General features: G+C 47.7%; 53 protein-coding genes and 1 other annotated feature (1 of these 54 running past the window's edge). Of the genes, 33 read left to right on the top strand and 20 right to left on the bottom strand.

Translation table 11 applies throughout. The features are described 5' to 3' along the window. A protein-coding gene (locus tag V6C21_RS06790; protein ID WP_034837346.1) for an ATP-binding protein crosses the window boundary here: on the top strand, positions 1–613 show its 3' end. Its footprint begins 1058 nt before the window's first position; only the last 613 of its 1671 coding nucleotides appear in the window; its start codon lies beyond the left edge, outside the window; it ends in the stop codon at positions 611–613. Between the two features lie 108 nt (positions 614–721). Here V6C21_RS06790 and V6C21_RS06785 read toward each other — a convergent pair whose 3' ends face one another. The 3 genes from V6C21_RS06785 to V6C21_RS06775 all read right to left on the bottom strand — a co-directional run bounded on the left by V6C21_RS06785 (position 722) and on the right by V6C21_RS06775 (position 1920). Then, on the bottom strand, positions 722–859 hold the full coding sequence (locus V6C21_RS06785) for a hypothetical protein (RefSeq protein ID WP_479268646.1): 138 nt from the start codon (positions 857–859) through the stop codon (positions 722–724). Between the two features lie 111 nt (positions 860–970). After that, positions 971–1396: a CBS domain-containing protein gene (locus V6C21_RS06780; protein WP_034836712.1), complete on the bottom strand. Its 426-nt coding sequence runs from the start codon at positions 1394–1396 to the stop codon at positions 971–973. 293 nt (positions 1397–1689) lie between these two features. Further along, a complete protein-coding gene (locus V6C21_RS06775) occupies positions 1690–1920 on the bottom strand; it encodes an alpha/beta-type small acid-soluble spore protein (RefSeq protein ID WP_034836714.1) in 231 nt (76 codons plus the stop codon). Positions 1921–2115: 195 nt separating this feature from the next. On the opposite strand from V6C21_RS06775, the gene V6C21_RS06770 reads away from it, so the two are divergent. The 15 genes from V6C21_RS06770 (at position 2116) to V6C21_RS06700 (ending at position 14521) form a co-directional block, all read left to right on the top strand. Continuing rightward, entirely contained in the window at positions 2116–2490 is a 375-nt protein-coding gene (locus V6C21_RS06770; protein WP_045085660.1) for a GntR family transcriptional regulator, read from the top strand. Beyond that, on the top strand, positions 2483–3214 hold the full coding sequence (locus V6C21_RS06765; protein WP_479268645.1) for an ABC transporter ATP-binding protein: 732 nt from the start codon (positions 2483–2485) through the stop codon (positions 3212–3214). Before V6C21_RS06770 ends, V6C21_RS06765 begins: the two co-directional genes overlap by 8 nt. Then, entirely contained in the window at positions 3205–3984 is a 780-nt protein-coding gene (locus V6C21_RS06760; protein WP_479268644.1) for a hypothetical protein, read from the top strand. The genes V6C21_RS06765 and V6C21_RS06760 overlap by 10 nt, the downstream gene beginning before the upstream one ends. 7 nt (positions 3985–3991) lie before the next feature. Further along, positions 3992–4999 carry an ABC transporter ATP-binding protein gene (locus V6C21_RS06755; protein WP_479268643.1) on the top strand — a complete coding sequence of 336 codons (1008 nt, stop codon included), beginning with the start codon at positions 3992–3994 and terminating at the stop codon, positions 4997–4999. Then, a complete protein-coding gene (locus tag V6C21_RS06750; RefSeq protein WP_479268642.1) occupies positions 4999–6000 on the top strand; it encodes an ABC transporter permease in 1002 nt (333 codons plus the stop codon). Before V6C21_RS06755 ends, V6C21_RS06750 begins: the two co-directional genes overlap by 1 nt. Further along, a complete protein-coding gene (locus V6C21_RS06745) occupies positions 5997–7076 on the top strand; it encodes an ABC transporter permease subunit (RefSeq protein WP_479268641.1) in 1080 nt (359 codons plus the stop codon). The genes V6C21_RS06750 and V6C21_RS06745 overlap by 4 nt, the downstream gene beginning before the upstream one ends. A 315-nt stretch (positions 7077–7391) precedes the next feature. After that, positions 7392–10031, top strand: a complete 2640-nt coding sequence (locus tag V6C21_RS06740; RefSeq protein WP_034836724.1) for a valine--tRNA ligase — start codon at positions 7392–7394, stop codon at positions 10029–10031. A gap of 204 nt (positions 10032–10235) precedes the next feature. Continuing rightward, positions 10236–10385: a 50S ribosomal protein L33 gene (gene rpmG, locus V6C21_RS06735; RefSeq protein ID WP_034836726.1), complete on the top strand. Its 150-nt coding sequence runs from the start codon at positions 10236–10238 to the stop codon at positions 10383–10385. Between the two features lie 29 nt (positions 10386–10414). Further along, positions 10415–10669, top strand: a complete 255-nt coding sequence (gene secE / locus V6C21_RS06730) for a preprotein translocase subunit SecE (RefSeq protein ID WP_051492274.1) — start codon at positions 10415–10417, stop codon at positions 10667–10669. A gap of 67 nt (positions 10670–10736) precedes the next feature. Next, positions 10737–11258, top strand: coding sequence for a transcription termination/antitermination protein NusG (nusG, locus tag V6C21_RS06725; protein ID WP_034836728.1), 522 nt, complete (start codon positions 10737–10739; stop codon positions 11256–11258). A 119-nt stretch (positions 11259–11377) separates the two neighbouring features. Next, complete coding sequence (gene rplK / locus V6C21_RS06720) at positions 11378–11803, top strand: 50S ribosomal protein L11 (protein WP_034836730.1); 426 nt, start codon at positions 11378–11380, stop codon at positions 11801–11803. Between the two features lie 58 nt (positions 11804–11861). Then, the gene (gene rplA, locus V6C21_RS06715; RefSeq protein WP_034836731.1) at positions 11862–12554 is read left to right on the top strand and encodes a 50S ribosomal protein L1; all 693 of its coding nucleotides are present in this window, start codon (positions 11862–11864) and stop codon (positions 12552–12554) included. A gap of 51 nt (positions 12555–12605) precedes the next feature. Next, positions 12606–12757: a sequence feature (ribosomal protein L10 leader region), on the top strand. Between the two features lie 45 nt (positions 12758–12802). Beyond that, the gene (gene rplJ, locus V6C21_RS06710) at positions 12803–13336 is read left to right on the top strand and encodes a 50S ribosomal protein L10 (protein ID WP_479268640.1); all 534 of its coding nucleotides are present in this window, start codon (positions 12803–12805) and stop codon (positions 13334–13336) included. A gap of 63 nt (positions 13337–13399) precedes the next feature. Beyond that, positions 13400–13783 carry a 50S ribosomal protein L7/L12 gene (gene rplL, locus V6C21_RS06705; RefSeq protein ID WP_034836735.1) on the top strand — a complete coding sequence of 128 codons (384 nt, stop codon included), beginning with the start codon at positions 13400–13402 and terminating at the stop codon, positions 13781–13783. A 159-nt stretch (positions 13784–13942) separates the two neighbouring features. Next, positions 13943–14521 (top strand): SOS response-associated peptidase, encoded by a 579-nt coding sequence (locus V6C21_RS06700; protein ID WP_051492275.1) that lies wholly within the window; start codon positions 13943–13945, stop codon positions 14519–14521. Positions 14522–14579: 58 nt separating this feature from the next. Here the strand turns inward: V6C21_RS06700 and V6C21_RS06695 are convergent, their stop codons facing one another. The 3 genes from V6C21_RS06695 to V6C21_RS06685 all read right to left on the bottom strand — a co-directional run bounded on the left by V6C21_RS06695 (position 14580) and on the right by V6C21_RS06685 (position 18050). Next, positions 14580–15710 (bottom strand): DegT/DnrJ/EryC1/StrS family aminotransferase, encoded by a 1131-nt coding sequence (locus V6C21_RS06695; RefSeq protein ID WP_479268639.1) that lies wholly within the window; start codon positions 15708–15710, stop codon positions 14580–14582. Positions 15711–15742: 32 nt separating this feature from the next. Next, positions 15743–16984, bottom strand: coding sequence for a DNA polymerase Y family protein (locus V6C21_RS06690; RefSeq protein ID WP_045085655.1), 1242 nt, complete (start codon positions 16982–16984; stop codon positions 15743–15745). 82 nt (positions 16985–17066) lie between these two features. Continuing rightward, positions 17067–18050 (bottom strand): LacI family DNA-binding transcriptional regulator, encoded by a 984-nt coding sequence (locus tag V6C21_RS06685; protein ID WP_479268638.1) that lies wholly within the window; start codon positions 18048–18050, stop codon positions 17067–17069. Positions 18051–18231: 181 nt separating this feature from the next. Between V6C21_RS06685 and V6C21_RS06680 the strand changes: the two genes are divergently transcribed. The 5 genes from V6C21_RS06680 (at position 18232) to V6C21_RS06660 (ending at position 27115) form a co-directional block, all read left to right on the top strand. Continuing rightward, positions 18232–18885 carry a lysozyme gene (locus tag V6C21_RS06680; protein ID WP_051492277.1) on the top strand — a complete coding sequence of 218 codons (654 nt, stop codon included), beginning with the start codon at positions 18232–18234 and terminating at the stop codon, positions 18883–18885. Positions 18886–19000: 115 nt separating this feature from the next. Next, on the top strand, positions 19001–19369 hold the full coding sequence (locus V6C21_RS06675) for an OsmC family protein (protein WP_034836742.1): 369 nt from the start codon (positions 19001–19003) through the stop codon (positions 19367–19369). 13 nt (positions 19370–19382) lie between these two features. Next, positions 19383–22760, top strand: a complete 3378-nt coding sequence (locus tag V6C21_RS06670) for a PD-(D/E)XK nuclease family protein (RefSeq protein ID WP_479268637.1) — start codon at positions 19383–19385, stop codon at positions 22758–22760. After that, entirely contained in the window at positions 22738–26280 is a 3543-nt protein-coding gene (addA, locus tag V6C21_RS06665; protein ID WP_479268636.1) for a helicase-exonuclease AddAB subunit AddA, read from the top strand. Before V6C21_RS06670 ends, addA begins: the two co-directional genes overlap by 23 nt. Positions 26281–26353: 73 nt before the next feature. After that, complete coding sequence (locus V6C21_RS06660; protein ID WP_034836745.1) at positions 26354–27115, top strand: NAD-dependent protein deacylase; 762 nt, start codon at positions 26354–26356, stop codon at positions 27113–27115. A 282-nt stretch (positions 27116–27397) separates the two neighbouring features. Here V6C21_RS06660 and uraA read toward each other — a convergent pair whose 3' ends face one another. Then, the gene (uraA, locus tag V6C21_RS06655) at positions 27398–28672 is read right to left on the bottom strand and encodes a uracil permease (protein ID WP_479268635.1); all 1275 of its coding nucleotides are present in this window, start codon (positions 28670–28672) and stop codon (positions 27398–27400) included. A 141-nt stretch (positions 28673–28813) separates the two neighbouring features. Next, positions 28814–29536 carry a DUF3298 and DUF4163 domain-containing protein gene (locus V6C21_RS06650; RefSeq protein WP_479268634.1) on the bottom strand — a complete coding sequence of 241 codons (723 nt, stop codon included), beginning with the start codon at positions 29534–29536 and terminating at the stop codon, positions 28814–28816. Positions 29537–29929: 393 nt separating this feature from the next. Between V6C21_RS06650 and V6C21_RS06645 the strand changes: the two genes are divergently transcribed. The 3 genes from V6C21_RS06645 to V6C21_RS06635 all read left to right on the top strand — a co-directional run bounded on the left by V6C21_RS06645 (position 29930) and on the right by V6C21_RS06635 (position 32130). After that, on the top strand, positions 29930–30109 hold the full coding sequence (locus tag V6C21_RS06645; protein WP_034836752.1) for a hypothetical protein: 180 nt from the start codon (positions 29930–29932) through the stop codon (positions 30107–30109). A gap of 204 nt (positions 30110–30313) precedes the next feature. Next, on the top strand, positions 30314–31261 hold the full coding sequence (locus tag V6C21_RS06640) for an L-lactate dehydrogenase (protein ID WP_479268633.1): 948 nt from the start codon (positions 30314–30316) through the stop codon (positions 31259–31261). A gap of 203 nt (positions 31262–31464) precedes the next feature. Next, positions 31465–32130 (top strand): Crp/Fnr family transcriptional regulator, encoded by a 666-nt coding sequence (locus V6C21_RS06635; protein ID WP_034836756.1) that lies wholly within the window; start codon positions 31465–31467, stop codon positions 32128–32130. 53 nt (positions 32131–32183) lie between these two features. On the opposite strand, the gene V6C21_RS06630 is transcribed toward V6C21_RS06635, so the two are convergent. Continuing rightward, positions 32184–33869, bottom strand: a complete 1686-nt coding sequence (locus tag V6C21_RS06630) for a B12-binding domain-containing radical SAM protein (RefSeq protein WP_479268632.1) — start codon at positions 33867–33869, stop codon at positions 32184–32186. 220 nt (positions 33870–34089) lie between these two features. Between V6C21_RS06630 and V6C21_RS06625 the strand changes: the two genes are divergently transcribed. Continuing rightward, positions 34090–34893, top strand: a complete 804-nt coding sequence (locus tag V6C21_RS06625) for an EAL domain-containing protein (protein WP_034836760.1) — start codon at positions 34090–34092, stop codon at positions 34891–34893. 3 nt (positions 34894–34896) lie between these two features. Here V6C21_RS06625 and V6C21_RS06620 read toward each other — a convergent pair whose 3' ends face one another. The 3 genes from V6C21_RS06620 to V6C21_RS06610 form a co-directional block, all read right to left on the bottom strand. Further along, the gene (locus V6C21_RS06620; protein ID WP_034836762.1) at positions 34897–35325 is read right to left on the bottom strand and encodes a hypothetical protein; all 429 of its coding nucleotides are present in this window, start codon (positions 35323–35325) and stop codon (positions 34897–34899) included. Positions 35326–35387: 62 nt separating this feature from the next. After that, entirely contained in the window at positions 35388–35765 is a 378-nt protein-coding gene (locus V6C21_RS06615) for a hypothetical protein (RefSeq protein ID WP_034836763.1), read from the bottom strand. Continuing rightward, positions 35758–36015 (bottom strand): hypothetical protein, encoded by a 258-nt coding sequence (locus V6C21_RS06610; RefSeq protein WP_034836764.1) that lies wholly within the window; start codon positions 36013–36015, stop codon positions 35758–35760. Before V6C21_RS06610 ends, V6C21_RS06615 begins: the two co-directional genes overlap by 8 nt. Before the next feature lie 149 nt (positions 36016–36164). On the opposite strand from V6C21_RS06610, the gene V6C21_RS06605 reads away from it, so the two are divergent. The 3 genes from V6C21_RS06605 to ychF all read left to right on the top strand — a co-directional run bounded on the left by V6C21_RS06605 (position 36165) and on the right by ychF (position 38685). Then, positions 36165–36680 (top strand): metallophosphoesterase family protein, encoded by a 516-nt coding sequence (locus V6C21_RS06605; protein WP_052659875.1) that lies wholly within the window; start codon positions 36165–36167, stop codon positions 36678–36680. Further along, positions 36677–37453 carry a biotin--[acetyl-CoA-carboxylase] ligase gene (locus V6C21_RS06600; protein ID WP_479268631.1) on the top strand — a complete coding sequence of 259 codons (777 nt, stop codon included), beginning with the start codon at positions 36677–36679 and terminating at the stop codon, positions 37451–37453. The genes V6C21_RS06605 and V6C21_RS06600 overlap by 4 nt, the downstream gene beginning before the upstream one ends. Before the next feature lie 137 nt (positions 37454–37590). Beyond that, complete coding sequence (gene ychF / locus V6C21_RS06595; RefSeq protein ID WP_034837387.1) at positions 37591–38685, top strand: redox-regulated ATPase YchF; 1095 nt, start codon at positions 37591–37593, stop codon at positions 38683–38685. A 166-nt stretch (positions 38686–38851) separates the two neighbouring features. On the opposite strand, the gene hypE is transcribed toward ychF, so the two are convergent. The 5 genes from hypE to V6C21_RS06570 all read right to left on the bottom strand — a co-directional run bounded on the left by hypE (position 38852) and on the right by V6C21_RS06570 (position 44440). Further along, a complete protein-coding gene (gene hypE / locus V6C21_RS06590) occupies positions 38852–39856 on the bottom strand; it encodes a hydrogenase expression/formation protein HypE (RefSeq protein WP_034836766.1) in 1005 nt (334 codons plus the stop codon). Beyond that, entirely contained in the window at positions 39853–40899 is a 1047-nt protein-coding gene (gene hypD / locus V6C21_RS06585) for a hydrogenase formation protein HypD (RefSeq protein WP_479268630.1), read from the bottom strand. Before hypD ends, hypE begins: the two co-directional genes overlap by 4 nt. Next, on the bottom strand, positions 40883–41104 hold the full coding sequence (locus V6C21_RS06580) for a HypC/HybG/HupF family hydrogenase formation chaperone (protein WP_034836771.1): 222 nt from the start codon (positions 41102–41104) through the stop codon (positions 40883–40885). Before V6C21_RS06580 ends, hypD begins: the two co-directional genes overlap by 17 nt. Positions 41105–41130: 26 nt before the next feature. Then, positions 41131–43413: a carbamoyltransferase HypF gene (hypF, locus tag V6C21_RS06575; RefSeq protein WP_479268629.1), complete on the bottom strand. Its 2283-nt coding sequence runs from the start codon at positions 43411–43413 to the stop codon at positions 41131–41133. 160 nt (positions 43414–43573) lie between these two features. After that, positions 43574–44440, bottom strand: coding sequence for an AraC family transcriptional regulator (locus V6C21_RS06570; protein WP_051492280.1), 867 nt, complete (start codon positions 44438–44440; stop codon positions 43574–43576). A 148-nt stretch (positions 44441–44588) separates the two neighbouring features. On the opposite strand from V6C21_RS06570, the gene V6C21_RS06565 reads away from it, so the two are divergent. Both V6C21_RS06565 and V6C21_RS06560 read left to right on the top strand, forming a co-directional pair. Then, positions 44589–45974, top strand: a complete 1386-nt coding sequence (locus V6C21_RS06565; protein WP_479268628.1) for an MATE family efflux transporter — start codon at positions 44589–44591, stop codon at positions 45972–45974. A gap of 251 nt (positions 45975–46225) precedes the next feature. Continuing rightward, complete coding sequence (locus V6C21_RS06560; protein WP_034836779.1) at positions 46226–46648, top strand: acyl-CoA thioesterase; 423 nt, start codon at positions 46226–46228, stop codon at positions 46646–46648. Here the strand turns inward: V6C21_RS06560 and V6C21_RS06555 are convergent. Continuing rightward, a complete protein-coding gene (locus V6C21_RS06555) occupies positions 46645–47151 on the bottom strand; it encodes a nitroreductase family protein (protein WP_034836780.1) in 507 nt (168 codons plus the stop codon). The two genes, V6C21_RS06560 and V6C21_RS06555, sit on opposite strands and share 4 nt — an antisense overlap. 212 nt (positions 47152–47363) lie before the next feature. After that, a complete protein-coding gene (gene ppdK, locus V6C21_RS06550; RefSeq protein ID WP_479268627.1) occupies positions 47364–49997 on the bottom strand; it encodes a pyruvate, phosphate dikinase in 2634 nt (877 codons plus the stop codon). Positions 49998–50501: 504 nt separating this feature from the next. On the opposite strand from ppdK, the gene glmU reads away from it, so the two are divergent. The 3 genes from glmU to mfd are packed head-to-tail and all read left to right on the top strand — an operon-like array spanning position 50502 to position 56052. After that, positions 50502–51890 carry a bifunctional UDP-N-acetylglucosamine diphosphorylase/glucosamine-1-phosphate N-acetyltransferase GlmU gene (glmU, locus tag V6C21_RS06545; protein WP_034836786.1) on the top strand — a complete coding sequence of 463 codons (1389 nt, stop codon included), beginning with the start codon at positions 50502–50504 and terminating at the stop codon, positions 51888–51890. Between the two features lie 16 nt (positions 51891–51906). Continuing rightward, a complete protein-coding gene (gene pth / locus V6C21_RS06540; protein WP_045085643.1) occupies positions 51907–52518 on the top strand; it encodes an aminoacyl-tRNA hydrolase in 612 nt (203 codons plus the stop codon). A 42-nt stretch (positions 52519–52560) separates the two neighbouring features. Beyond that, entirely contained in the window at positions 52561–56052 is a 3492-nt protein-coding gene (gene mfd, locus V6C21_RS06535) for a transcription-repair coupling factor (RefSeq protein WP_034836791.1), read from the top strand. A 125-nt stretch (positions 56053–56177) separates the two neighbouring features. On the opposite strand, the gene V6C21_RS06530 is transcribed toward mfd, so the two are convergent. Further along, positions 56178–57422, bottom strand: coding sequence for a deoxyguanosinetriphosphate triphosphohydrolase family protein (locus V6C21_RS06530; protein WP_479268626.1), 1245 nt, complete (start codon positions 57420–57422; stop codon positions 56178–56180). Positions 57423–57671 lie beyond the last annotated feature (249 nt).

The raw sequence follows: 57671 nt of genomic DNA, 5'->3' as shown, positions 1-57671 counted from the left end.
TTTAGGTTACGCAGAGCTTATGAAAAGCGGCATGGTAAAACCTGAAGACATTTCCGAGTTTTCCGACCGCATATACAACGAAGCAAGGCATCTCATAGACTTGATAGAAGATGTGATACGGATCTCCAGACTGGATGAAAAAAATGTTCAGCTCCCCTTTGAAGAGATTGATTTATTGGAATTGGCAAAAGAAACAGTCGGCAGATTATCTTCCCTTGCACAGCAGAAACGGATAAAGCTATCAGTCGGCGGTGATAACGCGATCATTTTTGGTGTTAGACAAATTCTGGAGGAGATGATCTATAATCTTTGTGATAACGCAATCAAATACAATTATGAAAACGGCAAGGTTGATGTAAATGTAAAAACTTTCTCCGACCAGGTTGTACTAACCGTAGCCGATAATGGCTTTGGCATTCCGAGGGAGCACCAAAGCCGCGTGTTTGAACGCTTTTATAGAATTGACAAGTCCCATTCAAGGGAAACCGGTGGAACTGGTCTGGGCCTTTCTATTGTAAAGCACAGTGCCGAATTCCATAATGCAAAGATTCGATTGATGAGCAAGCCTGGAAAGGGTACAACGATTACAGTTATATTTAGTCGTGAACAATAGAACCGAATAGCACGGTGTTTTGTTGATATGTTTCCGCATACCTAGAATTTTAAAAACAACCAAAACCCATTGACATGTTCCCGTAAACGTAAGGTTCAAAAAATCAGCCTAAGACATCAATCCAAGCGGCTCGTTCCACCTTGACGCTGCTGCAATAGACGCTCTCAAGGAAGCAGTTACAAACTTCGAGGGCTCGGTGATATTCGTTTCCCACAGCAAGGATTTCTGCGCTCTTGCTGACAGCACATTGGATATGGAAAAACTGTTTGACGACTGAAAATAAAATATTGTTCAGACAAAAAAATCGGGCTGAAAAACAGCCCGATTTTTATATATTGTTATGTCGTTTAGACAGGATCATGCTTTAAGTTTTTCTTTTACATTAAACAATTTCTCATAGCAGTAATTGATAATATCGCTGCGTTTTATAATGCCGATGAACTTGTTGTTGTCATCGACGACCGGGACAAAATTCTGGTGCGCCGCCGTTATAAGCAGGCTTTCAATATCGCAGTTTATACGAACCGGCTTATTGACGAATTTTCTCGGGATGTCCTTGATTCGTATTTTGCTGGTGTTACTGAAATCAAGTCCCGGCGTGTTTTTCATTTTCCATAAAAGGTCTCCTTCAGTTAATGTCCCCACATATTCCCCCTCATCATTAATAATAGGAATTGCCGAATAGCGGTGGTACTCCATGCGTTCGAGTGCCTGCCTCATGGTCGAAGATTCCTTTTGATACACCACATCTTTTTTTGGTGTAAGAAAAAATGCAATGTTCATTGTTTAATCTCCGATTATAAATATTTTACATTTTCCATAAGTATTATAACCCAGCATTTTATGAAATTCAATGAACTATTTATGAACAATTGTTAAATGAAAGTTAATAAACTAAGTCCTTCTACTGGTTAAAATTACATTAATTATGTGATATAATACAAATCATGTTGTGTATCCGTTTAATACATTCAGCTATATATAGGCTTAATTCGAGAGAAATTCTCTGTTGGAATATGTAATGCAAGGCTTTTTAGTACATGCCTTGCATAAAACAAACGGTTGCTTAGTTTGATTTACTTCATCATATTGCTTTCAAATGACTTAATCATGCGCTTGACCATTTCACCGCCGATAGGGCCGCCTTCGCTTCCGTTCTGGTATGCAGTGACGTCACCCTTGTCGTGGTCGTTATATTCTTTAGTGAACTGCAAACGCCCTATATCTTTGGCACACTCCATTTTAAATCTGTTTATAGCCTCATAGTTTTTCGGTACAAGTACCCTTGAACTGCGGTTTCTTGCCATAAAATCACTCCATGTTAGTTTTAAAATTCTGAAAAATGTCCGCCTCCAGAAATATTATGTCCCTAAAATTTTATTTTCACTAACAAAAGGTGTTGACAAAAGTTAGATTAGTGTGTATTATTGTATTAGATGATTAATACAATAATACAATAGTACAATTACGATAGATTAGAAACAGAAATACGGGGGTGGACTATGATAACATTTAGTTCGGCGTCGCCGATATATATACAAATAATTGAAGAAATAAAGCGTGAGATAGTCTCAGGTGTAAGACAGCCCGGCAGCAGGGTGGAAACCGTTCGCGAGATGGCACAGGAAATGGGGGTCAATCCCAATACAGTGCAGAAAGCATTTGCTGAATTGGAGCGGGAGGGGCTTATGTATTCAGAAAGGACTTCAGGCAGATATATTACAACTGATGTTGATTTAATAAAAAAGGTCAAAGAAGAATCAATTGTTTCGACAATAGCGGAATTTGTCAACTTGATGAAGAGATCAGGCTTTAATAATGAAGATATCCTAAGGCTCGTTAGCAAATATCTTGAGGAGGGCAGAAACAATGGCTGATCAGATAATGCAGCCGGATACCGCCGGCAATATAATAGAAATCCACGGACTGACCAAAACCTACGAGGGCAGAATAGCACTTTCGAATGTCAACCTTTCCATTCCGTCCGGGCGCATTGTTGGATTGCTTGGGCCAAACGGGGCCGGCAAGACGACGCTGATAAAGATTATTACTGGCGTGCTCAGCGGATACAGCGGGCAGGTACTTATTGATGGGCATAAACCGGGAGTTTATACAAAATCCATTGTCTCATATCTTCCTGATAAAACATATCTCAGCAACTGGATGAGGGTTTCGGATACTATTGACCTGTTCAATGACTTCTATGCCGATTTTGACAGAGTAAAAGCTGCAGAAATGATGAAGCGGCTTGGTATTGACCCAAAACTCAAGGTTACAAAATTGTCAAAAGGCACATATGAGAAAGTACAGCTTGTGCTGGTCATGTCGAGGGCGGCAAAGCTTTATGTACTTGATGAACCGATCGGAGGCGTAGATCCTGCGGCCCGCGATGTAATCTTAGATACAATACTGAAAAACTACAGTGAAAACAGCACAGTTTTGCTTTCAACACAGCTTATATCCGATGTTGAAAGAATCTTTGACAGTGTAATCTTTTTAAAGGAAGGTCAGATAGTTCTCAACGAAGATGTGGATACATTGCGTGAAAAGTATAAGCAATCCGTCGACGAACTTTTCAGGGAGGTATTTAGATGCTATTAAAGCTTTTAAAGTATGACATAAAGTCAACGGCTGCAAAAATGCTGACAGCATTTGCGGTATTTGCTTTTATCTGTATAGTGATACCTCCGATCATAAAGCTGTTTCAAGAGGATGCAGCAATGACCTACTTGATATTTACTGTACCGGTAGGCGCGATTGCGTTGAGTATTGTAACTTTTATCTTTATATTTCAAAGGTACAACTCTGGCCTTTATGGCAATGAGGGCTCTCTTATGTTTACCCTTCCTGTGAAAGGGCGGTATTTGCTGATATCAAAGTTTATAACCGCATTCATGTGGACAATATTAGGGTGCGTACTCGGTTTTGCATCTATATGCACGATAGTTTATGTGTCTCTGTCTTTTGACGAAATAAGGAAAGGTATAAACTTTCTTGATTTACTTGATGTTTGGAACATATCGACATTGCTTTTGATTATCACTTTGATAATTGTCACAACTGTTCAATTCATCATTCAGGTTTATTTTTCAATAACGATATCAAAACTGCCGATTTGGCGCAAGTTCGGCGTATTAGTAGGAATACTCACATATTTGGCAGTGGATTATATTGATTCAATTTTAGAAATGTGCTTATCCCCAGTTCATGTTGGCAAATTCAAAGTTGAGGGCTTAGCTGCATTACGGGCAGTTACAGGGGAATTTATTTGGAGAGTACAACTAATACCTATTTTGATTTCACTTGTTTTGAGTGTCGGTATGTTTATCGCCACAACCGTGCTAATAGAGAAAAAGACGAGCTTAAAATAATCAGGCTTTGGCAGATACGGTAATTTGCCGCGGGAGCGGTTTAGATTATATCCAATATATAGACGATTTTAAGAAGAGAGAGAGTGATTATTCGATGGTTACACCGGTTTTAAAAACAACGAATCTTAAAAAGTGCATCGGGAAACGCACTATTGTTGAGGGCATCTCGCTCGAACTCGAACCAGGGGAAATCTTTGGCTTTTTAGGCCCTAACGGTGCGGGCAAGACGACGACAATCCGTATGATCGTTGGGCTGTCAAAGATAACGGAAGGTAACATCTATATCAACGGCCATTCCGTGAGAACCGAATTCCGTGAGGCTATGCGCGACATCGGCTGTATAGTTGAAAACCCTGAAATGTATAAATACATGTCAGGCCTCGACAATCTTAAGATATTCGCAAAGCTTTATAAAGGCGTCGATATGGATCGCATAAACGAGGTTGTAAAACTCGTTGAGCTTGAAGACGCAATTAAAAATAAAGTAAAGACCTATTCATTGGGTATGAAACAGCGACTCGGCATAGCGCAGGCACTGTTGCACCGCCCGAAGCTGCTGATACTCGACGAGCCGACAAACGGCCTTGACCCCGCAGGTATCAGGGCGCTCCGCGAACTTCTGCGCCGCCTTTGCAAAGAAGAAGGCATGACGGTTTTCGTGTCGAGCCATATTCTGGCGGAAATGCAGCAGATGTGCGACAGGGTCGGCATTATCAATCACGGGCATATGATCTGTGTCAAGACAGTCGAAGAGCTGATAAATATGTCCAGCGATAATAAAGCAAAGCTGCTGCTCCGCACTGGCGACAACGCAAAGGCTCAGGAGATTCTTTCTCAAAACGGGGTACCGTTTGTAGCTGAAGCCGATGGAATCCATATTGAAACGGCCAAGGATAAAGTACCGGAAATCGTTACGGCGCTTGCCACCGCCGGTATTCCTGTTTTCGGCATGGACACACTGGAAACCCAGTCGCTCGAAGATGTATTTATGAAGCTCACTGAGGAGGCAAAATGATGGGGAATTTTATCAGTCTTGTCAGTGTCGAAAACATAAAATTGTGGAAGCGCTTATCCACAAAGCTTATGATTCTTATAATGGCGGTCGCAATTGTCGGAATTTGGGGACTAGTGAAAATGGCCGCGGATTTAAACCAGCAGTTCATAGACTCTAAACAGGCCTCGCAAAGCGAGAAGCTCGACTGGAAAGAGCGACTCAAAAAAGATAACGAGTCTATTCAGGCTATTATAGATTCAGCCGAGAAAAGCGATAGATTCAGGGATAAGAGCACACTTGACCAGAATAAAAGGCAGCTTGCCGAAAATAAATACCGCATTGAGCATAATTTAAAAACTATTGAAAATCGAAATTATGATATTTGGTTTGACTTATCTACAATGGGCATATGGCAGATAGTTGCGTTATTCGTTATTATAGCGACAACTGCGCTCGTGGCCGGAGAGTTTTCGGAGAGCACCATGAAAACGATGATACCGAGACCGTATGCCAGATGGCAGATACTGACTGCAAAATTTATAGCAGTTCTAATCTACACGGTGGTTATGACAGTCATCGGATATCTTGTGTCACTCGGTGCAGCGGCCATTTTCTTCGGGACAAGTCAGTTTAAAGACCCTGTGCTGCTTTGGTTAGGCGGCAATATTGTCGAAGTATCAAGCGTTGCCGCAGCGTTTATCTTAACCGGACTCGAGTTTCTTTCTGTTCTGGTTTATGTAATATTTACATTTGCATTATGCGCTGTTGCCCGTTCAAGGGCACTTGCAACCGGACTTGCCATCTTCCTCATGTTTGGCGGAAGTTTAACTCAACTGATTGCTCAGAATTTCGACTGGGGCAAATATATCTTCTTTGCGGATACGAATTTTTCATCGTTTACAACCTTCGGTTCAATATCTTACGGATTGACACTTCCTTTTGCACTGGTCATCTGCGCAATTTATTGTATTGTTTTCATGTTTGCGGGTTACTTTGCCTTTGCCAAGAGGGATATCGCGTGAAATTAAAAGGTCAAAGGTACTGCCTGCAAAAGGTCTCCTTTGATTTATCTTACAGAAAGGGACTGATGATTATGGGAAATTTTCTGTCGCTTATAGCTGTTGAAAATAAAAAACTCTGGAAGAGAATTTCAACAGTAATAATGATCCCTATATTGATAGCCTTAGTCTTTGCTTGGGGCGGCCTTGAAAAGCTGATTACTAATATGGCAATGAATGAAGCGGGCAATCAGACGACATCACAAAGTCAATCCGTCGGCAACTGGAAAGATAAGCTTAAAGCTGAGAATACCATGCTTCAAAAGGCTATTGATGAGGCTGAAAAAAGCGAGTGGTTACAAGCCAAGCAAGGTATTGATTCAGATAAAAGGAAAATAGCCGAAAATGAATATCGAATTAATCATGATATGGAACCATCCAAAGATGGAAACCCAGATTTCTGGGAAGTTGTAACATCCTTAAGTGTGTGGAGCTTTATCGCCCTCCTTGCCGTTATCGCTTGTACAGCGCTCGTGGCGGGCGAGTTTTCCGAGGGCACCATGAAAACAATGATACCAAGGCCATTTACGCGCTGGCAGATTCTGACCGCGAAATTAATTGTCGTAGTGCTATATACCCTTGTCTTGACAGTTGTTGCATTTATCTCTGCTTTAATAGTATCTTTAATATTCTTTGGTAGCCACGGAATCGGCGATAACGTATTCCTTTGGATAGGCGGCAAGATTTTTTGCGTTCCGGGATTAGTGGGTTCGCTTGCCGATTTCGGACTAAATTTCTTGACTGCATTGGTCTATGTGATTTTCACTTTTGCAATCTGCGCCATGTCCCGTTCGCGTGCACTGGCTACAGGACTTTCCATATTCCTGATGCTCGGCGGCTCATTTACAACAGAATTAGCAATGAATTTCAGTTGGGGCAAGTATATTTTCTTTGCCGACACCAATTTTTCCTATTTTATCACCAAAGGCGCACCTTTTTACGGAATAACGCTTGCATCGGCGCTTATCATCTGCGCGGCTTACTGCGTCGCATTCCTTGCTGCGGGTTATGTCATATTTATGAAACGTGACATAGCATAACCCGGACAAAATGCAGTTTCAGCGGACACTTATTCCTGTGGTTTAAGTGTCCGTTGCTTTTATGAGGCTGAAATCCCTCTGTCACCGCAATTTTTCTTGACACAGCTAAGTTAAAGTCATATAATTACAATTGATTGTTTTGACATTGGAACAGCGAAAGCTGTTCCATTTAATTATTGTAGAAAATCATCTTAAACTTACCAATGCAAATAGATCCGGCAGCAAGATGCCCTCGGGAATTCCTATTTTTACGCACGCCCGAAAGGTACGGTGCGGCGGTATTCTGCCGGTTTGAATTAAACGGGAGGAAATACAATGGCAGAACTCGCAAAGACATACGAACCGCAGGAAGTTGAGGACAGAATATATAAGTTCTGGCTCAACGGCGGCTATTTTCACGCAACTCCTGACGCTAAAGACGAGAGCGGCTCGAAAAAGACACCTTATACAATCGTAATTCCGCCCCCAAATGTTACAGGTCAGCTTCATATGGGACATGCCCTTGACGAGACGCTTCAGGATATACTAATCCGTTTCAGGCGCATGCAGGGCTATGAAGCGCTGTGGCTGCCGGGAACAGACCACGCTGCTATTGCTACGGAAGCGAAGATCGTTGAGGCAATGGCGAAAGAGGGCCTGAAGAAGGAAGATCTCGGCCGTGAGAAATTCCTTGAGCGCGCATGGGCGTGGAAAGAGAAATACGGCGGACGCATAGTCGAACAGTTAAAGAAGCTCGGTTCTTCCTGTGACTGGGAGCGCGAGCGTTTTACAATGGACGAGGGCTGTTCAAAGGCTGTCAGAGAGGTATTCGTGCGCCTTTATGAAAAGGGGCTTATCTACCGCGGCGAGCGCATAATCAACTGGTGCCCCCACTGCAAAACATCTATTTCAGACGCAGAGGTCGAGTATGAGGAGAAGGAAGGCTTCTTCTGGCACCTGCGCTATCCTCTTGCTGACGGCAGCGGCTATATACAGCTTGCGACGACAAGGCCGGAGACAATGCTGGGCGATACTGCGGTAGCGGTTCACCCGGAAGATGAACGCTATAAGGCGCTCATAGGCAAAGAGGTTATTCTGCCGATAGTCGGCAGGAAGATTCCGATTATCGCAGACGAGTACGTCGAGCGCGATTTCGGAACAGGTGTCGTTAAGATTACACCGGCTCACGACCCGAACGACTTTGAAGTAGGCCTGCGCCATTCTCTCCCTGTAATCAACATTATGAACGAGGACGCTACAATTAATGAAAACGGCGGACGTTTCCAGGGCCTCGACCGTTATGAGGCACGCCGTTTAATTGTCGAAGAGCTTGAAAAAGGCGGTTACCTCGTAAAGACCGAGCCGATAAAGCATAATGTAGGCTCCTGCTACCGCTGCCATTCCATCGTTGAGCCGCGGGTATCAAAGCAGTGGTTTGTCAAGATGCAGCCGTTGGCAAAACCGGCAATAGAGGCTGTCAAAAACGGCGAAGTAAGGTTTATACCGGAACGCTTTGAAAAGATATATTTCCACTGGATGGAGAATATCAAGGACTGGTGCATTTCGCGCCAGCTCTGGTGGGGCCACAGGATTCCCGCATGGTACTGCGCCGACTGCGGAGAAACAATCGTTGCAAGGGAAGACCCGAAGACCTGCCCGAAATGCGGCAGCACACATCTCAATCAGGACGAGGACACCCTCGATACCTGGTTCTCGTCGGCTCTGTGGCCGTTCTCTACACTCGGCTGGCCGGATGATACGCCGGAACTCAAATACTTCTACCCGACCGATACGCTCGTCACGGGTTATGATATTATCTTCTTCTGGGTTGCCAGAATGATTTTCTCCGCAATTGAGCATACGGGCAAAGTACCGTTTAAAACAGTCCTTATCCACGGCCTTGTACGCGATGAAAAGGGCCGCAAGATGTCCAAATCCCTCGGCAACGGCATCGACCCGCTCAAAGTAATCGAGGACTACGGCGCCGACGCGCTGAGATTTACTCTTGCGACCGGCAACAGCCCAGGAAACGACATGCGCTTCTCCAAGGAAAAGGTCGAGGCAAGCCGCAACTTTGCAAATAAGATTTGGAATGCCGCGCGCTTTATCCTGATGAACTGCGAAGGTAATAACGTGACCTATGGGCTGCCTGAAAAGCTGAATATTGAAGACAAGTGGATTCTCAGCCGCTTCAATACCCTTTGCAAGGACGTTACCGAGAACCTCGAAAAGTTTGAGCTCGGTGTAGCTGTTGCGAAACTTTACGATTTCATATGGGATGTTTTCTGCGACTGGTACATTGAGCTTGCTAAGACCAGAATTAACTCTGGTGACGAGGACGCGGCCTCTTCACGCCAGGTGCTCGTATGGGTAATGTCCAATACCTTAAAACTGCTCCATCCCTTCATGCCCTTTATAACAGAGGAAGTATGGCAGACCCTGCCCCATGAAGGCGAATCTATAATGGTTCAGAAGTGGCCTGAATATAAATCAGAGCTTAACTATCCCGAAGAGGAAGCGGCAATCGAGCGCGTTATGGACGCCGTCAGGGCAATCCGCAACCGCCGCGCCGAGATGAATGTTCCACCGTCAAAGAAGTCCAGCGTTTATATCGAAACCGACTTTGCCGGTGATTTTGAGGCGAGCAGGATGTTTATTGAGCGCCTTGCTTATGCCAACTCGGTCAAGGTCGGCGAGGGCTTCAATATAGAAGACGCGGTTCAGATAGTCACATCGTCAGCCCGCATCTATATCCCGATGGGCGAACTTGTCGACAAGGAAAAGGAGCTTGCCCGCCTTAACAAAGAGAAGCAGAAGGACGAAAAGATGTTGAGCGCGGCAGAGGCTAAACTCAACAATCAGGGCTTTATCGCCAAAGCTCCGGAAGCTGTTGTGGCGGCGGAACGCGAAAAGGTAGCGAAGCTCAAAGAAAAGATAGCAATGCTTGAGGACAGCATAAGGAAACTCTCTAAGTGAGCTATATAATAAATGAAAAAACCAGCGGCGGGGGAAGCCCCCCGCTGCGGTTTTTCAAAAAATATACACTTGTAATTAAAAAAGCTTGACATTGATGTTTTAAGTATGGTATAGTAAGAATACCTCAAAAGGGTCTTTTTTTATGCTCATTTTGACCCGCATGTGAGGGAGGCCAAAATTTTCCGATTTTCGGGAGGTGCCGTTATGAGAGTAAAGGTGACATTGGCTTGCACAGAGTGCAAACAGCGCAACTACAACACGATGAAGAATAAGAAAAACGATCCGGACAGGCTCGAAATGAAAAAGTACTGTCGGTTCTGCCGTAAGCATACTCTCCACAAGGAAACCAAGTGATAAGGCTTAAAGTTAAGGAGGGTTAAGCCATGCCGGATATCGAAGCAAAAGTGAAGGGAAAAAGTGTCGCGAAGAACAAGGCCGGTAAGAAGCGTACAGAAGGCCTCAAACGCTATTTTACCGAGACGAAAGCGGAGTTCAAGAAGATAATATGGCCGACACCGAAAGAAACATTTAAACAGACAGCTATAGTGTTTCTTGCGATATTAATTTTCGGCGTATTTATCTGGGCTCTCGATAGTCTTGCAATGAGTGTATTTTATAATCTTCTTCAGAAATACTGATACCGTAACCTAAAAAGTACGGTAACTATGTAATTTTTAGCTGCTAAGCGGCGGAATGGAGGCACAAATGTCTGAAACAGCTAAGTGGTATGTGGTACACACTTATTCCGGATACGAGAACAAGGTTGCCTCTAACCTTCAGACAATTGTCGATAATCGCGGCCTTCAAGATGTAATTCAAGATATTAAGATTCCCACCGAAAAGGTAACTGAAATCAAGGATAACGTCAAGCGTGAAGTCGAACGCAAAATTTTTCCCGGTTATGTGCTTGTCAAGATGGAACTAAACGACGAAACCTGGCATATTGTGCGGAATACGCGCGGTGTAACTGGCTTTGTCGGTTCGGGTTCCCATCCTGAACCGCTCACTGATAAAGAGGTAAGCGCCCTGGGCGTCGACAAGCGCGAGGTTCAGGTCAATTACTCGGTGGGCGATAGCGTTCGCATAATCGACGGGCCGCTTGACGGTTTTATTGGCAGGGTGGAGGAAGTCAACTCTGATAAGAATGTTGTCAGGGTTATTGTTTCCATGTTCGGCCATGAAACACCCGTGGAGCTTGAGCTCCATCAGATTGAAGTAATCGGCTGAAGACTATTCATTAAGCAACTCGCGGCGTTATGCCGCTTGTTACACGCGTCTTATTGGGCGCGTTTGTGGGAGGACAATACATTTGTCCGCCATTTACCACGATTTAGGAGGTGCAAACTATGGCTCAAAAAGTAGTGGGCTACGTCAAATTGCAAATTCCCGCCGGAAAGGCTACACCGGCACCACCTGTAGGTACAGCTCTCGGCCCTCACGGTGTTAACATTATGGCGTTTACGAAGGAATTCAATGAACGCACAAAGAAAGACGCCGGCCTGATTATTCCGGTAGTTGTGACCATTTACGCCGACCGTTCGTTCTCATTTGTTACTAAGACACCGCCCGCGACCGTTCTTATAAAGAAGGCCTGCGGCATTGAAAAGGGTTCAGGTGTGCCAAATAAGACGAAAGTCGCGAAGATCACCAAGGAGCAAGTCAGGAAGATAGCCGAGCAGAAAATGCCGGATCTTACAGCTGCCACGTTGGAAGCTGCTATGAGCATGATTGCGGGTACAGCTCGCAGCATGGGTGTCGAAGTAGTTGACTAATGCTCCCGGGTGGGAGGAAAATTCCGCTATTAACCACTCAAGAGGGAGGTAAGTTCAAGTGAAACACGGTAAAAAGTATGTCGATAGTGCAAAACTGATTGACAAAAATAAATTATATGATGCTAGTGAAGCGCTTGAGCTGTGCTGCAAGACCGCAAAAGCGAAGTTCGACGAAACTGTCGAAGTTCATGTAAGGTTAGGCGTTGATTCACGTCACGCTGAGCAGCAGGTTCGCGGTGCGGTTGTTCTGCCGCACGGAACAGGCCGCAATGTGCGCACACTCGTATTCGCTAAAGGTGATGCCGCAAAGGCAGCCGAAGAGGCCGGCGCTGATTATGTAGGCGCTGAAGAATATGTCGCCAAGATTCAGAATAACTGGTTTGATTTTGATGTAGTAATTGCATCGCCCGATATGATGGGCATTGTCGGACGTCTCGGTAAGATACTTGGTCCTCGTGGCCTTATGCCGAACCCGAAGGCTGGCACAGTTACACCTGACGTTGCAAAGGCTGTCAAGGAAGCTAAGGCCGGTAAGATTGAATACCGTCTTGATAAGACAAATATAATCCACTGCCCGATCGGAAAAGTATCTTTTGGCCCCGAGAAACTCGCCGAGAACTTTGACACATTGCTTTCAGCAATTGTCAAGGCGAAACCGGCGGCATCAAAAGGTCAGTATATCAAGTCCTGTGTCATTGCAACGACAATGGGACCTGGTATCCGTCTCAACCCGGCAAAGGTTGGCGTTTGATTTTTCCGGTTGACAAACGGAATATCTTATGCTATTATAAAATAGTTGATTAGTTTTATAACCGTTTATCCTAAGACAGCAGGTGCCTTTATAGGCTCAAATTGGCCTGCCGAGGTGTAACGCTTGCATTGTTCGGTACTTATTACCGAATTATAATGTATGCTGAGCCTTCGGCGAAAGCCGAAGGCTTTTTTGTTGGGGACCCCAACGTTCAAAGCACCTCTGTCAAATTACAAGGAGGTGAAATGATGCCAAGCAAAAAGATTCTTGAGCAAAAGCAGCAGATGGTCGATGAGCTCGCTGAAAAGATGAAGAAGGCCGTTTCAGGTGTTCTTGTTGATTACACAGGCATATCTGTTGCGGACGACACAAAGCTGCGCGCTGAGCTGCGCAAAGCGGGCGTATATTATACGGTTAAGAAGAACAGCATAATCAGTCTTGCTGCGAAAAAGGCCGGTCTCGAGGGTTTCGATGAGTATCTGAAGGGTTCAACAGCTATCGCCCTTGCGGAAGAGGACATGATAGCTCCTGCAAAGATTCTCGCGAAGTTTGCTGACGAAAAAGATAATTTCAAGATAAAAGCAGGCTTCATTGAGGGCGAAACAGTAGATGCCGGAAAGGTTAAGGAACTCTCAAAACTGCCTTCGAAGGAAGTGCTTGTTGCGAAATTCTTGGGCGGCTTGAATGCTCCTATCAGCAGATTCGTCAATGTGCTTAACGGCAACCTGCGTGGTCTTGTCGTTGCTCTTAACGCGATCGCTGAAAAGAAGAAGAGTGCTTAATTATAATTTAAACTTAAATTTAAATCAAACGGATTAAATCCGTAATTAATGGAGGTAAATACAATGGCTTCAGAAAAAGTTACAAAGCTTCTTGAGGAAATAGATTCCCTTACTGTTCTTGAGCTCGCCGAGGCTGTCAAGGCTCTCGAAGAGAAATACGGTGTTTCCGCTGCTGCTCCTGTTGCAGTAGCTGCTGCTGCTCCGGCTGCTGGTGCTGCTCCGGCTGCTGAGGAGAAAACAGAGTTTGATGTTATTCTTTCCGATGTTGGTGCCTCAAAGATCAACGTTATCAAGGTTGTCCGTGAGATCACTGGCCTTGGCCTGAAAGACGCTAAGGACCTCGTTGACGGTGCTCCGAAGCCTGTCAAAGAGAAGGTTTCTAAGGCTGAAGCTGAGGAAATCAAGAAGAAGCTCGAAGAAGCTGGCGCAAAGGTTGAGCTTAAGTAATTTAGCGCAACGCGTAAAATATAAGGCTGCGGCAGGGCAAACGCTTTGCCGCAGCTTTTTTGTATGTTTAACCGCGCTACCGCAAGACCATTTGTTGCAATCATCGGTGAGCTGCAATATAATTATAACAAATAATGAGGTTAAGGGCGGATTTAACTTATGTGTGCGGTTTACAAGCTCAAGCTGAAACCCGATGGCGAGATAATAAGAAAAATAAAAGAGCGTTACGGCGAGGAAATCGCAATGGATTACCTTGACGCCCAGCTTTTCCCCAAAAGCACAGCACCAGTGCTCGGGCCCAGCAGAAAAATCGCCCTTCTTAAGTGGGGATTCCCGGTTTCAGGCAAGAGCAGAACTGTCTTTAATGCAAGGGCGGAAAGTTTAACCCAGAAGCCGATGTTCAAAAGCTGTATCCAAAACAGGTGCATTGTGCCGGCGACAGGCTTTTTTGAATGGGGAGAGGCCGGCGGCAAAAAGCAGAAGTATGAAATTGAAACTGATGATGAAGTGATGTATTTCGCCGCACTTTTCAAGAAATTCTATGACAGCAACGGTGAAAAGGTTTTCTGCTATACAATCATAACAACGCCGCCCAATGACGAAATGGCGAAGATTCACAGCCGCATGCCCGCAATCCTTGATGCCGAGGGTCAGCAGAAATGGCTCGACCCCCAGACTGACCCTGCTGATATCCTTTTGCCGTATCCCAAAAGTTTAGTGATAAGCAGGGCAGAATAAATACAATAAGAAAAATCCCGTTATGTATAAGGCATAACGGGATTTTATAATGCCGAATTCAGTTTTTAACCGCCTTTTTGAGCACCTCGCAGATAAATTCTATTGTGCCGCTTTCAAGATACGGGTGCATAGGCAGCGCGAGAACCCTGCTGCACGCGTCTACTGCCGCCGGACATTCGTATCCGGAGACGTCGAGATAAGAGAAAGCGGTCTGCAAATGCAGCGGTTTTGGATAATATATGTTTGTCGGAATCCCCTCGGTTTTCAGGGCAGCGCGGACTTTGTCCCGCTCGCCGCTGTCTTTGAGCATTATCGTATACTGGGCCCATGAGGAATAGAAGCCGTCCTTTACCCGCGGCACTTTGACAACGCCGTCAAGCAGTCTGGTGTAAAGCGCCGCCGCTTCGTTTACCCTTTTGAGCTCATAGTCCCTGAGCGCTTTGAACTTAGGAATCAGAATTGCCGCCTGCAGGGTGTCGAGCCGCGAATTCATACCTATCCTGACGTTGTCGTATTTGGTGCTGCCTTTGCCGTGGATGGCGAGGGAACGGACCATATCAGCGAGGCTGTCGTCGTTTGTAAAGACTGCGCCGCCGTCGCCGTAGCAGCCGAGCGGTTTCGCCGGGAAAAACGACGTGCCCGCCGCGTTCCCAAAACTGCCGGCCCTTTTGCTGCCTATCGCGCCGCCGAACCCCTGCGCCGCGTCCTCAAGCAGCAAAAGCCCGTGTTTCTCCGCAATTTTCTCAATCCGCGGATAATCTGCTGGCTGCCCGAACAAATCCACCGGTATAACAGCCCGGGGCCTCAGCCTGCCTTCGGATTCTACCTTTTCTATCGCGGCTTTTAATGATTCCGGGTCCATATTGAAGGTATCTTTATCGATATCCACAAAAACAGGCTCTGCGCCGAGCTTTGCCACGACCTCTGCCGTTGCGAAAAAGGTGAAGTCGGGGACAAAAACGGCGTCACCGGCTCCGATACCCCAAGCCATCAGCGGCAGCAGCAGCGCGTCCGTTCCGCTTGCGCAGGTAATGCAGTGCTTGACGCCGACAAACTCCGCAAGCTGTGCCTCCAACTCTTTTACCTTGTTTCCCGAAATAAATGAGGCCGTGCCGATAACGTCGGCTATGCCCGCGTCAATCTCTGATTTTAACGCGGCATACTGTGCCTTTAAGTCTCTGAATTCCATTTTTATATCTCCAATATATTTAAAATTGTGTATTATCGCAAGAATGAGACAGGATGAACCACATGGGTCAGCGGGTCGTGCTCATAGGTCAGGTCGTCCCCCAGCAGCGACGCCCGCACAATAGATGAATGGCCGAACCGTGACCTTATAGCGTCGACGCTTGCTTCAAGCCGTTCACGCCGCCGTATGCGCTCTGTGTTTTCAAAGAAGTTGAGCTGAATGCCGTTTGCGGCGTCCGTAAGGTCACATGCCCTTACGCCCAGGGAGCGCAGCGGCCTTTGAAAGTTGTAATTTTTCAAAAACAAATCCATTGCCGCCTTTGAAAGTTCCCACGCCGTACAGCAGGGGCGTTCCAGCTTTGTCTGGCGCTCAAACCACGAAAGGGTATTGTCCCGCACACTAATCTGCAGGGTAGAAGCGCGCAGCCCGTGTTTCCTAAGGCGTTCGGCCACGCTTTCCGACAGCGCGGTAAAGACTTTCCACGCCTCGTCGGCGTTTTCTATATCGCGGTATGTCGTCATGCTGTTGCCTATGCTTTTGATACTGTCGGCCTCACCCGAGCGCGCGACAGGCGATAGGTCAAGCCCGTTTGCAAACGACCACAGCATCTCTCCCCATTTTCCGAGTATTGAGCGCAAAAAAGAGCTGTCGGACTCGGCAATGTCGCCTATCGTGTGAATACCGTAGCGTGCGAGCTTTCTGGTTGTCGCAGGCCCGACGTAAAGCAGGTCGCTTGCCGGAAGCCCAAAAATCTTATCCTTGTAATTTTTCTTTGAGATGACGGTTACGGCGTCGGGCTTTTTTAAGTCGGAACCGAGTTTCGCAAAAATCTTGTTCCAGGAAACACCAACTGAAGCCGTTATGCCAAGCTCGCTCTTTATTACGTTGCGCAGCTCATTAGCCGCTTTTTCGCCGTCCCCGTCAAAACCGGCGATACCGGAAAGGTCGAGCCAACATTCGTCAAGGCCGAAGCTTTCGACGCGGTCGGTATATCGTTCATAGATTTTGCGGGCGGCCTTTGAAAATTGAATATAAAGGTCATACCGCGCGTTTAAGGTGACAAGTTCGGGGCATTTTTTCTTTGCCTGCCAGATTGCTTCCCCCGTCGATACCCCGTATTTTTTCGCTATCTGGTTCTTAGTCAATATTATGCCGTGGCGCTGTTCAACATCACCGCAGACGGCGACGGGTTTGTCTCTGAGTTCCGGGTGATAAAGACATTCCACACTCGCATAGAACGAGTTCATGTCACAATGCAGAATAACCCGCTCCATAACAGCCTCCATATAAGGGAACATCGTTTCCTTATATTATATCATGGCGCGGGTTAAAGTAAACAAGTATAATTTTGAAAATTTATGCGCTTTCGCGTTTTATAAGGCGCGGCAGGACAACTGACTTTACAGGTGCCTCGCCAGTTTCAAACAGCGTTTTAAGAATTTTTGCGGCGGTGGCTCCTGCCATATCGCTGCGGCAGTCGATTGATGTAATGGACGGGGTCGCGCACAGTGCGGCACTTGTGTTGTGAAAGCCGATGACACAAGCGTCATCGGGAACATCTATATAATTTTGGCGCAGGTATTTGATAAATCCCGCGGCGGTCGTATCGTCGCCGCAGATAATGCCGTCTGCGCGATGGCCGTCTTTCCAGAGGGCTTCTGCGCAGGCATACCCGCCGTCAAAACCCCGTTCGGTTTTGAATATGCGGCCCTCAGGCGACAACTCATTCATCTCCATGCCGCTGCGGAAACCTTCCAACATCTCTTTTGAACTGAAATATTCTTCGCCTTGGTCTTGAATAAAGATAATATTATGGCGCCCGTCTTGGACAAGCCGGCTGACGGCGAGCATCATGCCGTAGCTTTCATCGCACACAACGCGATAAATCCCAGGCGCATCTATAAAGTGGTTGACGATTACGATTGGGACCGATTTTGCGGCTGCGGCGATATACTCATTTGCTTCATTTGACACACCGGCGACAATTATGGCGCTGACCTTTTGGGAAAGAGCCGCCCTGAGGGACTGTGAGACGCCTAAAGCCGTTCCTCCGGTGTTGTAAAGCAGAGTAGTATATCCAGTCTTGTAGAGACTGCGCTGAACTTCAAAGCAGAGGCCGCCGAGATATGGATTGCTCACATCTTCGACAAGCACAGCCACTGATTTTGCAGATTTTACTACAAGGCTCCGCGCGTTGGGGTCGGGTGTGAAATTAAATTTCTTTAAAACCGCCTCGACCTTTTCCCGCGTTTTTGAACTGACAATGCTTTTTCCGTTTAAAACCCTTGAAACGGTAGCGATAGAAACGCCCGCTTCTTTTGCAATGTCATAAATGTTCATAATCGTCTTCCTTTATGTAAACGATTTCAAAATGATTATAGTATCGATTATTATAATTTGTCAATATAAATTATGGCAAGTCAGCCGCAATACTTGTATAAAAGTTGTAATAAGGTTGACAAGCAACTCCAAATGTATGATAATAATATTGTGAGTTTTTGGCGAAACAGGGGGCATTCATTTGCTTAATTCTGTTAACCTGCTGACAATGCAGCTTGAGAGCAAAATGCTTGAAAGCCTGATGAAAAGCACCAAAATGGAATCTAATTTATCATCCAGCGTATCATTTTCCGATATGCTCGATTCTGCGATAAACGGATTGTCCGGCGAAAATCTGACGGCGCCGGTTGATAACAGTGAAACCCATGACGCCGGCACTATGACTGTTTCGGACAATATGATAAAGTTTATTGAGGAGCACGAGGGCTTTTCCTCAACGGCATACAGGGGTGTAGACAGTTGGAACAGAACGATAGGCTACGGCCATGTCGAAAGAGCCGGCGAGCATTTTGAAACGCTCACCAAATCCGAAGCCGAGCAGCTGTTGAGGAATGACCTTAAGAAATATGAGGCCTCGGTGAACAAAGAGTTTGCGGGCGTAAATCTGACCCAGAGCCAGTTTGACGCGCTTGTGAGTTTTTCCTACAATCTCGGCGCGAATATTTGGAGCAAAACGCCAAAACTCGTATCCGATATAAAATCAGGAGCCCCGTTGGATGTCATAAGAGAAGATATGTTAAGGTGTTCCCACGTGGGCGGCAAAGTCGTACAGGGGCTTTTAAACCGCAGATACGATGAATGGAAAGTTTTCGCATTTGGTGACTATTCTGGCTGAAAAAGCGTATAATAAAGAACAAACGCGGCAGTATCGGGAAATTACCTGATGCTGCTTTTCTTTAATATAACCCTATCAGAAAAAGAAAAAACGAACAGTTTTAGGAGGCATCCCTATGATAACGTCAAAAAGCATGGAAGGTAACTATCTTACTGAACTTACCAACGGATTCTGCAAAGTATATGCGAATTCTGAAGATGATCCCAAGCATCTCCACCCGACAGAATTTGTGGAAACGGCGCTGTCTGCCTGTATGAATATAACTACCAGAATGGTGCTTGACCGCATGTCACTCAAATACGACGAGGTTATAGTCAAGGTTTGGGTTGAAAGCGCGACAAAGGAAGAAACGACGATAAAGTACAACATTGACATAAAGGGCGATATTGACGAGTCGGTGAAAAGGCAAATAATTTCCAAGGTTTATAACTGTCCGATGAGGAAACTGCTTACGTCGAACATAAAGGTTGAAGAAGATAGTTAACGGGGAGAAAAGAATGCTTCATTTAGTTTTCGGGCGTTCGGGCAGCGGCAAGTCCCAGTTTTCGCTGGAAGTCGCCAAAAAGGCGGCGGACAGCGGCCAGAGCGCGGTAATAATAGTGCCGGAACAATTTACGTTCGAGACAGAGCGCGAGATAGTGCGCAGATTCGGCGCCAAAGCCTGCCTTAATATCGAAGTGCTGAGCTTTTCAAGGCTTACGCACCGGGTAATGAGCGAATACGGCGGGCTTGCCTGCCGGTACATAGATGACTGCGGCAGAAATGTGCTGATGAGGCTTGCGCTGAACCAGATAGGCGATATGCTCGAGGTCTATTCAAGGCAGGCCAAAAGCCCCGCTTTCGTCAAAACGATGGTCGAAGCGGTCGCAGAGTACAAGGTCTGCGGCATTGACGAGGATATGATAGCCGACGCGGCGAAAAAAGCGGAAGGCGCGCTGTTAAGGCATAAGCTGTCGGACATAGCCCTCATCATGCGGACATATAGCGCCATGCTCGAAAGCAAATTTTCCGACCCGCTCGACGATTTGACAAGGCTCGCGCAAAAGCTCGACGACTGCCCCTTCTTTGAGGATAAAACGGTAGTGCTCGACGGCTTCAAGGGTTTTACCCCGCAGGAGAGAGCGGTAATCGGCAAGATATTCAGGAATGCCAAGGATGTATACGTCACTCTCTGCGCCGAAGGGCTGGGAACCCGGGACGGGGCAGGTTTGTTTTCGCCCGTTGAAAAAACGGCGCGTCAGCTTGTTGCTCTGGCGAATAAATATGGCTGCGCCGTTGCTTCCCCGGAGAAACTCGATGAAATTTACAGATTCAACTGTGAAAGCCTGAAATATCTCGAAGCCTCCGTATTCCGCCCCGGAGCCGCCGCCTTTGAAGGGCCTGCGCCCGAGATACATATTGTTTCAGCCGGCAATTTCTATGAAGAGGCAAAATACATAGCCTGCGAAATAACAAGGCTAATCCGAACCAAAGGCTGCCGGTACGGCGAGATTGCGGTTATCTCCCGCGGGCTGGAGCAATATGACGGCATAATCGACCCGGTTTTCGAGAAATACGGCATACCCATGTTTTATGACCTGCGGCGCGGCATTGCATCCCACCCGCTTATGGCGCTGGTTCAGTCCCTTTTGTCGGTTATGTCTTCGGGCTTCCGGCAGGAGGACGTTTTAAGATACCTTAAGACCGGACTTGCAGGTTTCACAGTTGAGGAAGTCGCCGCGCTCGAAAACTATGTCCTTATGTGGGACATAAAGGGCGAAGACAAGTGGCGGCAGGAATGGCGGTATAACCCGTCCGGATTTGAGGCCGATACCGGCGACAGCGGAGAGCTTGAACGCCTCAACATGCTGAGAAAAAGAATCTATGAGCCTATTGCTGCGCTAAAAGAAAAGATGGCGGGCAGCAATAAGGCGCGGGCGCTTTATGAGTTTTTGTGCGAAACAGGCGTCAGAGAGGAGGTAAACAAGGCCTGCCGTACCCTCATGGAAAACGGCGAGGCAAGGCTCGCCGACGAATATGGCCAAATCTGGGAAAAGCTCGTCTCAATGCTTGACCAGATTACGCTGGCGGCGGGCGACCAGACGGTGGAACTTTCGGAGTTTGCTTCTATGTTGTCGCTTGTCATTGAGAATACCGACCTCGGCAGTATACCGCCGACCCTTGACGCCGTAACCGTCGGCGACGCGGAGAGGATAAGGACCGGTGGCGCAAGATATGTGTTTGTAATGGGGCTTGCCGAGGGCATATTCCCGCCGAAGGCCTCCACTTCCGGTATTCTTTCGGACAGCGAGCGCCGGCGGCTCATTGAGATAGGGCTGGAGCTTTCACCGCCGGTGTCAGAACAGGCGGCAGAGGAGCGCTTTTTTGCCTACAAGGCCATGACCAGCGCGTCCGACGGGGTATATCTGACCTACCCGCGCGGCGACGCTTCGGGCAGGGCACTGCGCCCTTCATATTTTGTGCCGGCTGTCAGGAGGCTTTTCCCCCGCTGCGACGTGATCGACGACGCCCTTTCCGACCCGGTCGACACGATAGCGACGGAGCAAACCGCCTTTGACCTGCTCGCCGCAAACTATTCGGCCAAGTCGCCGCTTACCTTTGCGCTCAAGGAGATTTTCAAAGACAGGGACGGCTATAAGGAACGCTATGAAGCGCTGGAAAGGGCGGCGAGCGGCCGCAGATTGGAATTTTCCAACCCTAAAACCGCGCGGGCCCTTTATGGGGACACTATGCGAGTTTCACCGAGCCGGATTGAGGCCTTTAATCAGTGCCGTTTTCTGTATTTCTGCCGTTACGGTATCCGCGCCATGCCGCGCAAAAGGGCAGAGCTAGACGCGCCGGAGATAGGCACAGTGATACACTTTGTGCTTGAGCGCCTCCTTTCAAAGGTAAAGGATAGGGGGCTTTCGTCGGTTCCGGAAGACGAACTGAAAACGATGACACACGAGCTGCTGCTGGAGTTTGCTAAGGTTTATCTCGGCGGCCTCGACGACAAGCCCGAACGGTTCCGTTATCTATTCACGAACCTTGAGGACACCGTCCTTTGCCTTGTAACCCATATGGCGGAGGAATTTGCCCAGAGCAGTTTTGTGCCGACGGACTTTGAACTGCTGATAGCCCCTAACGGGGACGTAAAGCCGTATGAAATAAAACTGCCCGACGGCGGGCGGCTGCTCGTCGGCGGAAAGGTCGACAGGGTAGATATAATGAAACGTGGTTCAAAGACCTACCTGCGTGTAGTCGATTATAAAACCGGCACGAAAAACTTCAATTTGAGCGACCTTTTATATGGGCTCAACCTCCAGATGTTCATATATTTATTTACTCTTTGTGAAAATTCGGGCGAAAGATACGGAGAGGATATAATTCCGGCCGGCGTTTTGTATGTTCCGGCGAAAAGGCCGGAGATAACGGCCGACAGGGGAGAGGCCGAGGAGGATATCGAAAAGCAGGCGGAAAAGCAACTGCGCATGAACGGTATTGTCCTGAACGACCCGGATATAATCTTGGGAATGGAACGGGACGGCAAAAGCCGTTTTATCCCCGCCGAATTGAGGTCTGCGGTGGAGGAGGACGGCACGGTCCGCTATACCGTTTCGGGGCGTTCGTCGGTCGCAACACTTGAGCAGTTCGGCATCTTAAAGCGCCACACCGAGCGGATCCTCCGCTCAATGGCGATGACGCTCCATGCAGGCGACGCGGCGGCTGTTCCCGTCAATGGGCTTGGCTATGACCCTTGTCAATACTGCGACTACAGGAGCGTATGCGGTTTTGAACCCGGTAATAAAGTGAGAAATATATACTCAGTGGATAAAAAAGAGGTATTTGAAAAGATGGAAGGCGGTGAGGGCGATGGAACGCAAGTGGACCAGTGAGCAGCGGGACGCCATTTACGCCCGGGGCGGGACACTGCTTGTTTCGGCGGCTGCCGGAAGCGGCAAAACGGCTGTTCTGGTCGAGCGTGTAATCGGGCTCATCACCGACCCCAACCACCCCTGCGACGCTGATAGGCTTTTGGTTGTGACGTTCACAAACGCGGCTGCGGCGGAAATGCGCGAGCGCATTTCCCAGCGCCTGAGCGATATGATATCCCAGAATCCGCTGGATTTTAACCTTCAGCGCCAGCAAATGCTGCTTCAAAACGGGCATATCAGCACCATACATTCGTTCTGCCTTGACCTGCTTAGAGAGCATTTTGAAAAGCTCGACATACCGCCGGACTTCCGGGTAGCCGACCAGAACGAATCGGAGATTATCCGCTCGGAAGTGCTTTCCGATATACTTGAAAAGATGTACGCAGAGGGCGGCGAGGCCTTTCTTGAGCTCTCACGGGTTCTGAGCACAGGCCGCGGCGACAAGGCGCTGTCTGATACGGTCCTGCGCCTGTATGACTTCATGCGTTCGCTGGACGATGCGGACGGCTTTTTGAAGTCGGCAGCCGCCATGTATGATGAAACAAAACCAGTAGAAAATTCGGTATGGGGCAGAATCGCCATCGAATATACGAAAGCGGCGCTCGGCAGCGCCTTAAACGCCCACCGGCGTGCGCTTTTAAAGATACATGGGGACCCGCAGCTTGATAAAGCATATGGGCCGGCGTTTGAGAGCGATATAGCGGGGATTGAAAGGCTTATAGAAAAAGCGGAGAGCGGCGACTGGGACGGATTGTGCAGCGCTGTTTCCGGTTTTTCCTTTGAACGGCTCGGCGCTTTGCGCAAATTCGGCGATGAGGTGCTCAAAGAAGAATTAAAGGCTCAGCGGGACAGCCTCAAGAAACTGCTGTCTGAGCTATCCAGCGGCGTTTTATGCTCAAGCGCGGCGGATTTTAAAAGCGATATGAGGCGTCTCCGCCCGCTGGTCGAATGTATGTGCGATATTTTGAAGAAACTGGACAGGGAGTTTTTTAAGGAAAAACTCTCCCGCGGAATCCTCGATTTCAGCGACCTTGAACAGCTTACGCTGAAGTTGCTTATAAAAAGGGAAGACGGAAAGGTCGTATTTACCAATACGGCGAGGGAGATTGCCAGCCGGTTTGATGAGATACTGGTAGACGAGTATCAGGATACCAACCCGGCTCAGGATATGATTTTCCGCGCAGTGTCGAGGAATGAGACCAACCTTTTCATGGTCGGGGACGTAAAACAGAGTATCTACAGCTTCCGGCAGGCGCGGCCTGAACTGTTTACCGGCATGTCGGAGCGGTGTACGCCCTTTGACGGGGTAAATTTCCCCGCGAGGATAATACTCGGCCGGAATTTCCGCAGCCGCAAAGGCGTTACCGACGCTGTCAACTTTACATTTGAAAAGCTGATGTCAAAGGAACTCGGCGGGGTGGATTACGGGGAAAACGAAAAACTGACGCCCGCCGCTACATACTTTGAGCGTGGCGGCGCCGATTTTGCCATACATTTAATCGACGCCGGGGAATATGACGGCGACGAGGACGGAGCAGAGATTGAGGCAAGGCATATTGCCCGAGAAATAAAGAGGCTGATAGCCGAGGGTTTCACCGTTCAGGGCGAAAAAGGGCCGCGAAAGGTTACATACCGCGATTTCAGCATTTTGCTGCGCAGTATGGAAGGGCGCGCCCAGAAGTATGTCCGCGTCCTTGAAAACGAGGGTATTCCCGTCTATGCCGATATCGCCAGCGGATACCTCGGCGCTTATGAGGTCATGGTTGCGCTGTCCCTATTAAGGATAATCGACAACCCACTTCAAGACGTTCCGCTTGTATCCGTCCTGCTGTCCCCGGTATTCGGTTTTACCCCCGACGATATAGCCCTTGTCCGCCTCAAGGCCAAAGACAAGAGCCTGTATCTGGCGCTGCTTGAATTTGCAAAAGAGGATAACCGCTTTGACGGTTTCTTGAGCCTGCTTGACAGGCTGCGCACCCTTGCCGCAGTCCTGCCGGCCGACAGGCTTATCCTGCGCATATACGACGAAACGGGCATGCTCAACATATTTGAAGCCATGCCAAACGGCGAGATGCGGCACGCGAACCTGCGGCTGCTCCTTGATTACGCCAGAGCCTATGAGTCGGCGGGTTGGCGCGGGCTTTCCGGTTTCATGAACTTCATTGACCGGGTTGACCGCCAGAACAGCGATATTGCCCCCGCCAGCAGTATCTCAGAAAACGCAGACGTCGTCCGCATAATGAGCATACATAAATCAAAGGGGCTCGAATTCCCAATCTGTTTCCTCGGCGGGCTTTCAAAGCGGTTCAACAACGAAGATATACAAAAACCGGTGCTGTTCCACCCCTACTGCGGCCTCGGCTCGATGGTTCGGGACAACAGGCTTAACTGCCGGTTTACAACGCTGCCCCGTGAGGCGGCGCGGATTGAGATACAAAAAAGCTCGCTGTCCGAGGAAATGCGTGTTTTGTATGTGGCGATGACCAGGGCAAAGGAAAAGCTCTATGCCGTTATGACGCTTAAAAATGCCGAAACGGCGCTCAGACGCGCAGCCTCTATAATGAGAAGCGGCGAAAAGGTATCTTATTTCGAGGCTATGTCCGCCCAGTGTCCGGCGGAGCTGCTGCTCGCGGCCGCCCTTGTCCATCCTTCTTGCGGCAAACTCCGGTCCTTGGCCGGTGTGTATGACGCGCCGGTAAAAGACAGCGGCGGCATATGGGAGTTTGAGTGGATAGACGCGCGCAGCCTTGTCAGCGCTGATTCCGCAAACGAAAAAGCGGACAATGAGATATATAAAACCGCTGAAACGGAAAGGCTGAAAAATGAGATAAAAGCAAGAATCGAGTACAAATACCCCTATGAAAATCTGTTGAAGCTGCCGACGAAAATATCGGTTTCGGAATTGACGGAGAAACAGGGCACCGACTTCTCGGCGGAGAATGTGCGCCCCTCTTTCCTCGAGGGCGAGGGGCTTTCCCCTGCGGAGAAAGGTACGGCGCTTCACGCCTTCATGCAGTATTGCCGCCTCGACGCGTTAAGGAGCGAGAGCGGAGCGGCGGAGGAGGTCGAGCGCCTCGTCGAAGAAAAGTTTATCCTGCCTGAGCAGGGAGCGGCGGTGGATACGGCAAAGGCGGCGGCCTTTGGCAGCTCGCCTGTTTACAAGAGGATTTGCGCGGCGAAAAAACTTTGGCGCGAATTCAGGTTCAATATAGAGGTCCCCGCTAATGAAATCTATGAGGAAGCGGCGGACACCGACGCGAAAATCCTGCTGCAGGGCATGGCCGACCTAGTTTTTGAAGAAGACGGCGGGGCAGTGATTCTCGATTATAAGACTGACCGCGTTTCCAGCCCTGAGGCGCTTATAGAAAGGTATTCGGGCCAGCTTAACAGCTATGCCCGCGCCGTTCAAGAAATATTGGGCGTGCCAGTCAAAGAAAAGATAATCTATTCCTTCCAGCTTGAAAGGGAAATCAGGGTATAGGTTAAAAATAAAAAGTGGTTGTTATTAACTGTGCTTTAAATCTATAATTATATAAAAAGGACGGTGTGGTAACATGGACGAATTGGAGGAAAAAATCGAAAGACTTGCTTCTATGATAAGCGAGTCGAAGCGGATAGTGGCCTTTACCGGCGCCGGCGTTTCGACCGAAAGCAATATCCCTGATTTCCGCTCGTCAAAGGGCGTGTACGAGTCTATCCAAAAGGAATATAAACAGCCTGCCGAAAGGTTGCTTTCGCACTCATATTTCGAGGCGCACCCCGAGATATTCTTTGATTATCTGCGGCGCTTTTTGGTATTTCCCGACGCTTTGCCGAACGACGCGCACAAAAGCCTTGCCGCCCTTGAAAGGATCGGCAAGCTAAGCTGTGTGGTAACCCAAAATATCGACGGGCTTCACACAAAGGCGGGCAACAAAAATGTATGCGAGCTTCACGGCAGCCTTTACAGGAACTATTGCATCAAATGCGGCGAAAAATATGATTTGGACTTTGTCCTGTCGGCAAAAGACATCCCGCGCTGCAAGAAGTGCGGAGGCATAGTGCGCCCGGATGTGGTGCTCTATGAAGAGCCCCTCGACGAGGACGTTATGGAAAAGGCGGCAAATGAGATTATAAATGCCGACATGCTGCTGATTATGGGAACAAGCCTTGCCGTTTATCCCGCAGCAGGCTTTATAAGGTATTTCCGCGGCGAGAATATCGTTATTATCAACAGGGACGCGACCCCTTACGACGGAAGCGCCAAGCTGCTTATCAAGGCAAAAGCTGGCGAAACCATGCGTGCAGTGATGAATAAATGCAAAATTGAATTCTAATTTAAAAACCGGACAGGGTTTTCCCCGCCCGGTTTGTTTTATTTAGGACTATGCGGCGCTTTTTTATAAGTGCCCTTTGGCTTTCGGATAATATCTTTAAGGTGCTGGGTTTTCGGCGAAATTTTTCTTTTCGGCATGATAACCACCCAACCTTATTAAAATTACGCCGCGGCACATCGCCGCAAAAATATTTTGTGTTTAAAGCGCCGCAATATTACGGCTATTATTTTGAAAAAGCAAATAAAAAACGGGGCATATGCCCCGTTTTTTATTAATGAAAAGTTATTCTTCGTAATCGTTTGTGAGATGAAAGTGGTCGAGGACATAGAATATAAGGCTCATGACCATACCGACGACAGCGGCGAGTGCCATACCTTTGAGCTGTACTGAGCCGAGCTGGATGAACGCGCCGGAAAGGCCTGTGACCATAACAACTGCGGTCAAGGCGATATTTCTCGAATTGCTGTAGTCGACCTTTGCGTCGACAAGGATCCTGAGACCGGATGCTGCGATCATACCGTAGAGCAGGAAGCTGACGCCGCCCATAACCGGTGACGGTATCGTCTGAATTGCGGCTGTAACTTTGCCGAGGAATGAGATGACCATTGAGAATACTGCGGCGCCTCCGATGACATATACGCTGTAAACCTTTGTGATGGCCATAACGCCGATGTTTTCACCGTATGTTGTTGTAGGAACTGAACCGCAGAAACCGGAAAGCATGGTGGATATACCATCTGCCAAAAGTGACCTGTGCAGTCCGGGGTCTTTTATAAGGTCGCGCCCGACGATTTCGCTTGTCACGAGCTGATGGCCTATGTGTTCGGAAACAATGACGAGCGTTGCCGGAACGATTATTATTATCGAGTTTATATCAAACACAGGTGTTGAAAAATTCGGTATTGAGAATATAGGCGCCTTCTGTATTGGCGTTACATCCACAAGCCCCAGCGGCCATGATATGAGATATCCGCCGATAATGGCGATAAGAACAGGTATCGCGGAGAAAAATTTCCGGAATAGGACTGAACCGAATACAGCTATAGCGAGCGTTACGATAAAAACGACCACATTGCGCCAGTCGATGGCTTTATAAGTATCTGATAAAATAAGTCCGCCCATTGAAGCAGCGCTGCCGGCAAGTTCAAGTCCAATAAGTGCGACGACAGCGCCCATTGCAGCGGGCGGCAACACTATATCAATCCATTTGGTTCCAAAAAAGCGGATTACAATTGCCAACACGCAAATCAAAGCGCCGACAACTATAAATCCGCCTAAAGCATGAGAGAAACCTTTAGTTTTATCTGCGAGAATAATAAGAACCGGTGAAATAAATGCAAAGCTTGAACCTAAATAAGCGGGTGCTTTGCCCTTTGTAATAAGAATGAAAAGCAATGTTCCTATACCGTTCATCAAAAGTACGATTGCGGGATTAATATGGAATATTGTAGGAACGAGAACAGAAGCGCTGAACATAGCGAACATATGTTGGATACTGAGCGGGATACCTTTTAAAATCGGTACCTTTTGATCAACTTGAATAATTTCCTTTCCCAAGATTTTACACCTCCGAAATTTCTCCGGAAGATTATATCACTTTTGTCAAGTCAGGTAAAGCTAAAAGTGAAAAAAGTACGAAAAATGCGATTTTTCTGTTTTTTAACGGATTTTTGCATCTAAAGAGCAAAGAATTTTAAGCTATCTGAACAAATGCTGTTTGAGACTTGCGCCAAAATTTTCATATGGAATAATAAAAGAAGGTATACCCAGCGCATAATCGGCAATCGTGTGCGGCTGGTAAAACACTGCAAAACCGGAATCAGCCAGATAATAATTATTCTCGTCAAAAAAGCGGAAAACATTCTTCAGATAGTCGTCAAAGTAATGGAGACAGCCACCTTCTTTCTGCTGCTTAATTTCAGATGTTATGTTTTCAAAAATAACGCTTTTGTAATAAGAATCTTCAAAGAAGTTTTCGAGTTTCATGCGCCTGCCGGTGGTTGTCAAATATGTATCCGCGGACTTTTCGGCGCTGACGTGCACGCCGGAAGTATATTCGCAGCGCTCGCAGCAGATACTGAGCAGGTTATTTTTGTTATATGGCACGTCAAAATCCTGGATTACTTTAAACGGCCTGAAAGGGTAGTGCTGCTTTGCCGAACTTAAGTATTCCTCGACAGCCGCATCATAAAGCTCATGGGACGCCTTGTCATAATAGCGCTTGGCGCTGCTGCGATAGAAATAGCTTAAATGCTGCGAAACCCGCGGGTTGCCGTATACCTCCACATGCGGATACGAAACAGATATTTCTATGACAGGAACGCCTTTGTAGGTTAGTTTTGAAGAAAATTTTCGGGGAAATACCGCGGTGTGGGAACTTTTCATAATGTCTTTTCTCGGCATTGTTTTTCTGTCAGTCATTGTATTTTCCCCCTTTTGATATTGTTTCCGGACAGATAATGCCCGAGCAAGCCCAAAAGCGGCAGAAGCGGACGGGCATTAAAAATCGGCGGACGGTATTACTATTTTATGTTTTGCTGCATATAATGGCACTGTTACAGCGACCGAGAACTAACTGTAATAATTGGTAGCTTTGTAAATATGATTTACAAAGAAGGGCCGGCAATCCTACAGCGTATCAGCAATAATTAATATAAATAGACAGAAATATTTTGCTAAAGCGGTTATTAATTATTATATTTGCACATAATATTTCACGAAGCGAGCAATATTTCGGAACACATTTTGAAAATATCTAAGCGGCCCAACTGATAACATTCAAATTAATCATCATAATAAGGAGTGGTGTAAGGGGTGAAGAAAAAATACGCGATCAAGGATAAAAACGGGAATTATATAAAAATGGGAATGTATACTGAGCCGGAGGTTCGGATGGCAGCAAAAGCAGGATTAAGGGTATTTGAAGCAGAGGGCCCTCAAACCGAGATTACCCAGCAGCTCACCGGACTATTCGGAAACAGTTCCAAAGAATAATGTAATATGGCATAAGGACCCGGCCAACTTAAAGCCGGGTGTTTTGTTTTTTAAAGCTGCGCTTTTTGCTTTTTGGCGTGTAAGGCCGGTTTTTCGGTACAAAATAAATTTCGGAAATTTTTTTGGGAAGATGTTCTAAAGCACTTGAAAAAGTATACCAAAATGGCATAATATTAATAGAAAAAAAGGAAAGGACGGGGTTAGATGAAAGATAACAGAAAAGTTGTTATTGTCGGAACTGGTTTTGTCGGTATGAGTTATGCCTATGCCCTTCTGAACCAGAATGCTTGTGATGAACTCGTTCTTATTGATATAGACAAGAAGCGGGCAGAGGGCGAAGCTATGGACCTTAACCACGGCCTTGCGTTTTCGGGTTCTCATATGCGGATTTACGCCGGTGATTACAGCGACTGCAGCGATGCCGATATTGTTGCGATAGCGGCCGGCGTCGCGCAAAAGCCGGGCGAATCCAGAATAGACCTTTTGCAGCGCAACACTGCTGTTTTTAATACAATTGTCGGCCCTGTTGTAAAGTCGGGCTTCAACGGCATTTTCCTGATAGCGACGAATCCGGTTGACATCATGGCTCGCGTGACAAAAACGCTGTCCTCTTTTGACCGCAGCAAGGTCATAGGCACTGGGACAACGCTTGACTCGGCGCGTTTAAGATATCTGCTCGGTGAGTACTTCAAGGTGGACCCGAGAAACGTGCATGCCTTTGTAATGGGCGAACACGGTGACAGCGAGTTCATTCCGTGGTCCCAGGCGTATATAGCCACAAAGCCGGTTATGCAAATCTGCGCCGAGTCGAAGGGCCGGTATTGCAGCGATAATATGAAAGCGATAACGCAAGAGGTCAAAAACGCGGCGCAGAGGATAATCGAGACCAAAAAAGCGACATATTACGGAATCGGCATGGCTATGGTGCGCATAACAAAGGCGATTTTCGGCGACGAAAGCAGCGTGCTTACCGTTTCCACAATGCTCGACGGTGAATACGGAAGACACGGCGTTTACGCCGGAGTACCGTGCATTGTCGGCAGGAAGGGCGTTGAAGGTATCATTGAGCTATCGTTGACCGATGAGGAAATGGAACAGTTTAACAAATCCTGCGATATCCTCGAAAAGGCCTACAGCGGCATAAAATTCTGACGGCAAAACCAGTTATCGGCATGTATCATACAGCAGAACAAAAGGGTGATGCAGTTTGGTACTGCATCACCCAACTGTTGTTTATAAATGAGCTTGTATTTTCGCCGCGATACCGATAATTGACACCAAAATGGGCTATTATGTGCTAATATAAAGCCAACAGATGATTTCCCATAACCGCAGGCAAGCAAAGGAGGAACCATATGCTAAGCGATAATGATATCAGGTACTTAAGAGAACATCTGCCTTTTTTAAAAGACACTGAAATCGAGCGCATTGAAAGCGCTTCAAACGAACATTATCCCAAGGGCAGCATAATCTTGAGCGGAAAGAATGAGTGCAAAGGCCTTGCGTTTGTCAAAAGCGGCTGCCTGCGGGCCTTTTTCGAAACGGCTGACGGCAAAGAGATAACGCTTTTCCGCCTTATGCCCGGGGACGTTTGCCTGCTGACCGCGTCATGTATACTGCACAATATCACATTTGAAATAATACTTGAGGCCGAAAAGGACAGCACGGTAATGACCATACCGGCGGCCGCGTGGGAACAGATTGCAAAAAACAACAGCGAGGCGCGGAACTTTGAAGTGAGCCTGATGTCAAAGCGCTTCTCTGAAGTTATGTGGGTGGTGGAGCAGCTCGTTTCAAAAAATGTGGGGCAGCGCATAGCTGGTTTCCTGCTTAGGCAATCCGAACTGACAAAATCTGAGAGCCTCAGCGTAACCCACGAAATGATTGCGAAAAACCTCGGAACCGCGCGGGAGGTTGTGAGCAGGCTGCTGAAATACTTTGAAAACGACGGCGCTGTGAGGCTTGAGCGCGGCAGGATTGTCATTACCGATTTTGCAAAGCTTCAAAGATTGTCGGAATGAACCGGCAGGCGAAGAATAAACCAACGGCAAGTTTACATAATATCAGGATCGAATCAAATAAATGTATACCCATAATGCCCCGTGACGGGATTTTTTGTAGTATAGTCGAATTTAATATCGGTCTGCACCTTTGAAGAAGGCTCGAGCGGATTTACCGAAAAGCGCTCGAAATGAACGCGCCCTTTGCTCCTTTCAGCGGCATAAAGATCTCGGGCGTTGGGCAGACTGTGCCTTTCAAGTGCTTTTGGCGGGTTGCATGAGCTGTCAGAGATGAAGAAGTCAAATTTCAGCAATTCATTTATAGTGTTGTAGTCAGACGGCAAAAATTCTTTAGCGAAATTCAGCAGCATTTTATAAAGCTCGCGGGACGGAATCCCATAGCCTTCTGGATAAAATTCCTGCAAAATTTGCGAAAATTTCAAAAAGAAATTGAAAGCGGATTCCAACTTAGATATAATATAAGTAAGTGAATGAAAAAATCTACCGGTGTTGTAAAGAACGTCCACTGCCGCTTCCACGCCTTTGAGGACGAGAATGTCGTCATAGCTGAGCCAGGGCGTGCTGAGAACCTCATATGGCGGCTGTTCTGAAAATACATATCCATATTTGGATGCGTTATTACGCAAAGCTGAACCGTGCAGCAGCTTTAAAAATCCAAGCTGTATGCAGTGCGGTGATAGTTCATAGATCTTATCAAAGCTTTGGCTAAAACTTTTAAAATCCTCGTAGGGTAGGCCGGCGATAAGGTCAAGGTGAATGTGCATATTGCCGCATGAAACCAGCTTTTTGATATTGTCTTTGCAACGTTCAAGATTGGTTTTTCGGGCAGAAGCTGCAAGCGCTTTTTCGTTGAAGCTTTGAATCCCTATTTCAAGCTGAAAAAGCCCCGCAGGCGCCGTTGATAAAAGCTCTATCGTCTCGTCGTCAAACAAATCAGCGGCGGCTTCGATATGATAATTTTTTTGTGACGCCTTGCCTGATTTGTCTGATTTTGACATATTGAGTATAAATTTAATTATTTCCCGCGCCCGGGACGGATTGCAGTTGAAGGTCCGGTCGACAAATTTTATCTGGCGTGCGTCCGACAACATGAGCCTTTCAAGATCGCTTTTGACCCTGTTTAAGGAAAAACGGCGTACGCCGCCCGAACTGCCGGACAAGCAGTAGGCACAGCTAAAAGGGCATCCGCGGGACGATTCAAAATAGGCGATTTTGTTCTTTGCGGCCTTCAACATCTCATCAGTATAAGGCGAAACGATTGTATCAAGGTCTTTTATATAATTTGTCGGCGGATTGTACTTGACTTCTCCCTTTTCGCGGTAGGCGATACCGTCTATCCCGTCTGGGCTTTCACCGCGGATAATGCAAGTGAGAAGCTGTTTTAAACGCTCTTCGCCTTCCGAACAGACTATATAATCCACATCACTGTTGCGCAATAAAACATCCTCGGCGTTATAGGATACCTCCGGCCCGCCGAGAATTATAACCGCTTTAGGAAGTATCTTTTTTAGGTCTTGTATGACAGACAGGATATGGCTTATGTTGAATATATAACATGAAAAAGCAATGATATCCGGCTTTTCGTTGTAAATACAGCGCAGTATTTCAGGCTTGTCCTGATTTATAGTAAGTTCCAAGACTTTTATTTCACAGAGGTCTTCACACGCCGCCTTAAGATACCATGGCGCGAGCGACATATGAACAAATTTAGAATTTACAGCTGCAATAACAATTTTCATAAACGGTTTTCATAATTCCTCCGGTTTCAGATTGCTCTTATAATTATAGGCTTGCTGCAATATTTTGCAACCCACTACACGATAGGCATCGAAATACGCATATACTCAGGGAATTCAATGACAACTGGAATAAATTTCTTTGAAATTCTCCGTGAAAAGTTTTATAATCCTGATTGTTTTGTTGAATTTAAATAAATTTTAGAAAGTCAGGTTATAGAGTATGAAAGGTAGAGCGAATTTCGATGATATCTTGAAAAATGCCTTTGTAGACACCTATTTTCAACCTATCGTCAGCCTTTCTGACGGTAACGTGATAGGCTACGAGGCATTGAGCCGGGGACCGAAAGGCACAAACTTTTATATGCCTACCGCTCTTATTGCCGAGGCGAAAAGGCGCAACCGCATAAGTGACCTTGATGTTTTGTTGCGGAAAATGGCCCTTATAAACGCTTCAAAACGCAATATTCTGAAACCGCTTTTTATCAATATTGACCCTATAGCCATATATAGTGACGATAAGGCAGACAATGTTGTCCGCAGGTCAAGGGATTTCGGCATTCCGCCCCACCGTGTTGTTGTTGAAATATCCGAACAAAATGCGCTCTGTTCGCTTGAAAGTTTTCAGTCTCTAATAAATTCATATAAGTCCGACGGTTTTCAGGTCGCAATTGACAATATTACCTGTAACTTTTCAAATATCAATGCTATATCCTGCCTAAGTCCAAACTATGTTAAGATTTCTGGGCGTTTTGTCCATCAGATAAACGTTAATTATAATATAAATAGAATAAGCGAGCTTAATAACGTGCTTCAGATAGCCAGAATGATAGGCGCAAAAATAATAGCTGTTGGCGTAGAAAATATGGATGAGCTCAAAATACTGTACCGCATGGGCGTTGACGCGGTTCAAGGGAATTTCATAGGAGCCCCGAGCAAAGAAGTTTCTTCAGTTTCCAACAAAGCGCTTGAGATTATAGAGGCACTGAAAAGAATTGATCTGGAAGAAAGCACACCGGCCGAATGATAGCTAAATAAGTACATAAGCAAGTGACAGCAGCAGCCATTTGTCTCCGCTGTCCTGAATTAACATAAGTATAATCGCAAGCAGGAGCAGCTGGTCGTGGTCAAGTGAAAAGTTTATCCCGCTTTTGCGGGGAACGCTGCTTGCAGGCTTTTGCACAGGCTCGGGCTTTTTCTGCTCAGCAAGAGCTGCCGGCGGGTTGTCAGCGCTTTGCGGCGGAGCGGGAGCAACAGGCGGCATATGCGGCGTTTCAGGTTCCCGCGCATATCCTGGGTAGGCCTGCGGCGGAGGAAATGGGTCGTCTTTGTTTTCGATATGCATTCCAGCGTTCTCCAAGGTCGCACGTGCCCGTCGCTGCATTTCCCGCACGCGCCTTATGGCTTCCTGCTGCATTCTTATAAAGTCATCTTCCGATTCCGGATTGTGCCTTGCCATATAATCAGTCCCTTCATTGCCGGTCAACTGACCGGTAATTTCTTTTATAGCAGCGTTTAAAGTTAGAATAGGTCTTTAAACAGCCCTTGTTCTTTCAGGAGTGGCATAAGGCTTAAAAGGCGCAGGATATGTATGGCGTCGTCTATTTTTTTGCGCCTTGCCGCGCTGAGGTTCGGCTTGAGCGCAGCCAAAAGGGTTATTCTGGGGTCGTCTCTATTTATCATTTCGAACGCGCTTTTGAGCTTCATAAGCATTGCCGGGTCAATGGGGAAGTCGCTATTCGTCGTATTTGGAGCCGGCACATTTTTTTCTTCTGGGGGAGGGGCGGTATTTTGACTGCCGCCCCCGGTTCCCATGAGCATTTCTGCCAGTTTTCTTATACGCTCCATACTTGCGGGGTCTGATAAAATCTCGTTTATCTTTCCGCTCAAATCATCCATTTTTTCCGCCCCTTATTATGTCGTCATATATTTTTCTGGCCTGCGGATTGTTTCGAACCATCTTTTCAAGCGATTCAATACCGCCTGAGCATATTTTTCCGCCGCTTTTTCTGTCGATTTCACCGACAAGCTGCTGAGCTTTTTTCGGATCGCTGAGAGCGGCACGCAGCGCGTCCGGGGAAATGCCGAGTTTCCTTCCGGCTGTTTCGAGCATAGCTCCGAGCTGGTCGTTTGAATTATTCCGCGGCATATAAAAACCTCCTGAACGAATAGACAATGAGTCTGAAATTATATCTATACATTTCATATTATGCATTAAAGGTGTATGACATTACTTTTCAAATGGGTTATAATAAATAAAGTCCTGCCGCCACATTTTGCAATTTCCGGCGGCAAAATATGAATGATAAAAAGAGAAAAGGAACTGACCGAATAGTGCGCATTGTAGTAATTTCAGATACCCATGGGAATATATCAAACTTTGAACGTGCGATTTTCCAGCAGCCGAAAGCGGATCTGTTTATACATTTGGGCGACCACGAAAGCGACGTTGATGATATAAGACTGTACTTAAGGGGCAGAAATATACTTAGCGTTTCAGGCAACTGTGATTTCGGGTCGCAGCTGCCCGACGTGGGCGAAACCGTTGTGAGCGGCAAGCGTATTTTTTACACCCATGGCCATAGATATCATGTGAAATTCGGCATAGATGGGGTAATAAACGAAGCAAGGCGCAGGGAGGCGGATATTGTGCTCTTTGGTCACACCCATATCCCGGTTGCCACATATGAAAAGGGTCTTTACATTATGAATCCGGGCAGCCTCGGGCATCCGCGAGGAGGCTCGCCTACTTATGGTATCATAGACATAACAAACGCCGGCGTGGTACTTAATATTGTGGAGGTAGAAAGTTGACAGAACAAAAGATACAAGAGCTGCTGACAACCAAATATACGGGACGAAGCCTTTTTTGTTTTGAAAAGCTGAACTCTACAAACGATTTTTTGAAGGACGCGGCTGAGAATATTCCCAACGGCAGCGCCGCTGTCACAATGGACCAGCTTGCCGGAAAGGGCAGGCGCGGTCACGGATGGGCTGCGGCAAAAGGCCAGATGGCCGCCATATCCGTACTGTTTAAGGATAAGGACACAGGCGGTATACCCCTGTCGCTGATAAGTGCCCTTGCAGTAACGAGAACCCTTAATAATCTCTGCAAGAGCAAAGAATTCAAGATAAAATGGCCAAATGATATAATTTTGTACGGCAAAAAGGTCTGCGGTATATTGTGCGAGTCAAAAATAACCGGCGGCGGCTGCATAACGGTCTGCGGCATTGGCGTCAACCTGACCCAAAAGCCCGAATTTTTCAAGAACGCGGGGATTCCCCACGGCGCTTCCATAAAGATGCTGACGGGGATTGACCTTGAGCCGGAAAAGGTTGTCGCCGGCATACTCAACAGCCTTGAAGATATCCGCGAAAACATAAGCCCGAAGGAATTTTTTGATGAATACACCGCGTCCTGCATAACCATAGGCAGACAGGTCAAGGCCATAACGCCGGAGGGTGAAATATACGGAAAGGCGGTCGGCGTAAACGCTGACGGCACGCTTAATATTGAAAGCGGCGGCAAAACAATAAAACTGGCCTCATCGGAGGTCTCCGTCAGAGGAATCATGGGCTATATTTAAAGCTGACGGTTGCGCATGGGTTGACTATCCATTATAATAAATAGAGATGTTGCGGTGCCGCGGCGGCACTTTGTTTTTTGTATAGAGAAATTGCTGCCGCTGCAATTCATATAACCGAAAGGAATGTAGTTGACACAATGAAGCTTGGTATAGTAGGTTTGCCGAATGTCGGCAAAAGCACTCTTTTTAACGCGATAACAAATGCGGGAGCTGAATCCGCTAACTACCCGTTCTGCACAATCGAACCTAACGTCGGAGTCGTTTCTGTGCCTGACGAGAGGCTTGATGTGCTTGCAAAGATGTATAATCCGCAGAAGGTCACTCCCGCTGTCATAGAATTCGTCGATATCGCCGGCCTGGTGCGCGGAGCGTCAAAGGGTGAAGGCCTCGGCAACAAGTTCCTGTCACATATAAGGGAAGTCGATGCTATAGTACATGTTGTCCGCTGCTTTGAGGGCACAGACGTTATGCACGTCGAGGGCAGTGTTGACCCCCTGCGGGATATGGAGACGATAAATCTTGAGCTTATTTTTGCCGATTTGGAAGTTGTTGAGCGCAGAATCGACAAGACAAAGAAAGCGCTGAAAGGCGACAAGAAGTATCAGGCAGAGCTTGACCTGCTTTTGAAAATAAAAGACGCCCTGGAAAAGGGGATCCCCGTCCGCGCAATGGAGAAAAGCGAGGATGACCGCGCTATGCTCAAACCCATGGCGCTGCTCACCGACAAGCCGGTAATCTACGCCGCGAACATGAGCGAAGAGGATTTCAAGAACGGTTTTGAAAATAACCCGCATTATCAAAAACTGCGGGCGGAGGCTGAAAAAGAGGGCGCCGAGGTGCTTCCCATCTGCGCAAAGACAGAGGAAGAGCTGTCGGATATGTCAAAAGAGGAAAAGGAACTTTTCCTCGCCGATTTGGGGCTTAAGGAATCGGGCCTCGACAGGCTCATCAAGGCGAGCTACAAGCTGCTTGGCCTTATATCATTCCTGACCGCAGGCGAACCTGAGGTGCGCGCTTGGACGATAACGAGAGGCACTAAGGCGCCGCAGGCAGCGGGAAAGATACATTCGGATTTCGAACGCGGCTTTATCCGTGCCGAGGTTGTCTCGTTTGATGACCTTGTAAAATGCGGCAGCATGGCGGCGGCGAGAGAAAAAGGCCTTGTGCGCTCCGAGGGCAAGAGCTATGTAATGCAGGACGGCGACGTCGTGCTGTTCAGATTTAACGTTTGATCCGCGAATAACTTTAGCGATAAAAAAGGCCTGCAGCCGCAAATTTACACGGCTGCAGGCTTTATAATTTGGGCGATAACAGGATATAAGTTATCCGCCCGCAATGCAGCAAATAAAAACGTTCCGCAGCAAAAGCCCTGCGGAACGTTTTGTGTATCAATATTTTTCAGCAGATTCGGGGAAGAAGTTCTCCTCCCGGCGGCGGCAGGAGCGTTTCCCCGCCAACCTCGGTTTCAACTACTACGCGGCCGGGCATATCTTCCGTTACTTCGCCGATTATAGCGGCGTTTTGTGAATATTTGCCGCGCCTTAAAACCTCAATTAACTTTTCAGCGTCGTCCTTTGACGCGAATACTACGAGCCGGCCCTCGCAGGCAAGATAGAGCGGTTCAAGGCCGAGCATGCCGCAGACGCCCTTTACCTCGCCGGAAACAGGTATTGCTGTTGAATTGAGCCGGATGCCGACGCCGCTCTGTGACGCTATCTCATAAAGCACAGTGCCGACGCCGCCGCGGGTCGCGTCTCGTAGTGCATGGATATTCTTTGTTGCGGCGAACATGTCCTCTACCGTTCCCCAGAGGGGAGCGCAGTCGCTGGTGCAGTCTGCCGTTATGCCGAAATCGTTTCTCGCGAGCAGGATAGTGCAGCCGTGGCGGCCGATGTCGCCCGTCACGATAACGGCGTCGCCCGGGCGCGCGTTCGCCCCGGAGAGCGACGCCCCGTCCATAACTCTGCCAATGCCGGTAGTTGTGATAAAAACGCCGTCGCACTGACCTTTTCCCGCAACCTTTGTGTCGCCGGCCACAATATTGACGCCCGCTTCCTTTGCGGTCTCTTCCATAGCGGCAGCGATTTTTTCAAGGTTAGCGATAGAAAATCCCTCTTCTATAACAAACGCGCAGGAAAGGTATAACGGTTTTGCGCCCATGCAGGACAAATCGTTGACCGTTCCGCAGATACTCAGTTTGCCGATATTCCCGCCCGGAAACTCCCAGGGTGAAACAATAAAGCTGTCTGTCGTAAAGGCGAGTTTGCCGCCGGCAAAATCGAGCACAGCCGCGTCGTCGGATGTAAAGGACGGATTGCTGAAATGTGCTTTGAAAACGCTTTCAATAAGCTCCGAAGTCTGTCTGCCGCCCGCACCGTGGGCAAGCGTTATTATACCATTCATAAGCTGCCTCCGTATTTGTAGTATGCCGAGCAGGTGCCCTCGCTTGAAACCATGCAAGCGCCGACCGGATGGCCCGGCGTGCAGGCTTTCCCGAACAGACTGCACTCATAGGGCCTGCAGCTGCCCCTTAGTATATCGCCGCAGCGGCACAGCGGGTTTTCCTTGCCTTTGACTTTAGGCAGGGAAAATTTGAGCCGCGCGTCAAAATCCTCATAGCCGCCGTTAAGCGTCAGCCCGGAATTTTTGATGACGCCGAGCCCGCGCCAGACGGCGTCACAATCCTTCATTGTCTCCGATATAAGTTTCTTTGCCGCGGGGCTGCCCTCCCGGGTGACGACCCTCGGATAGCAGTTGACGGCAAAGGGTTCGCCTTCGCCGAGCTTTTTGATTATAACCGCAATGGCTGCCAGAATTTCGCCTGAAGTAAAGCCGCAGACAGCGCCGGAGATACCTTCCTCTTTCAGTTTGTCGTATACCTCAGTGCCGGTAATGGCGCTGACATGGCCGGGGTAGAGAAAAGCGTCCGCGCTGCCGCCGAGCAGGCGGTAGGCGTTTGTCATGGTCTTGTTGGCCGTCAGCAAAAAGAAGTTTTTAAGCCCGTCCTTTTGCGCCTTTTTGACGGCAAGACAGCTTGCCGGAACCGTTGTTTCAAAACCGACGGAAAGAAATACTACCTTTTCGCCGGGATGATTGGCAGCATAGTCAGCGGCGTCAAGGGGCGAATAAACCACTTGAACCCTGGCACCCTTTGCCCTTGCGTCCGCAAGGTTCATCTCGCTCCCCGGCACCCTGACGAGGTCGCCGAAGGTGCATATTGTCGCGCCGTAGTTGAGAGCCAACATCAAGGCCTCGTCGATAAACCCTGTGGGCGTGACGCAGACGGGGCACCCGGGGCCAGAAATAAGCTTTATATTTTCCGGCAGAATATTTCTTATACCCAGCCTGAAAATTTCATGGGTATGCGTGCCGCAGATTTCCATGATCCTTATTGGAGGCCCGCCGTAGTTTTTAATAATGCTGACGGGGTCACTTTGTTTCAGCATAAAGTTCCTCCAAGATGGCTTGAGTTTCCTCCGCTTCCTCGGCGGTTATTTTGGCGATTGCGATTCCCGCGTGGATCATCACATAATCGCCCGGTTTAAGATCTTTTATAAGTTCGACGGAAACCTTCCGTTTTGCGCCCGAAGCGTCGATAACGGCCATGCCGTCGTTAATCTCCTCAACTCTTGCGGGTAGTCCAACACACATAGTAAATCTCCATTCTATTAATTATTTCATAGCTTATTTAAAGCAACCGCGGCCTGACCGAGCGCTATGCCGCCGTCGTTGGGCGGCACAAGCGAGTGGGTAAGCACATAAAATCCGTCGCTTTTAAGCAAATTGACGCATTTTTCAAGCAGCAGCAGATTTTGAAAAACGCCGCCGGAAAGGGCAACGGTATTTATACCGGTAAGCTCCCTGCATTTAATGCAGCCTGCCCTCACCATCTGCGCCACAGCGCTGTGAAACGCGCCGGCAAGATATGATTTTGAAGTGCCTTCAATCGCTTTTTCAGCAAGGTATTTAATAAGGCCGCTAATCTCTATTATAAACCTTCCGTCCATATATGTCGAAATGTTTGGCTCAAAATTATAGCCGGTATTTTTATCCGCAGCGTATTCAAGGGCGGATGAAGCCTCTCCCTCAAAGGTCGAGCGCCTTTTTATCCCAAGAATCGCGCTTGCCGCGTCGAACAGCCTGCCGGCGCTTGTGGAGGTTACGCAGTTGATGTTGTTTTTGAGCATGGCAAACTGCGTCCTTATAGCAGTTTTATCACAAAGCCCCAGCTTTTCGGCGGCTTCTCCCGCGGCGCTTTCCGAGCCGAAAGCATTGAGCAGGAGAGACAATGCCACCCTCCAGCCTTCTTTGACGGCGAGTTCTCCTCCGGCCTGACGGAACGGGGCGATACTGCCCAGCCGTTCAAAGCCTGAGTAAGAGGCTTTTAAAAATTCCCCGCCCCAGATTGTGCCATCGGTGCCGTAGCCGGTGCCGTCAAAGGCGACGCCGATAACCTCCTCCTCAAACCCGTTCTCAGCCATGCAGGACGCAATATGCGCGTAGTGGTGCTGGACTTGTATAACGGGCAGCCCGAGGCTTTTTGCAAACTCCGTTGAGTTGTATTTCGGGTGCAGGTCGCAGGCGACAGCCTGCGGGGATATCTCCAAAAGCCGTTCCATCCTTGCCGTAGCCTCTTCAAGCGCCTTTACGCTCCGAAGGTCAGCAAGGTCGGCGATGTATGGCGACAGATAGAGCAGATTGCCGCGGGCAAGGCAGAAGGTATTTTTTAACTCGCCGCCGACGGCGAGCACGCTGCCGTCGTTGACATGCGGCAGAACGACCGGCAGGGGAGCATAGCCCCTTGAGCGCCGAATCATATAGGGGCGCCCTTCAAAAAACGCCATAACGGAATCGTCGGCGCGCAGCCTAATCTTGCGGTCATTTGAAAGGATTACGTCGCACATGCCGGAAAGTTCTTTTACCGCTTCCTCGTCGTTGCGGCAGATGGGCGCGCCGGAGGGGTTTCCGCTTGTCATAACAAAGCAATCGGTCATATCTTTGCCGTCCGGGTATGAAAACAGCAGCAACTGTATAGGCGCATAGGGGAGCATGACGCCGATTTTCGGGTTGCCGGGAGCGACCTCGGGGCATATCTCGCCTCTGCCGCTGCGCTCGAGGAGGATAATCGGCTTCTGCGGGCCGTCCAGCAGCGCCTCCTGCGCCTCGTCTGTCTTGCACTCGCGCCGCACAGTCTCCATATCCCTCAACATGACGGCAAAAGGCTTAAACGGGCGGTTCTTGAGCCTGCGCAGCCGGGAAACCGCCTCGGCGTTTTTCGCGTCGCAGCAGAGGTGGAACCCGCCAATGCCCTTTATCGCCGCAATGCCGCCTCCCCGGATTACCTCTCTTGTAAAGATAAGCGCCTCAGCGCCCTCTTTTTCACTGCCCGGTATATAAAGCCTCGGCCCGCACTTGTTGCAGCAGACGGGCTGGGCGTGATACCTGCGGCATTTTGGGTCGGTATATTCGTCGTGGCAGTCGGCGCACATAGGAAATTCCGACATACTCGTTCTTTCGCGGTCATAGGGCATGGAATCGAGAATTGTGAGCCTCGGGCCGCAGGCGGTGCAGTTTATGAAGGGGTGCAGATAGCGCCTGTTTTCCTTGTCGAATAATTCCTCTTTGCACTTTTTGCAGATGGCTATATCCGGAGAAACGAAGATCTCACCTTTTTCGCGCCCACTCTTAATAATTTCGAATTTGCGCAGTTTCTTTGCCGGTATTTTGGATGTCTCTATCTTCAGTATCGTGGAACGTTCCGGCGCCTGCGTTTTAAGCCGGGCCAAAAAATCGGCAAGCTGTTTATCGTCACCCTGCGCTATGATTTCCACATAAGGGCCTTTGTTGCATACGCTCCCAAGTATACCCGCCTTTGCGGCTATTCGAGAGACGAACGGGCGGAACCCCACGCCTTGGACTATACCGTAAACCCTTATCAGTAAGCATTTTATATCTTCCATAAAACAAAAACCTTAATTTAAACCTTCTATAATAGTTTGAAATTTTCTAAAACGACCTGTTTGTCAAACATTTTTTCAATCCGCTGCCCTTGAGTTTCCATTTTAGCACGAATACATACTGCGGCAGTTATATTTTGTCCAGTTTTATGTAATATTGCAGTTATACTGTATGTGAAGCCCTGTATAAATTTCTAAACTGGGTGGGCGAGCAATGCTTATACTGCTTAAAAATCCGGTTGAAGGTCGAGATACTGTTAAAGCCCGCCTTAAAAGCGGCCTCTGTAATAGACAGGTTTGGATTAGTAAGCAGTTCTTCCGCCTTGTGAAGCCGTTCTTTTATCATAAAGTTTGTAAAAGAATCCGCTGTAAACTCTTTAAAGAGCCTTGAAAAATGGGACTTGCTGAAACCAGCGCGGCGGGCAGCGGCGTCTATCGAAATATTTTCCGTGCAGTGGCTTGAAAGATAGGAGCAGATTGAAACCATCCGTTCGGTTACACGGTTTCGCTTTAAGTTTGTCTCCGAAGACAGCAAAGCTGATGAATTCAACAAATTACTTCCCAACGCCATGAAAATCTGATAAAGCTCAATACACATTTTGACTTCTTTGAAATCATCAGAACTAAAATACAGCTCTTTTATATTGTTCAATTTCTCAGCCAATGACGCTGCCAGCGCGGGATTTTCACTCGATTTTATCAGACGCACTTGGTGAAACAAGTACAGCTTATTGCGAAATTCAATCCGGTTGCCAATTATGGGATAGTCAAACTGAAGCAGGAGCACTTTGCAGGGCTGTGGCTGATGGACAAGGGCATGCAGTTCTCCGGACCAAACGAACAGTATATCATACGGAGAAAGCGTATACAAATGCCCGTTGATATCATACTGGACGAAGTCTTGATAGGATAAAATGACCTCAATATAGTTGTGCCAATGCTGCGGGAATGTCTCAGGAGAATTGTTGTAGTATAGAATGAAGGGATAACCTACTTCATTGAGATTTTGAAAAATATTTCTGTCAAGCATATAACCTAATACCCCTTATATTGACATCCGAAATAAACTATCAGCTTAAATAATAGCAACAAATGAGCAATAACTCAATACAAAATAGTTAGTCTGCCCGATAATGCTGCGCTATAATATGCATAAAACCTGCATTCAAAACAGCAGTATGGGGACAAAAAGTATGAGGAACAACATCAAAGATATGACATCTGGCAATCCAGTAGGGTTACTGCTGATGTTTTCATTGCCAATGCTTATCGGGAATATATTTCAACAATTCTACAATATAATTGATTCGATCATAGTGGGCAAATATATCGGAGCTGACGCTTTAGCGGCTGTCGGTGCGACAGGTTCTGTCCAATTTCTATTTTTTTCGCTGTGCAACGGCATGTCAGCCGGAATCGGAATTATTATATCACAATATTTTGGAGCCAAGGACGAGGAATACGTAAAACGCTCCATAGCAAATTCCGTATATGTAATGCTGGCCGCAGCAGTGCTTATGAGTTTAGTGGGATTTTTTCTTTCAAGGCCGGTACTTCAGTTGCTGGGCACTCCCGACAATATTATCGGCGACTCTGACCTTTTCTTAAAAACGACCAGTATCGGCATTATAGCGATTGCCGCATATAACTGCATTTCAGCGATTCTGCGCTCGCTGGGCGATTCCGTCACACCGCTGATTTTTTTGACCGCGTCCATTGTGGTCAACATTCTTCTTGACTTTCTCTTTGTTTTGGACTTTAAATGGGGCGTATTTGGTACTGCGCTTGCGACGATTATAGCGCAGGTCGCTGCGGCTCTTGGCAGCCTTGCCTTTGCACTTGTCAAAAATCCTCATTTCAAGATACCGAAAGATTACTTGAGGCCAGATTTCGGGATAATACAGCTCTGCGTCAAGCTGGGCCTGCCGACAGCGCTTCAAAGCTCTATGATAGCCTTCTCATGCGTCATTCTTCAGAGCGTGGTCAATTCCTTTGGTTCCGTCGTCGTGGCGGCGTTTACCGTAACCTCCCGTATTGAGCAGATAGTCCAACAGCCCTACAATTCAATTGGCTCAGCCGTTTCCACATATACAGGTCAGAACATAGGCGCCGGTTATATAGACAGGGTGAGAGAAGGATACCGCAAAAGCTATATCATAATCGGTGTCTTCACGTTATGTATGCTTCCGATGGCGCAATTCTTAGGCAGACCCATAATGAGGCTGTTTGTCAGCGAGGCAGATGTAATAGAAATAGGCAGCACAGCCCTTAAGATTACGAGCCTGTGTTATTTTCCGCTCGGGGTTATATACATAACCAGGGGCCTGCTTAACGGGGCAGGGGATACGATATATTCCTTTATCAACGGTATCATAGAGATAACTTGCAGAATCGGGCTTTCCGAGCCGCTGACAAAGATAAGCCAAATCGGTGTCTGGGGAATCTGGATTGCGACGGCGCTGACATGGCTGATAACAGGGGCGGCGAGCGTCATAAGATATCTGCAGGGCAAATGGACGGAGAAATCAGTGGTCCGTCAAAAATATGAACAGAGTAAGTGCTGATATAGCTGCTGATAATTTTTGCCTTACTTGATATAATATAAATGCCTGCCAAAATCCGTTATTATAATCTGCCTGCAGTACACACCTATATTGGAATTAAAATGCCTCCCTCGTCATCCGGCAGAAAAAATCGGCGGAAACAGCTTCTTAAAGCTGTTCCGCCTGTTTAACCTAATGAAGCATTTCCATGCTGTTTTTATCGAATACAATACAGGTCACAATGAAAGACATATAATCCATGGAGGTCGAAAATGATTTCACAGACAAAAATCGTTGTCCGCTATGCCGAAACCGACCAAATGGGAGTCGTGCACCACTCGGTATACCCAATCTGGTTTGAAGCGGCCAGGACGGATTTTTTTAAATCCGCCGGCTATTCCTATGCAGAAGTTGAGAAAGAAGGCTTTTACCTCCCGGTAGTTGAACTCAAATGCAGGTATATAAGCTCCGCCGTCTATGGAAAGGAATATGTCGTAAAAACGCGCCTTTCAAATGCAACTTATGTCAAGCTGTTCTTTGATTATGAGATTGTTGACCCCGAGAGCGGCCAAATCATTGTAAAAGGGGAAACTATGCATGCATGGACTGATAAAACGTTTCGGCCGGTAAACATAAAAAAGCGCGCGCCCAGTATTTACAATGCGGTAATGTCCCTTGTAGATAAGGCGGATTAAAACTTGTCGAAGCTTATAACCTCCGCAGCGGATTTTCTCGGCCTCATAGCAGGGTTTTCGTCGGGATAGCCGAGGGGCGTTACTGCGACAACTGTTGCGTCATCCGGTATATCTAAAATCTCTTTGACCTTATCTTGATAGAAGAATCCAAGCCAGCAGGTGCCGAGTCCCTGTTCGCAGGCCTCGAGCATTATAAATGACATGGCGATAGAAGCATCAATTGTTTCCGCAGGCTGACCGCAGGTCATATTATGATGGCGTGTCGCGCAGACTACTATTACAACCGGTGCCTCTCCGACCTGTTTCTGATTGCCACAGGCTGCTTGCAGCTTCTTGATTTTTTCTTTATCCCGTACGACGATGAACTTCCAGCTCTGGGCGTTGTTGGCGGAGGGCGCCAGCCTTGCCGCTTCAAGCACAGCAGACAGTTTTTCCTCTTCAATGGGCCTTGAACTGAATTTCCTTATGCTGCGCCTTGCTTTTATTGCTTCCATAACGTCCATTTTCCTCATTCCTTTCTGCTGACAGTATTATTTAAAGTTTCTTCCAAATCAAAAATATTCTAAAACAAAAACAGCGCTTTTTCAATACACATATAAAATTATATGCTAAGTGTCCCCGATTTAACATTTTTTATTATTGCAGACAAAAATCACCCGCCGGTTTTTAACCGGCGGGTGATTTATCGTTGCTAAGCAATTATTGGCTTAATTGCTTATTTACCCTCTTTAACCTTTGCCTGTGCCGCGGCAAGTCTTGCAATCGGCACACGGAACGGTGAGCAGGATACATAGTTGAGGCCAACATTGTGGCAGAACTCGATAGTGCTCGGGTCGCCGCCATGCTCGCCGCAGATACCGAGTTTGATGTCAGGACGGGTCTGCTTACCGAGCTGAGCAGCCATCTTGACGAGTTTGCCAACGCCTTCCTGGTCGAGCTTAGCAAACGGATCAAACTCGTAAATCTTCTTGTCATAGTAGTCAGCGAGGAACTTGCCGGCGTCATCACGTGAGAAGCCGAAGGTCATCTGAGTGAGGTCGTTTGTACCAAAGCTGAAGAACTCAGCCTCTTTCGCGATTTCATCGGCTGTGAGAGCAGCACGCGGAATCTCGATCATAGTACCGACCTTGTACTTCAGGTCAACGCCGGAATTCTTGATGATTTCGTCGGCAACCTTGACGACAACGTCCTTAACGTACTTAAGCTCCTTGACTTCGCCAACGAGCGGGATCATGATCTCAGCAACGATTGGCCAATCCGGATGACGTTTCTTGACGTTGATTGCAGCTTCGATGACAGCATGTGTCTGCATCTCTGCGATTTCAGGATATGTGACCGCAAGACGGCAACCACGGTGACCGAGCATCGGGTTGAACTCGTGCAGGCCGTTGATAATTTCTTTGAGCTCTTCGACTGAAATCTTGAGATCCTTTGCGAGTGCTACAATATCTTCTTCCTTGTTCGGGAGGAACTCATGAAGCGGAGGATCCAGATAACGGATAGTTACCGGCAGGCCGTGCATTGCCTCGTAAAGGGCCTCGAAGTCGCTGCGCTGCATCGGAAGGAGCTTGTTGAGAGCTGCGCGGCGTGCTTCTTCAGTCTTGGCAACGATCATTTCGCGCATTGCGAAGATACGGTCAGGATCAAAGAACATATGCTCTGTACGGCAGAGGCCAATGCCCTGTGCACCGAACTTGTAAGCCTGCTCTGCGTCACGAGGTGTATCGGCGTTGGTGCGGACCTGCAGTGTGCGGACCTCGTCAGCCCACTTCATGAATGTTTCGAAGTCACCTGTGATGCTGGCCGGGACAGTCGGGATAGCTTCAGCATAAACATTACCGGTTGAACCGTCAATGGAGATATAGTCGCCTTCTCTTATAATCTTGCCGCCGACTTCGAAATACTTCTCTTCGGCATGCATGTTGATAGCGCCGCAGCCGGATACGCAGCAGGTACCCATACCACGAGCAACAACAGCCGCATGGGATGTCATACCGCCGCGGACGGTAAGAATACCCTGTGAAACTGCCATACCGACGATATCTTCAGGTGAAGTCTCGAGACGTACGAGAATAACCTTTTCTTTCTTATTCTTTGCCCAATCCTCAGCATCTTCAGCAGTAAAGACAACTCTACCGCAGGCAGCGCCGGGAGATGCCGCAAGACCCTGAGCAATTGGTTTCGCTTTCTTAAGAGCTTCCGCGTCAAACTGCGGATGGAGAAGTGAGTCAAGCTGCTTCGGATCAACCTTGAGCAGAGCCTCTTCCTTAGTGAGCAGGCCCTCGGAAACAAGGTCAACAGCAATCTTCAGAGCAGCAGTTGCAGTACGTTTACCGTTACGGGTCTGGAGCATATAGAGCTTGCCTCTTTCAATGGTAAACTCCATATCCTGCATGTCATGGTAGTGTTTCTCAAGCTTTGTTGCAATTTCAGTGAACTGCTTGTAAACTTCGGGCATAGTATTGGCAAGCTGGTCAATTGACTGAGGAGTGCGGATACCGGCGACAACGTCTTCGCCCTGTGCATTCATCAGGAATTCACCAAAGAGCTTCTTTTCACCAGTTGCAGGGTTACGTGTAAATGCAACGCCTGTACCGGAATCGTTGCCCATGTTGCCGAATACCATCATCTGGACGTTAACAGCAGTACCCCAGCTGTACGGGATATCGTTCATGCGGCGATATACGTTTGCGCGGGGGTTGTCCCATGAACGGAAAACAGCTTTAACAGCCTCGATGAGCTGCTCCTTAGGATCAGTCGGGAAGTCTTTTCCGAGGTGCTTTTTATAGATGCCCTTGAATGTTGTAACGAGTCCCTTAAGGTCATTGGCGTCGAGTTCAGTATCGAGCTTTACGCCTTTCTTAGCCTTGAGTTCATCAATAGCATCTTCGAACTCAGACTTCGGAATACCCATAACAACATCGGAGAACATCTGGATAAAACGACGATATGAGTCGTAGGCAAAGCGCTCATTGTTTGTCAGTTTCTTGAGGCCCTCGACAACAGTGTCGTTAAGACCAAGGTTGAGGATTGTGTCCATCATACCGGGCATTGAAACACGGGCACCAGAACGTACTGATACCAGCAGCGGATTTTCGGGGTCACCGAATTTCTTTCCGCAGATCTCTTCCATTTTCTTCAGATACTCTTCGATCTGGCTCATTATCTCATCATTGATCTTTTTGCCGTCTTCGTAGTATCTGGTGCAGGCTTCTGTTGTTATTGTAAAGCCCTGTGGAACCGGCATGCCGAGGTTTGTCATTTCGGCGAGGTTTGCACCTTTTCCACCGAGAAGCTCGCGCATTTGAGCGGTGCCTTCCTTGAACAGATAGACATACTTGTGGCTCACTGAAATTACCTCCTGTAAATTTTAATATTAGAGGATACGCGCATGGAAAAATCCATAACGCACAACCTTATAAGATTATAACACTTATATGGTTTCTATGCCATAAGTTTCTTTGAATTTTTATAAAAATTAGCATAGTTTTGTTCAATTTTTTTCTAAAATCAGTTTTATGGGTTCCAAAATCAACCTAACACATACTGTTGAAGGATATAAAATTCTACCTTAAATGTAAATTTAAAGTTATTATGGGTTTTGATTACAATTAAGTATAAAAGTTTATGTAACTCTTGAATTTAGTTTGCAAAACTGCCATAATTATTAATGTGTTTAAAACTAATTTTGAATAGGCAAATCAAACATAAACTATCGGAATCCTTTGCTGAGAATATGTCTGCAAATAAAATCTGCTGATTTTATTTTGCGGCCCTGTTCCAAAGCAAGGGCAATTATTCTTGCCTAAAATCAGGAATCGGCTTTTAATAGCCAATAACAGGAGGGTTTTTCTTGGGAAAGGCGGCCGCGGTTATCCTCGCTGCGGGCGAGGGAAAGCGCATGAAATCGGATAAATCTAAGGTGTTGCACGAAGTGCTCTTCAAACCTATGATTGACTGGGTAATGGATTCGGTTACAGAGGCAGACATTGATAATATCTGTGTTGTACTCGGCCATAACGCTGACCAGGTTTCGGAGCACCTTAACAAGCGCGGACAGAAATACACATATGTCCTTCAGGAAGAGCAGCTCGGCACCGGACACGCGGTGATGCAAGCCCGGGAATATCTTGAGCAGACAAAACCAGAAGATGTACTTATCCTCAACGGCGACACGCCTTTTATTGACAGTTCGTTAATCAAGTCTTTTTACCTTGAACATAAAAACAAGAAAAATGACGTGACGATTTTAACATCAATTGCAGATAACCCATTCGGTTACGGCAGAATCGTCCGAGACAGCTCGGGCAATGTCAAAGGCATAATTGAGGAAAAAGACGCCACTGACGATGAACGCAAAATCAAAGAGATAAATGCAGGAGCTTACTGGTTTAAAACAGATGTTCTGCTGGAAGCCCTCTCACATCTCAATGGCGATAATGCCCAGCATGAATACTACCTGACCGACACAGTAAAAATAATCAGCGGACAGGGGCTGCGTGCCGGAACCTGCATTGTCGATATGAAATATACCGCAGGGGCAAACTCCAGGAAGCAGCTTTTGGAGCTTAATAATATCGCAAGGCAGCTAGTTTTTGAGAAGCTGTTTGACGCCGGCGTCACTATCACCGATATAAGCGGTGTCAGCATAAGCCCTGACGCTGAAATAGGCTATGACACTGTCATTCTGCCCGGGACAATAATAAAGGGCAAGACCAAAATAGGCATCGGCTGTCAAATCGGCCCGAATTCCCTGATTGATAACTGCGTTTTGGGCGACAATGTTGTATTCAATGCTTCACAGGCTCGCAATTCCAAGATCGGAAACAATGTCACAGTAGGCCCATTCTCCCAGCTGCGTCCTGACTGCGTCATTGCTGAAAACGTCCATATCGGCGATTTTGTAGAGGTTAAAAATTCCAATATCGGCTGCGGCACAAAGATAGCCCATTTAACCTATGTCGGCGACAGCGACGTCGGCGGCGGGGTAAACTTCGGGTGCGGCGTCGTAACCGTCAATTACGATGGCGTCAAGAAGAGCAGAACCATAATCGGCGACAACGCCTTCATAGGCTGCAATACAAACCTTATCGCGCCGGTCAAGGTCGGCAACGGGGCATATACGGCTGCCGGTTCCACGATTACTATGGATATCCCGGACGGAGCCCTTTCTGTTGCACGTTCAAGGCAGCAGAATATTGACGGCTGGGCGGAGAAAAAACTGAAAAACAGGAAAAAATAATCCCTTGGAGGATAAAATGTTCGGCATAAAAAGAAAAAAGGACACAGAGGAAGCGCCCGGCAGGATTGAATATATAATCGCGGGGCTTGGCAATCCCGGACGAGAATATGAAGGAACAAGACATAACACAGGTTTTGCTGTCCTCGACGCGATTGCTGAAAAATGCGGGGCAAAGGTAAACCGGATTAAATTTAAATCACTTTGCGGCGACGCAATGCTCTGCGGGCATAGGGTACTTCTTCTGAAACCGCAGACCTTTATGAATCTCAGCGGAGAAGCTATCAGAGACGCTGCTGATTTTTATAAAATACCCATGGACCATGTAATAGTCCTGTATGACGATATATCTCTGCCGCCCGGCAAAATCCGGGTCAGACCGAAGGGCTCGGACGGCGGGCACAATGGCATTAAAAATATCATCTACCTTTCCGGCACAGATGTTTTCCCGCGCGTCAAAGTCGGTGTCGGCGGAAAACCAAACCCCGACTACGACCTCGCCGCGTGGGTGCTGGCCAGACCGTCGGAAGAGGACGCGGCTTTGATTAGTGACGCGGTAACCCGCGCCGTAGCCGCAGTCGAAACAATCATAACCGACGGCACGGCAAAGGCAATGAATGATTTTAACTAACTTTGATTAAATGGATTACAATAAACGTCTGATGGTGATTGATTGAAGTTTTTAGCAGAAATCCTAAACAAATTACCAGAATTCCGCGCTCTTTCAAGTGCGGTCGATTTGTCACGCCATGTTTCGGCAACTGGTCTTTCCGGAGTCAATAAAGCCCATGCTGTTTACGCGCTTGCGGAACAGAAGAACAAGAAAGTTTTTGTCATAGCTCCGGACGAACAGGAAGCCGTAAAGATGGTGTCGGACCTTACTACCTTTTTTGGCGGCGGTGTGTATTTCTTCCCCTCGCGTGACTTCACGCTCCGGCAGGTTGAGGGCGTATCCCATGAATATGAGCACGAGCGCCTCCGCGTTCTGGGGCGCATGGCACAGGGCGATTTTAAAGCTGTCGTTGCCTGCGCAGACGCCGTCATGCAGCTTACCATCCCCTTAGAGGAATATAAAAAGCGTACAATTGAGTTAAAAAGAGGCGTTGAGATTTCGCTGAATGATGTCGTACAAGCGCTTATAGGTGCTGGTTATGTCCGTTCAGATGAAGTCAGCGGCATGGGGCAGTATGCGCTTCGCGGAGGAATAATTGACGTATTCCCGCCGCATACTGAAAGGCCTGTCCGCATTGAGTTCTGGGGCGATGAGCCAGACACGATAAGCTATTTCGACACCGAATCGCAAAGGCGGCTCGAGAGCGTTGACTCAATCCTTATCACGCCGGCCGTTGAAGTGGTTTTTGATTCAATGGAAGACCTGGCTTCTAAAATCGAGTCGCTCAAAAATGGCCTTAAGACAAAATCCGCGGAAAAGGCCATACAGTCACTTTCCAAGGATATAGAGAGGCTGCGCGGAGGCTCAATGCTCCCGTCAAACGACAGATACCTTCCGCTTTGTTACGGCGGAAAGCCGGCGACCATATTTGAATACGCGCCGGACGCCATCCTTTTTGTCAGCGAGCCGTCGCGGACTTATGAGCGTGCGAAGAATACGCTGTGGCAGCATGGGGAAGATGTGAAAGTGCTGCTTGAGGACGGCGTACTGTGCAAAGGGCTTGACAGGTATTACATCAGTATGGCCGAACTCGAATCTTTGTTTGAAAAGCGCGGCGCTGTTTACCTTGACACCTTTGTTCGGGCGTCATATGAAACCAATGTCCGAGACGTGATACATTTTACGGCAAAGCAGCTTTCTGTTTGGGGCGGGAATCTGTCGCTGCTGACGGAAGATTTGAAAACGATAATGGACAAGGGCGGCTCCGCAGTAGTTTTCGGCGGAACTCCCCGTTCCTGTGAAGCGTTGGTGCATGATTTAATCGACGAAGGCATAACCGTCTACGGCGGCAGCAAAATTTCTGCGGACAATATAAAAGCGCCTCCGCCGAGGACAGTTCTTGTCCTGCCCGGAACGCTTTCCGCCGGAATGGAGTACCCGTCTATATCCTTTTCCGTAATAACCCACGGGCATATAAACGCGGAAAGGCACACAGTAAGGCGGTTTAAAAAAGGCAAACAGATAAGGAATCTGTCCGAGCTGGTTCCGGGCGATTATGTCGTCCACTCCACCCACGGTATCGGCATTTATGAAGGTATTCACAAGCTCGAAGTACAAGGCGTTGTGAAGGATTATATAAAGATCAGGTATGCCGGAACAGATACGCTCTATGTCCCGGTAACTCAGCTTGACCTTGTTTCAAAATATATCGGGGCGAGAGAAGACAGCACCGTCCGGCTGAGCAAAATGGGCGGAGCGGAATGGCAGAAAGTAAAGTCCCGCACCCGCGCCGCCGTCAAGGATATGGCGAAAGAGCTCATCAAACTCTATGCCGAGCGGCAGAAGATAAAGGGCATTGCTTTTGAACCGGACAATGAATGGCAGCGGGAGTTTGAGGAGCGCTTTGAATATGAAGAAACGGATGACCAGCTCCGCTGCGCCGCCGAAATCAAAAACGATATGGAAAAACCGGTGCCGATGGAACGGTTGCTTTGCGGCGACGTCGGATTTGGCAAGACAGAGGTAGCGCTCCGCGCCGCCTTTAAATGCGTGATGAGCGGAAAACAGTGCGCAATGCTTGTGCCGACCACAATCCTTGCGTGGCAGCATTACCAAACCGTAACCCGCCGTGTCGAGGGTTTCCCGGTCCGCGTCGAACTTCTGTCCCGATTCCGGACTCCAAAGGAGCAGGCCGATATCATCAAGCGGCTGGCGCGAGGAGAGATTGACATTGTTGTTGGTACCCACAGGCTTGTCCAAAAGGACGTAAAATTCCGCGACCTCGGGCTGCTTATTATAGACGAGGAACAGCGTTTTGGCGTTGCGCATAAGGAAAAACTCAAGGAAAAGTTTAAAAACGTTGACGTGCTGACCCTTTCGGCAACGCCGATACCGAGGACGCTCAACATGGCCCTTTCCGGTATCCGCGACATGTCGATAATCGAGGAAGCGCCGCAGGACAGGCACCCTGTTCAGACTTATGTCCTTGAGCACGACTGGGGCGTTATCGCCGACGCTATCCGCAAGGAATTAAGGCGCGGCGGTCAGGTATATTACCTCCATAACCACGTCGAGTCAATAGAAAACACAGCGGCAAAGATACAGTCGCTTATTCCCGACGCGCGCATTGGCATAGGCCACGGCAAGATGAACGAAGAAGAGCTTTCCCGCGTTTGGGAGCGGCTTTTGAATCACGATATAGACATACTTGTCTGCACGACGATTATTGAAACTGGTGTAGACGTCCCGAACTGCAACACGCTTATAATTGAGGACGCCGACCGCATGGGGCTGTCACAGCTTCATCAGTTACGCGGGCGCGTCGGCCGTTCTTCGCGGCGTGCGTTTGCTTATTTTACATTCAGACGCGGCAAGGTATTGGCCGATGTCGCTACAAAGAGGCTTGCGGCAATCCGCGAATTTGCCGAATTCGGCTCTGGCTTCCAGATTGCCATGCGCGACCTTGAAATCCGCGGTGCAGGCAATATCCTCGGCTCACAGCAGCACGGGCACATGGAAGCCGTCGGCTACGATATGTATCTAAAGCTGCTCAATGAGGCGGTGCTGGAGGAAAAGGGCGAGAAACCGCCGGTCGACAACGAATGTATGGTGGATATTCAGGTGTCCGCCCACATTCCTGAAACATACATCGAAAGTGCGAACCAGAGGCTTGAAATTTATCGCCGCATAGCTGATATCCGAAACGAGGAGGATATGTCCGACGTTCTCGACGAACTGATTGACCGTTTCGGCGACCCGCCGCAGGCGGTAAAATCCCTTGTCGACGTAGCGCTTGTCCGCAACACAGCGGCTGCACTCGGTATCCGTGAGATTTCTCAGCGCGGCGACATGATAATGCTGTTTACGGGAAAGATAGATTTCAAGGCCGTTTCTGTGCTTGTGTCCAAGCTCCGAGGAAGGGTAATGGTGAGCGCCGGCCAAAAGCCTTATATCTCGGTCAAGCTTAAACCGGATCAGTCGCCAGTCGACGCAATCCACGAAGTGTTAAATATACTTTCACGCTCAAAGGAAACACAAGACAGCAAACAATAATTAAAAAAGGGTGCTGAGCATTTGCATCACCTCAAAATTAAGGCTCCATAATATCAAAGCGGTCAGGAAAATTAAAATTTTCCTGACCGCAGCGGCATTTGTCGTAATAAAGGGTGCAAACCGATTTAAAACCGCACTATCTCATCAAAGGCGCGCAGGGCGAATTGGTCGGTCATGCCTGAAATGAAGTCGATAACGGCAAGTTTGTAATCCTTTATATCATCCTTTACATGGTAGACAACCTTGTTTTTGAGCTTTGATGAGGCCGTTCTGTCTGTGACATCCCAATATTTGTTTATCCAGCCGGAGAACTCCCGTACAAAATTCGGGTAATATGTTTTCATTTTATCAAGTTTTTTTGTTGTATTCTCTCCGTCATAGGCCGAGACCAGCAGCTCGTATATCTGCCTTATGATAAGCTCTGCGTATTTTTTATATGGGGCAAGCCTCTTGTGCCTGTAGATATTCTGATAATTGAAATCCTTTATTATGTCCATAAGCTCGCAGTATTCACTTGAAAGGCAAATGCCTTTCTCAGGGCTTGAATTTTTGCAAAGGTCAGTTATGAACTGGTGCATTAAAATCGTGTTGTTAAGCTCCCTTATATCCAGATTAGTAAACTTGCCGATTGACCGGAGCCTGTGTACCAGTTCATCTATCTGCGATTTTTCGAGGATTTTAAGGGCCATTGCGTCCTCGATGTCACGTCCGAGATAAGAAATCTTGTCGGCTACCTTTACGATACAGCCCTCCCAGGTATATGGCGGATACTGGTCGGCGGCGTTATATTCGGACAAGTCGATATATTCTTCTCTGGGCCTTATGACATTATAATCAACCTCGCCGCAATGCGAGATGATACCGTCTCTGACCGCATAGGTCAGGTCAAGATTTCTTCTGCAGCCCTCGTTGTCCTCGAGCAATTCAATATCGTCGACAAAATGGAGCCCGTTTTTTTCATGCCAGAAGGTCGGGAAACCCTCTTCCTTTAAAATCTCCTTAATGATTGTTTCACCGAGGTGTCCAAACGGCGCGTGCCCCAGGTCGTGCGCTATTGATATGGCTTTGGTAAGCTCCGTATTGAGCCCGAGGTAATTTGCTATTGTATAGCTGACCGATTCCACATGGTTGACATGCTCAATCCGCGTACATATATGGTCGTTCTGGGGAGCATAAAAGACCTGAGTTTTATGCTTCAGCCTGCGGTATGCCGTACAGTGGAGTATTCGTGTATAATCGCGCCAGAATTCGCTTCTTATATCGTTCTCCCGCTTGTAAAGGGAGCTTACGCGCGAAATCATCTTTTCCCATTTCGGGTTACTCTCGAAAGCGCCGACTTCCCTAAAAGAATTCGCAGCCGTAAAAATCACCTCGCTTAAAGAATTCCAATTTAACTTAATTATAGCACATTTAAGATATCATAGAACTACCGCCGCCTACGCTTATAACGAAACATTTTTGCTTAAAATACAGCGGCAGAACTTGACAATCCTTGTAGGTTTGTCAAAGATATGTTACACCGAGGGACAAAAAATCATGCAGTACCTTTTTAGGTGACTGCCATTTAAGCGGACGCATAGGAAAAGCATTATATTTACGGTTATGAACAGCCAGTTGAG

Source organism: [Clostridium] cellulosi, from assembly GCF_036762875.1.
GTDB lineage: Bacteria > Bacillota > Clostridia > Oscillospirales > Ethanoligenentaceae > Ruminiclostridium_D > Ruminiclostridium_D cellulosi.
The sequence above is the reverse complement of the archived record's forward strand: the minus strand, read 5'-3'. Positions and strand labels throughout refer to the sequence as shown.

Excerpts from the sequence above, each read along its gene's own strand:
- V6C21_RS06780 (WP_034836712.1), bottom strand. The coding sequence starts at position 1,396 with ATGAACATTGCATTTTTTCTTACACCAAAAAAAGATGTGGTGTATCAA.
- V6C21_RS06775 (WP_034836714.1), bottom strand. The coding sequence starts at position 1,920 with ATGGCAAGAAACCGCAGTTCAAGGGTACTTGTACCGAAAAACTATGAG.
- V6C21_RS06770 (WP_045085660.1), top strand. The coding sequence starts at position 2,116 with ATGATAACATTTAGTTCGGCGTCGCCGATATATATACAAATAATTGAA.
- V6C21_RS06765 (WP_479268645.1), top strand. The coding sequence starts at position 2,483 with ATGGCTGATCAGATAATGCAGCCGGATACCGCCGGCAATATAATAGAA.
- V6C21_RS06760 (WP_479268644.1), top strand. The coding sequence starts at position 3,205 with ATGCTATTAAAGCTTTTAAAGTATGACATAAAGTCAACGGCTGCAAAA.
- V6C21_RS06750 (WP_479268642.1), top strand. The coding sequence starts at position 4,999 with ATGGGGAATTTTATCAGTCTTGTCAGTGTCGAAAACATAAAATTGTGG.
- V6C21_RS06740 (WP_034836724.1), top strand. The coding sequence starts at position 7,392 with ATGGCAGAACTCGCAAAGACATACGAACCGCAGGAAGTTGAGGACAGA.
- rpmG (WP_034836726.1), top strand. The coding sequence starts at position 10,236 with ATGAGAGTAAAGGTGACATTGGCTTGCACAGAGTGCAAACAGCGCAAC.
- secE (WP_051492274.1), top strand. The coding sequence starts at position 10,415 with ATGCCGGATATCGAAGCAAAAGTGAAGGGAAAAAGTGTCGCGAAGAAC.
- nusG (WP_034836728.1), top strand. The coding sequence starts at position 10,737 with ATGTCTGAAACAGCTAAGTGGTATGTGGTACACACTTATTCCGGATAC.
- rplK (WP_034836730.1), top strand. The coding sequence starts at position 11,378 with ATGGCTCAAAAAGTAGTGGGCTACGTCAAATTGCAAATTCCCGCCGGA.
- rplJ (WP_479268640.1), top strand. The coding sequence starts at position 12,803 with ATGCCAAGCAAAAAGATTCTTGAGCAAAAGCAGCAGATGGTCGATGAG.
- rplL (WP_034836735.1), top strand. The coding sequence starts at position 13,400 with ATGGCTTCAGAAAAAGTTACAAAGCTTCTTGAGGAAATAGATTCCCTT.
- V6C21_RS06700 (WP_051492275.1), top strand. The coding sequence starts at position 13,943 with ATGTGTGCGGTTTACAAGCTCAAGCTGAAACCCGATGGCGAGATAATA.
- V6C21_RS06695 (WP_479268639.1), bottom strand. The coding sequence starts at position 15,710 with ATGGAATTCAGAGACTTAAAGGCACAGTATGCCGCGTTAAAATCAGAG.
- V6C21_RS06690 (WP_045085655.1), bottom strand. The coding sequence starts at position 16,984 with ATGGAGCGGGTTATTCTGCATTGTGACATGAACTCGTTCTATGCGAGT.
- V6C21_RS06685 (WP_479268638.1), bottom strand. The coding sequence starts at position 18,050 with ATGAACATTTATGACATTGCAAAAGAAGCGGGCGTTTCTATCGCTACC.
- V6C21_RS06675 (WP_034836742.1), top strand. The coding sequence starts at position 19,001 with ATGATAACGTCAAAAAGCATGGAAGGTAACTATCTTACTGAACTTACC.
- V6C21_RS06670 (WP_479268637.1), top strand. The coding sequence starts at position 19,383 with ATGCTTCATTTAGTTTTCGGGCGTTCGGGCAGCGGCAAGTCCCAGTTT.
- addA (WP_479268636.1), top strand. The coding sequence starts at position 22,738 with ATGGAACGCAAGTGGACCAGTGAGCAGCGGGACGCCATTTACGCCCGG.
- V6C21_RS06660 (WP_034836745.1), top strand. The coding sequence starts at position 26,354 with ATGGACGAATTGGAGGAAAAAATCGAAAGACTTGCTTCTATGATAAGC.
- V6C21_RS06650 (WP_479268634.1), bottom strand. The coding sequence starts at position 29,536 with ATGACTGACAGAAAAACAATGCCGAGAAAAGACATTATGAAAAGTTCC.
- V6C21_RS06640 (WP_479268633.1), top strand. The coding sequence starts at position 30,314 with ATGAAAGATAACAGAAAAGTTGTTATTGTCGGAACTGGTTTTGTCGGT.
- V6C21_RS06635 (WP_034836756.1), top strand. The coding sequence starts at position 31,465 with ATGCTAAGCGATAATGATATCAGGTACTTAAGAGAACATCTGCCTTTT.
- V6C21_RS06630 (WP_479268632.1), bottom strand. The coding sequence starts at position 33,869 with ATGAAAATTGTTATTGCAGCTGTAAATTCTAAATTTGTTCATATGTCG.
- V6C21_RS06625 (WP_034836760.1), top strand. The coding sequence starts at position 34,090 with ATGAAAGGTAGAGCGAATTTCGATGATATCTTGAAAAATGCCTTTGTA.
- V6C21_RS06620 (WP_034836762.1), bottom strand. The coding sequence starts at position 35,325 with ATGGCAAGGCACAATCCGGAATCGGAAGATGACTTTATAAGAATGCAG.
- V6C21_RS06615 (WP_034836763.1), bottom strand. The coding sequence starts at position 35,765 with ATGGATGATTTGAGCGGAAAGATAAACGAGATTTTATCAGACCCCGCA.
- V6C21_RS06610 (WP_034836764.1), bottom strand. The coding sequence starts at position 36,015 with ATGCCGCGGAATAATTCAAACGACCAGCTCGGAGCTATGCTCGAAACA.
- V6C21_RS06605 (WP_052659875.1), top strand. The coding sequence starts at position 36,165 with ATGAATGATAAAAAGAGAAAAGGAACTGACCGAATAGTGCGCATTGTA.
- ychF (WP_034837387.1), top strand. The coding sequence starts at position 37,591 with ATGAAGCTTGGTATAGTAGGTTTGCCGAATGTCGGCAAAAGCACTCTT.
- hypE (WP_034836766.1), bottom strand. The coding sequence starts at position 39,856 with ATGAATGGTATAATAACGCTTGCCCACGGTGCGGGCGGCAGACAGACT.
- hypD (WP_479268630.1), bottom strand. The coding sequence starts at position 40,899 with ATGCTGAAACAAAGTGACCCCGTCAGCATTATTAAAAACTACGGCGGG.
- V6C21_RS06580 (WP_034836771.1), bottom strand. The coding sequence starts at position 41,104 with ATGTGTGTTGGACTACCCGCAAGAGTTGAGGAGATTAACGACGGCATG.
- hypF (WP_479268629.1), bottom strand. The coding sequence starts at position 43,413 with ATGGAAGATATAAAATGCTTACTGATAAGGGTTTACGGTATAGTCCAA.
- V6C21_RS06570 (WP_051492280.1), bottom strand. The coding sequence starts at position 44,440 with ATGCTTGACAGAAATATTTTTCAAAATCTCAATGAAGTAGGTTATCCC.
- V6C21_RS06565 (WP_479268628.1), top strand. The coding sequence starts at position 44,589 with ATGGGGACAAAAAGTATGAGGAACAACATCAAAGATATGACATCTGGC.
- V6C21_RS06560 (WP_034836779.1), top strand. The coding sequence starts at position 46,226 with ATGATTTCACAGACAAAAATCGTTGTCCGCTATGCCGAAACCGACCAA.
- V6C21_RS06555 (WP_034836780.1), bottom strand. The coding sequence starts at position 47,151 with ATGGACGTTATGGAAGCAATAAAAGCAAGGCGCAGCATAAGGAAATTC.
- pth (WP_045085643.1), top strand. The coding sequence starts at position 51,907 with ATGTTCGGCATAAAAAGAAAAAAGGACACAGAGGAAGCGCCCGGCAGG.